This window comes from Paraburkholderia silviterrae (genome assembly GCF_004353915.1).
Taxonomy (GTDB): domain Bacteria; phylum Pseudomonadota; class Gammaproteobacteria; order Burkholderiales; family Burkholderiaceae; genus Paraburkholderia; species Paraburkholderia silviterrae.
Genome location: NZ_SMRP01000032.1, coordinates 1 through 57671 on the forward strand (window position 1 = coordinate 1; position 57671 = coordinate 57671).

The following is a 57671-nucleotide window of genomic DNA, read 5'->3' on the forward strand; positions in this document are numbered from 1 at the left end:
CCGGGCGTCGCCGCGCCGGACGCAGCGGCGCCCGCCGCGGCCACGTGGGCGCCAGCGGGCGGCCGTGCGGGCGGCGCCGGTTCGGAGGCGGAGTCGCGTGCGGGCTCGTTCATCGTCGTGTCTCCGGCAGCGCGGTTTGCATCGATATCTTCATACGACGTCTCAATAATCCGAGTATGGTCTCACTGGCGTCGGCGGGTAAGGTACCGGGCCATGCTGCGGCGAGAAGAAGTAGCGCAGATACACGAGGCCCACGTTCGGCGCGTAGTCGCGCGAACGGTCGAGCCGGAAGCGGCCGCCGGCCACGAAATGCGGCGTGATGCGGTACTCGAGCGCCGCCTCCACGGCATAGCTGAAGCCGCCGCCCGAGCCGCCGCCGAAGTACGGATTGCCGGCCGCCGCCTGTAGCGCCGGATTCGTGGGGAAGTACGGCGAGCGGTCCTCGTTCGTGAACGACACGCCGACCGAGCCGTCGATCTCCCACGAGAGCTTCTGGTAGCGGCCCTTCCAGTCGAGCGGGATGCCGAACGAGAGGTAGCTCTGCGGGCTGTAATAGCCGCCGTTGCCGAACGTGTAGAAGTGCTCGTTCTTCGAGTATTGCCAGTAGTTGATCGTGAGGCCGCTCGACACGTCCTGGTCGGGCCGCTTCCAGACCGTCCAGTCGTAGCCGCTGCGCACCTTGAACTCCTGGTTGGTCGGCACGTTGGAGCCGGTCAGGAGGCCGAAGCCGAGGCTCGTGAACAGCGTGCCGGGACCGAAGTCGTGCGCGCCGCGCACCGTGATGCCATTGCGCACCACCCCGCCCCAGGTCTCGCCGGTGACCGGGTCACGCCCGCCCGCGTAGGACACGAGGCTGCTCGTCATGGCGCGGCGCGAGACGTCGACGGACACCGACGCGCGCGAGAAGTCGTAGCGGTACAGCAAGCCGCCCAGCACGCTAGAGATCGGGAAGCCGAGCGGCGTGGAGCCGATATCGGCGCGCCAGTTGGTGTTCGCGCGGTTGTACTCGTAGCCCGCCGCGAGCGCGACGCCCGTGGCGGTCTCGTTGATCGACGCAATCTTGTTCCTGGTCGCGGCGTCGACGGCTGGAACCTTGCCGTAGTCGTAGGGCCCGAGGCTGCCCGCGGGCAGCGTGCCGGCGTTCAGATAGACCGTGTCGGCGTGGAAGAAATAGTGGCCCGTGTAGCCGTCCGGAATGCGCACATAGAGCGGAACTTCCGTGGCGTGCAGCTCCGAGATGCCGGAGTCGCCCGAGAGGTTCGACTGATACCACTCGGTCGCGACCTGCCCCTGGCGGCGGTCCTCCAGCCCCTGCAGCGCGCGGCCCGCGGAGGTGAGGCCGTCGGGGCCGGGCTGCTCACCTTCGGCCTGCTCCTGCGTGAGCGAGTTGCGGTAGAGGCTCGCGGCCTCGTTGTAGTCGCCGCGCGACTGCGCCACGCGTCCGGCCTGGGTGGTGACGTCCGAGCGCTCGGGGTAGCGCGCGCGCAGCGGGTCGATCACGTCCTGCGCTTCCTGGTCGAGCCCCTGCGCCGTGAAGCGCCGCGCGATGGACAGGCGCGTATCCACGTCGTCGGCGGGGGTGTCGGCCAATACGTCGCGCACCATCGCGGCGGCTTCCCGGTCGCGGCCCATGCGCTCCAGCATGCGCGCAACCGTCAGGCGCGCATCGGCATCGCCGGGCTGCTGCGCCAGCACCTGTTGCGCGGACGCCATCGCGCCTTTGTAGTCGCCCTTCGCCTCTAGCAGGTCGGCCTGCTCCAGCAGCCACCGGCGGTTCGACTTGAGCCGTTCCGGCACGGCATCCAGCGTGCGCTGCGCGCTCCTCAAGTTGCCGCTTTCGATCAGGCGATCGGTCGCGCGCACGGCGAGGCGCAGCTCCTGGTCGTCGAGGTCGGCGCGCTCTTCGTCGGTGAGGCCGGGCCGTGCGCGCGTGGCGTCGATCCACTTGGCCCAGTCGTCGTCGCGATTGGCGGCGGCGAGCAACTCGCCGTAACGCACGCGCACGCCGTTGGCCGCCGGATCGTCGGGATGCGCCGCGAGCCAGTCCTGCACGAGCGCGAGGCCCTTGTCCGTTGCGCCGATGGCGATCCATTCGCGCCCCACCGAGGCCAGCATTTGCGGGTCGTTGGTGGCGTTGGCGTCGGCGGCGGCCGAATCGAGCACGGCGCGCGCCTCGTCTTCCTTGCCTTGCGCGATCAGCTGGCGGGCCTGCGCGAGCTTCTTCTGCGCCGCGAGGTTGCTCATCAGGTTGCGCATGCTCTCGCTGCGCTCGGCGGGCGGCACGGCGTCGAGCTGCGCGGTGGCGCCGTCCACGTCGTCCACCGAATTCAGATAGAGCGCTGTGGCGTAGTGCATGTCGGGCGCCTGCGAGACCTTCAGGCCGTCTTCCATCACAGCGCGGCCAAGCGCGGGCAGCCCGAGATCGCGGTACTGGCGCGCGAGCGTAAAGCGCAGCCAGGCGTCGTCGGGCGTGAGGCGCACGGCGTCTTCGAGCTTGGCGATGGCCGGGCTCTTGAGGTTCTGCGCCAGCAACTGGTCGGCCTGGATGGAGAGCAGCTCGGCGTGCAGGCGCTTGAGCTCCGCCGTGGAGCCCGAGAGGCGTGGCGCCGTCGCGCTGATGAGCGGGCCGATCTCGTTGTCGCGATGGGTCTCGCGCAGCACCGTCACGAGGCTGCGCAGGGCGTCCATGTCGGGCGTTTTCGCCTCGACGAGCGGGCGCAGCACGCCTTCGGCCTCGGCCCACTTCTTCTGCGCGATGAGCGAGTCGGCGAGGATGTGCTCGGCGTCGGCGTTGCCCGGATCGAGCCTGAGCGCCTCGCGGGCGAGGGCCTCGCCCAGCTCGGGCTGGCCTTGCGAGTTGGCCGCGCGCGCCTTGGCAATGGTGCCCCAGATCGTGGCCGTCTTTTCAAGGCTGCGCCACTTGCCGGCGTTGTCGGGGTCGAGCCTGAGCGCGCGTGCGAAGAGTTCGCGCGCTTCGTCATGCCGGCCTTCGCGCAGGCGCACGAGGCCGAGCGCGCCAAGCGTCGCGCCGTCGTTCGGGTTCGCGCGCTGGGCCGTTTGCAGCGACGCTTCGGCATCCTTCAGATCGCCGCGCTGCAGTTGTGCGAGGCCGCGATCACGCGCGGCCGCGCCGGGACCCGCTGGGCGCGCGCGCGCGGTGGTCGATGTCCCGGCCGACGCGTTACCCTCCGCAACGCTCGCCGGCGGCACGTAATTCTTGCCGCTCGCCACTGCCGCGTTGGCCTGCGCAACACCCTTCGGCCCGAGCTTTTGCGCGAGGTCGGCGACGGTCTGCCGGGCGTCGGTGTCGTCGGGCACTTCCTGCAGGTAGCGCTGATACCAGATGAAGTAGGCCGGATCGTCGTGGCCCGCGCTGTTGAGCGCAGAGCGCCAATATTCGAGCGCGCGCGCGCGGTTGCTGTCCTGACGCTGATAAACGCGATAGATCAGGTTCAGGCCTTCCATGCGCGTGCTGGGGCGGTCGGTGAGCAGGTCGCCGAGCGTCAGCGCAGCGACCGTGTCGTTTGGGTTCTGCTTCACGCGCGCGCGCAGCGCGTTGATGGCCTCCACGCGGCCTTCGGCCGAGCCGGCGATGATGCGGTAATAGTCCCGCTCGAAGTCGCCCTTGGGCGCGCCGTTCGGAAACAGCTTGCGCATCCGCGCCGAGGCTTCCTCGCCCTTGCCCGCGCTGGCGAGCAGGCGGATCTGCGCAAGCTCGTTCTTGTCGGTCGTGGCGAGGCGGTAGGCGTCGGCAAACTCCAGGGTCGCGTTCGCGTTCGGCGCGGTCTTTTTCAGTTGCGCGAGGATCTTCGCCGCCTCAGCCGTGTGGTTCGAGCGCAACTCGATCTGGCCCATCAGCGCGAGCGCGTCGGGCTGCTGCGGATCGAACAGCAGGGCTTTCTGCACGAGGCCGCGCGCGACGTCGGGGCGGTTCTTCGTCATCCACATGCGTGCCGCCGACAGCAGCTGCGCGGCCTGCGCCGAGGGCGCGGCGGCGTTTGCGGCGGGTTGCGGGGCGTTCTGCGCGGACGGTGCGCCCGGTGCGCTTTGCGCACGCGCGCCGCAGGGCAGCGCCGCGATCAGCAGCGCAAGCAGCGACGTGAGCGGCGTGAGCGAGGGCGCGCGGCGCGGCGGCCTCGCGCGGAGAGTCAGCGCGGTGCCGGGCATCGAGTCGTCCATGCGGGCGCGACGCGGCCTTGCGCGTCGAATTGGTAGAGGCCTTGCAGATAGCCGAGGCCGAACAGCATCAGCACGCTGCTGTAGTAGCCGGGCGGCGACTTCTGCGCGAGCGCGCGGCTGCGCGCGACCTGCGCGTCGGCGAGATCGGTGCGGCCCAGCGCCGAAAGATACGGGGCGAGCGCCGCGGAGAATCCGCCGTTGCCCTCGTTCGGGCCCGCCGTGCCGGTTTGCGTGTCCACGCGCTCGGGCGGGAAGCCGTGCGCCGCCACGAAGCTCGAGAGCGGCGCGAAAGTCGCGAGCGTGGCGCTGCGCAACGGATCGTCATGAGCGAGCATGCCCGCCCACAGGTAGACGCGGATCGCGTTATAGGCGCTTTCGGCGTGGCTCTGCCCGTCGGGGGCGAAGGTGCCCTTGCCGCCGCTCTGGGCGCGATATTCCACCCAGTCCGGCGAATAGCCGTGCGGCGCCGTGCCGTTGACGAGCTGCGTCGAGCTCGCGAGCATCGCCTTCCATTCGGGCGCTTCCGGCGCTGCCTGCAGCGCGAGCGCGAAGCGCCGCATCAGCTGCAGCGGCACATAGCTCGGATTGAGCCGCCACGTGTTCTTGTCGAGCTTGAAGCCCACCGGCCCGGGCAGGACGGTGCGGCCGAGGCCCGGCAGATCGGCGCTCTCCTGGCGCACGATGTTGCGCGCCATCAGCATGCCGAGCGCGGTGTAGCGGCGAACGCTCCAGAGGCGTCCCGCTTCGAGCAGCGTATAGGCGATCCAGAGGTCGGCGTCGCTGGCTGAGTGCGCGTCGATCACGCCCCATGCGGGTTTTTGTGCATGCGGGCCGCTGGCGTCGCTTGCCGCGGCGCTGGCAGTGGCGCTCGATGTGGCGGAGGCGGACAGGGCCGCACCGTCCTCGCCGATATCGGTGCGCCCCCAGATCCACGCGGGCAGGTGGGTGGCGAGATCGCCCTGGGCGAGATTGTTCTCGGTCCACGTGAGGACCTTGTCGAAGCTCGCGCGGTCGTTCGCGACGAGCGCGAAGAACAGCGCGTAGGACTGGCCCTCCGACACGGTGACCTGGCGCGGCGTGCTCGCGTCGATGACGCGTCCGTCGGCGCTCAGCAGATCGCGCTTGAAGGTGTTCCAGTCCGGCCATGCACAGGCGGCCGCCGGCGCCGACGATGCTTGCGCCGTGCCGCCCGCGCCCGCGCCCGCGCCCGCGCCCGCGGACGTGCCGGCCGCATGGGCCGCAGCGAGCGGCAACAGCGGCGCGAGCCCGCAGGCGCTGGCCGCGAGCCAGCGCGCGAGGCTGGACGATGCGCGACGCATGATCAGTCTCCGGTGCGGCGTGAGGCCATGCGGCCCAGCGCCCAGAACACCGTGAATGCGACGATGAGACCCGCAAGGATGCCCGCGAGCGCCATCAGCGACGGATAGCGCGAGATGTGCACCCACAGGCGCGCATACCACGGCAGGTCGCCGACGAAATAGCGCTCGCCCACGCGCAGGCCTTCCACCTCGTTGTGCCGCACGACGCTCAGGTCACCGTGCACCAGCGCGACCTGGGCGCTGTCCTGCAGGGCGTCGAGCACGTCGCCGAGCTGCGCCGAGGACGTGCTGGCGAGCGCCACGACGCTGCGGTCCGACGTGAGCGGCGACTCGAAGCCGATCAGCGCGGCCATCGGGCCGCCGAGCGAGACGATCGAGCGGCCCTTGGGCGTGGCTTCGTCGTCGTCCGCGGTGCCGCCGAGCCAGCTGGGCCAGCCGCCCTTCTGGTCACGCGTTGCCACTTCGGTCTTGCCGCGCTCGATGACGAGCGGCAGTGACTTGCCCCACTGGGTGAGCAGATTCGCGGCCGAGCCCGAGCCGATCACGAGCAGGTCGTCGCCGCTCACGCTGTCGATCTGGCTGGCGGGCACGATCTTCACGCGCAGCGTGGGCAGGCCGGTCCATTGGCCCATGTGGCCGAGCATGGTGAGCACGGCCTCCTGATCCTTCGCGTCGGGCGCGTCGGGAATCACCACGGCCGTTTCCGAGAGGTCCGCCATGCGCGTGAACGGATAGCCGCTGTTGGCGAAGTAGGCGAGGTTCGGCAGCGCCGTGTAGTGCGCGAAGCCGCTGAAGTCGATCACCGAGTCGGGGTCGACGGCGGCGCGCGCGATGTCGGCGGCCGTCGAGGAGCACAGGCCCGTCTTCTGCGAGTCGATATGGAACTGGAACTGGAACTGGTTGTTCGAGCCCACGCGGAACGCCGGAATCTCGAGGTTGCTCGTGGCGCGCGCATCGGTGCCCGAGAGCAGCGGCACGGCGATGCGCGTCTCGTCCGATGCGCGCGTGATCGGCTTCAGGCGCTGCGAGCGCACGAGCTGGTCGTTGATGCTGACGTTGAGGATCGAGTCGTTCCACGTGGACGGCGCCGTGTAGCGATAGCGGATGTCGAGCGGCACGTTGCTGTGCGCCCACGCGTAGAGGTCGGCCGGCACGCGCATGTTCACGCGGATCGCGGGCGGGTTGTAGCCCGAGACCTGCAGCTGCTGCGGGTCGCTCACGAGCTCGCGCAGCATCACGGGGCGGTCGGTGGGCACCCAGTTGGGCGCGTCATAGGGCTTGCGCGCCGGGCCGAGATCCACGGACTGCACCACCACGCTGCTGCCCGCCATGCCGGCCTGGCCGAGCACGAGCGCGTCGGCGGCTTTCTCGAGCTCCTCGGGCGTGCGGCCCGCCAGCACGAGCAGCTTGCGGCCCGATTGCGGATCGGCGGCGGGGTTGTTCATCACCGTGATCGTCGGGCCCTTGATCTCGGGCAGCGTGATGCCCTCGGGCAGCTGGCCCGGCAGCGCGAGCACGATGGCATTGGCGTCGGCGGGCGCCGCGCGCACGACAGGAAAACGTGCGCCGCGATAGCTCGCGAGCGCGCCGAACCACGACGCGACCACGCCCGCCGCGCGCAGCATGGGCACGCCCGCGTTGGCCGCGAGCACGAACGGCACGCGCACGAGGCTTTGGTCGTGCTTGTCGAAGAACGGCGCGGGCAGCAGCCCGAGACTATTGGGCAGGTCGATGGCGGCCGTATTGAGCGTAAGCGTGCTTTCGGGCGCGACGTCGGTCCACAGCGTCGAGTGATACGGGTCTTCGCAGTGATCGAGCGTGTAGTGCGCGATCATCTGCACGTTGATGCGGTTGAAGTCGGTAAAGAGACGCGGATCGAGATTGATCTCGCTCGTCACGAGCTGGCCGGCCGTTTCCTTCACGAGCGGAATGGTGGCGACCACTTCGCCGTTCACGAACACTTTCAGATGCGACAGCGGATAGATGAGCGACGGCGAATACGTATAGACGAGCCGCAGCTTCGCGCTGGTGACGACCTCGTCGGTGCGCACCTCGACATTCATGTAGCCGGTGGGGTCGAGCCCGCGCAGCTCCAGCGGGCCGTAGACGCCCAACTGGCGCAGCGTGAAGACGTGCGTGCGCGGCAGGCCCATGGGGGCGGACGCGGCATTGGCTACGGCGGGCATGGCGATCGTGCCGGGCGCCGTCTGGATGACGGCGGGGCCGCTGCCGCCCGCGGTGGTCGCGATGGCGCCAGGCACGCCGCCCAGCGAAGCGTCGGCAGAGCCGGCCGTGGCGCTCGAGGCTGCGAATGCCGGCGCAGCAAACGCCGTGCCGGATGCTGCGCCGGGCGTCGCTTTGGCAGCCGGCTTGTCGGCTGCAAGAAGGCTGGATGTCAACAGCAAGCCAGCCGTCAACGCGCCAAGGCGGACAGGTACGGAAACTCGCATCGCAAACGGCCCCTTGTTTTGTTCGCGACGGCTACCTCCGTTCTGCACAGTCAGCCGTCTGGTGATATTGGCGGTCTAGCGTCGCCCGCCGGGCACTGCGCTGACGCATCTCGAAATTCGTCGGAGTTTATCTGACTCCCATCAATCGCGGCAGATGATTGCTCACCGTTTATTGCGGCCTAATCGTTAGCTATTGTTACGTGGCGGATAAGTGTTGACGGCAGCCCCGCTTTCGTATGGCGGGGATCCTCGAACGGCGCTATGCGTTGTGAATGCGCGCCTCGCGCACGGCGTGCGCTTTCATCGCGCCGCCAGTTTGCCAATCCGGCCTTCCACCCCGCGTGTGGAAGGTTGGGCATCGGCTAACGCGAGCCGGAGCGCATCGATCAGCGCGCGCGCGGCGGGCGAAGGCGCGCTGTCCGCGCGCAAGGTGAGGCCAATCTCGCGCCGCGTGCCCGAGAGCGGCACGTCGAGCACGGCGAGCTGGCCCGACGCGATCTCGTAGTGCAACTGCTGCGCGCAGACCGCGGCGATCATGTCCGTGCCCAACAGCACGCCGCGAATCACCGCGAGGTCGGCGGTCTCGACGCCTGGTATCGGCGGCTTGAGCTTCAGGCGCTTGAACTGCGCTTCGAAGAGCGCCCGCGCGGGCGAATGCATGCGTGGGGCGATCCATTGCGCGTCGCGCAGGTCAGTCAGGCTCATGCCTTTCTGCCGCGCGAGCGGATGGCCGCTGCGCGCGAGCACGACCATGTCTTCGGCCACGAGGCGCTCGTTGGCGAGCCCGCTCGCCGCATCGTCCTCGCGCAGCGCGCCGAGCATGAAATCGATGTCCCCCGCGTGCAAGCGCGCCACCAGCACGTCATAGGCGCTTTCGTCCGTGACCACGAGCACGCCGGGATGCAGCACGCTCATGCGCGCGATGGCGGCGGGAAGCATCAGCGTGCGGCCGAGCGGCAGCGCCCCCACCGTTACCGTGCCCCGAACGCTGCCGTGCAGCGCGGCGATATCGTCGGGCACATGGTGCAACTCGTTGAGCGCGCGCCGCACGTGCAGAAGGAAAATCTCGCCCTCGGGCGTGAGCTGCAAGCCGCGCGGGCTGCGGTGAAACAACGTGATGCCTGAGCCGCTTTCGAGCACGCGCATGGCGCTGCTCACGGCTGGCTGGCTGATGCCGAACGCGCCGGCAGTGCTCGGCATGTGCCGGTGGCTCGCGAGCGCCACGAAGAGTTGCAGGCGCCGCGTATTGAGCAGCCACGGCGGCAGGGTGCCTTCGGGCAGGGCGCGGCGGTGCGTCTGGCGCGTCTTGCACCATTGCGCAAGCGTTTCGAGCTCGATAAAGATGCGCGCGCAACGATCTAGCGCGACACGCCCCGCGGCGGTGGGCAGCATGCCGGAGGCCTTGCGCTCGAAGAGCGGCTCGCCGAGCGCCGTTTCGAGTTCCTGCACTGAGCGCGTGACGGCCGATTGCGCGCGGTAGAGCGAGGCGGCGGCGCGCGTGGCGCTGCCCGTGTCGGCGACGAGGCGGAGCGCATGCAGATGCGCGAGGTTGAGCAGATCGGCGGGATTCATGCGGCCCCCGCGTTCCGATGCAGACACTCGGCCGGGAGATCGAGTCGCGCCTTCGAGTTGGGGGTGTGTTCTTTCACGAGGGCCTCCACGCGTGCGCCTTCGCCAAAGCGCCACACGCCGGCGCTGGCGTGGTGCTGGCGATGCAATGCATCTTTTATTGCTGCTCGCGTGCGGCGTGGTCGAAGGCCACCGCGGGCTGCGAAACGATCGGGATCTCGTCGTTCAGGCCGAGCGCCGCGCTTAGTGCGTGATTCTGCGCCGCTTCCACAATCAGCGTATGAAAGTGGGCATGCAGACAGACATCGGCCGCCACGCTCCGCCTTCCTGTATCCTCCATCGCGCTTCGTTGGACCGGACGCCCGCGCGTTTCACGGCGCCGGTCTTCAGAATCGCAGTCATCGAGGATCCCGTTTCATGCGCAAGCTCATTTGGGCGGCCGTGCCGCTCGCGTTCGCCATCTCCACGCCCGCTTGCGCCGACGACGACCAGCCGTGCGACGACAGCATGGTCGCGGCGGTATCTCAGTGGGCGGGTATCAAAGGCAACCTCGCGCCCTGGGGCGACAAGGACGGCCTGGTCGCGGCGGCCGCCTGCAAGGTCATGCCCAACGCGCCGGACACCACCGTTGCCGCGATCGCGTTCGACACCGGCCACGTCGGCCCGAATAGCCAGGACGGCAACCTGGCACGAGTCGTGGCGCTGGTCGAAGGCGGCAAGGTCGTGGCGGCCAACCACTCGGTCATCGAGCAGGACGCGCTCACGCAGGTCGGCAGCTTTCGCATCGATACGGCGCCGTATCAGCTCTCGCCCGAGGTGCGCGCGTTCGGCGTGGTATTCAACAGCAGCGCACATGGACCGAGTTGCCCGGATGCGGGCGCCGATCGCGAATTGACGCTCTTTGTGCGCGACGCGCATGCGTTGCGCCCCGTGTTCGGTACGAATCTCCAGGGCTGGGTTGCGGTTGACGAAGGTACGTGCGGCAGCGGAACGGCAGGCGCGCGCAGCGAAGACGCGGACATGACCATCGCGGTGGAGAAAACAAGCAGCCATGGGTTCGCCGATCTCGCACTGACCGCGCATGTCACCAGGAACCGGCTCGAGAACCAGCAATGGGTCGTTACCGGCAAGCGCACGAAACGGATCGTGCTCAAGTACGACGGCAAGTCGTACGGCATCGATATGTTCCGCAATTTCTGGTACCCGAACGAGGGCATATGGGCGAGGCACGGCAAGTGAGCGGACTGTCCAGAACACTTCTTCCAGACGAAACGCCATGAATCGATTTATTTCGCATACCGTATTGGGCATGCTTGCATTGACCGGCGTGTTACTCACGCCAGGCGTCGCGGCGGCGGCCAGCTTCGATTGCAGCAAGGCTGCGTCGGCCACCGAAAAGCGCATCTGCGCTTCGCCGCGCCTCAGCAGCCTGGATACGCAACTCACCGCGCTCTATCAGAAGCGCGCCGCTGGCGCTGATGCCGCGGCATGGCGCGACGATCAACGCGCGTGGCTGCGCGAGCGCGACCAGTGCGGCGACGCGGCTTGCCTCGCACGCGTGTATAGCGAGCGCCTCGTCGTGCTCGCGAACAGTGCAGGCCCGTTCCACTGGCAAGGCAAGTGGTGGCGCGTGGATGCGAGCGGCCACTATGGCTCCGCGCTCACCATCAAGGCTGTTTCGCCGCATGGCATGCAGTTCGGATTCGACGCCTACGCGGGCGCCAACTCGGGCGCGCTCGAAGGCAATGCGGCATTCGGCAAGGACCAGGCGGCGCATTACACCGGCAACGCGAAGGACTTCACGCAAAACTGCGAGCTGACCTTCAGGCGCAAGATCAATCGCATCGAGGTCTCGCAGCAGGGCGATTCGGCGGACTGCGGCGCGGGTGCGGGCGTGCTCTTCGATGGCACATACGTGAGCGCCGCACAGGACCCGAACGCGAAGGCGGATCTGCTCACGCTCGGTGTCGTGAAGACGTCCGCGCAGGATGACGCCATCCGCAAGTTGCTGGGCCGCGACTACGATGCGCTGCTCGTTACGGCCGGCTCCGTGAGCGACGACAGCGCCGCCGCCGGCATGCCGGGCGTCACGGTGGTCAGCACCTTCGTGCGCGGCATCGCGTGCGATACGAAAGCGATCGTCATGTACGACGCGAGCGGCCACTACTGGATTGCGCTGTGGTCACCGCAGGCGCAAGCGGGCAAGGACGGCACGAGCATCACGGAGCTGAAGTACTACACCAACGTGGCCGCCGACAAAAAGGCGCTGCCCAAGCCAATCGACGCGCAACGCAACCAGGTCTGCCCCTCGGAGCGGGAGGTCGTGCGGATGATGCCGTGATGCGGCGCCTCGCCAACGCGCGTGCGCTGCAGGGCTGGGAGACCGTGCTTGCGGAAGAAGGGGTCGCGCGCTTGAATGGCGAGGCGTGGTAACGTTAGGCGCGCGCCGCAACGGCGCGCATTCATGAAGCAAAAGAACGAAGAGAAAGGAGCAGAACGTGGTCTACGAAATGGCGCACATTTCCGTGCTGGCCGGCAAGAACGCCGAATTTGAAGCTGCCGTGGGGCAAGCCCTGCCGCTATTCCACCGCGCGCGCGGCTGCAGCGGCGTCGAATTGCAGCGCAGTGTGGAGGAACCAAATCAGTACGTGCTCGTCGTGCAATGGGACACGGTGGAAGACCATATGGTCCACTTTCGCGAGTCCGCCGACTTCCAGGCGTGGCGTGGCCTCGTGGGTCCGTACTTCGAGAAGCCGCCGGTCGTGGGGCATACACAGGTGGTGGTGAAGTAAGGGTTGAGCGAGTTGCGCGTACGATTGCCGTGCCGCACGACGCTTGCATGCCTCTGGGGTGAGGGATCGGTACCCGCTCAAGCTCTCACCCCAAACCCCTCCACATAAGCCTCGGGATTTATCCCATCCCAGACTTTTCCATCGACGAAAACCGGCTTGCGCAAGACCTCAGACACCTCAACCCCCATCGCCCGCGCCGCCTCCCGATACAGCGCAGTCTGATTGACCCCCCGCGCGATCTCCCGATAATCGTCGCGCCGCGCCATCATCCCCCAGCGCTCGAACTGGGTCAGGAACCAGACTCCTTCGGACTCCAACGGATCGTTCACCGCACCGTCCTCGAAGAACTTCATGCGCGTCCCATCGGAAACGCCAGCGCCTTCGAGCTGCTCCGCAATCAACGCCGAATCCACGCCCAGCATTTCAGGCCGCGCGAGCCACTGCGCGATTTCCCTGCGATGTCCCGCGCCGTCGAGCCATCGGCACGCTTCCAGCATCGTCTGCACGAGCGCGCGCGCCGTATTCGGGTAGCGCGTAACGAAATCGCGCCGGCATGCGAGCACTTTCTCGGGATGGTCGGGCCAGATTTCGCCGCTGCGGATCACCGTGCGCCCCACGCCGCACTGCTGCGCCAGCGCGGACCACGGCTCGCCCACGCACAGGCCGTCGAGCCGCACGTCGGTCAGCGCGGCCACCATCTGGGGCGGCGGAATCACCACGCTCTCGATATCGCGCAGCGGATGCACGCCCTGTGCGGCGACCCAGTAGTACAGCCACATCGCGTGCGTGCCGGTCGGAAAGGTCTGCGCGAACACGGGCTTACGCTCGAGCGTCGCGAGCGCGCGCGGCAGCGTGCCGTGTTCGTCCAGCGCGTCGGCAAGGCGGTTCGATAGCGTGATCGCCTGGCCATTGCGGTTGAGCACCATCAGCACGCCCATGTCCTGCTGCGGTCCGCCAATGCCGAGCTGCACCCCGTACACGAGACCGTAGAGCGTATGCGCGGCGTCGAGCTCGCCCGCCAGCAGCTTGTCGCGCAGCGCGGCCCACGAGGGCTGGCGCGAAAGCTCAAGCGTGAGACCGTGCGCATGGCCGAATTCGAGCAGCTTCGCGGCGACGAGCGGTGCCGCATCGGCGAGCGGCACGAAGCCTATCTTCAGGTGCGTCTTCTCTGGCGCGGCGGGCGGGGTGGAGGTGGCGTTCATGGTCGGCGCTTCGTTCGTGCTCGTTCGTGCTCAATCTGGCCGGTGCGAACCGGCGCGGTTATCGGCTTCGGTCATTTGCGTGGTTCCGGCGGCCCGGACGCCGCGACGATCTGGCGGGCGACCTCGGCGAGCTTCAGGCCCTGGTTCATGGCGCGCTTGCGCAGCGTCGCATAGGCGGCCGGCTCGGACATCTTCTGCTGCTCCATCAGGATGCGCTTCGCGCGGTCGATCAGCTTGCGCTCGGCCAGTTCGTTCTCGGCCTGGGTGAGACGCTCGCGCAATTGCGCCTCTTGTGCGAAGCGCGCGAGCGCGACTTCGAGAATGGGCGCGATGCGCTCGCCCGCGAGCCCTTCCACGAGATACGCGGTCACGCCCGCCTGCACGGCCGAGCGAATGAGCTGCTGGTTCGCGTCGTTGCTGAACATCAGCACGGGACGCGGCGCCGTGGCGTTCATCACGGCGAGCTGCTCGAGCGTGTCGCGTGACGGCGATTCGGTATCGACGATGATCACGTCCGGCCGCTCGAGTTCGACGGTGCGATGCAGCGCCTGCGGCGTCGCGGGGTTGGCGAGCATCTCGTAGCCGAGCCGCGCGAGCGCGTCGCGCAGATCGCCGATGGGCTTGTCGGTATCGGTTACGAGCAGAACGCGCAGCATGGTGTTTCGGTGGTCGGCGGCATGAAAACTTCGACGGATGATCGGTCGATTCTTTAAGAGTAAGTCGCGATTTGACGGTGCGTGCGCCGTTGCGGAACGTACATTATTGAAGCAAAGGATGTGCCAGTTTGTATGACGCATTCGAATGGGGTGGGGCGCCCGCTGCCACTGATCGACGCGTGCGTGGAAGGCCGCGTGGTGCACTGCAGCCGTGCGCTGTGCCGCTGGTCGCACTCATCTGGCGCAACGCCCCTGCTCAAGCGACGTGGCAGCCATGACGCTTCAATGCCTGATTTGCAACTAACAGCCTAGCCCGCCAACCCTCTCCGAGCAGACGGCGGCACGCTGAAACTGGACCGTTCACCAACACCGGCGCGGCAGGTATACCCGCGTTCGTGTTTTCCCTGGCAGTCGCGAGAGCCCATGCGGCCGCGTGAAGGGGTTTGCAGCGCACCGCAGCGGTGCGCGCATCATCCACTTGGATGATGGTTTGCGCACCTGAATCGAGCAGGCTGTTCGTTTGGTGAAGATCCCGATGGCAGCGCCCGGCGCGTTCCCTAAGCTTGGTGCCTCGCCCGGACGGGGCCAGCCGGATGGAGGCCGGAGCATGTTGATGGAGACAAAATGGGCTCAGCACGAGAGTCAATTGATGAGCGAGGAGGCAGGCGTCTGCGTCGCGGAGTTCAGCGAGCTGGCGGACCGCATCTATCAGGGGCCGCTGGAGACGCGGCCGTGGACAGGCGCGCTCGACCTGATACGGCGGCGCCTGCGCGCCAACTACGTGACGCTGATCCTGCGCGTCGCGGGCGGCGACCGCCGCTCGCCGCTCTCGGTGCATGCGTCGGAGTTCGGCCCCGAGGTGCCCGACGCGGCCTCGTATAACGACTACTACTATTCGCTCGACCCGTTCGTGGGCCTGCCCGCCGATCGCGTCGTCACGGTGGACGAAGTGTTCGGCGACACGGGCTGGCTTTCGAGCGAGTTCTACAAGCAGTTCCTCAAGCCCTCGGACGTGCGCCATATTCTCGGCGCGGATCTGCGCACGCACTCGGGTGTCGAGTGTCGTCTGCGCGTGTGCCGCGGTCACGCGGAAAAGCCGTTTTCGTCGGCCGACAAGGCGTTTTGCGCGCTGCTGCTGCCGCATCTGAAGCGCGCGGTGGAACTGCATTCGCGGCTCGATACGGTCGAGGTCGAGCGCTCGATGTACGCGAACGCCATCAACCGGATGCAGGTCGGCACGATCACGCTCGACATGAACGGCGTCATCATCGACGCGAACGGCGTCGCCAACGAGATCCTCGCGCAGAACAACGGCCTGTGCATCGCGCGCGGTACCGTCGAGGCGAGCAACGCGGCCGAGAACCGTACGCTCCAGCGGCTGATCCGGCAGGCGGTGATGGGGCACCTCGGCACGGCAGCGCCGATCGTCGAGGCGATCCCCATCACGCGTAGCTACGACAAGCCGCGTCTCGGGCTGCTGGTGCGCACGATCCTGCTCTCGGACTGGTCGGAGGACAACAAGCGGCGCGCGGCCGTGGCGCTCTTCCTGCGCGATCCCGACCGCAAGCCGCAGGGCGCGCAGGAGATCATCCGCAAGCTCTTCGACCTCACGCCCGCCGAGGCGTCGCTCGCGCTCATGCTGACCAACGGGCTCACGCTCGACGAGGCGGCCGAGGAGTCGGGCATCAGCAAGAACACGGCGCGCACGCATTTGCGCGCGATCTTCTCGAAGACCGGGGTGGCGCGCCAGGCGACGCTCGTGCGCATTTTGCTCGGCAGCGTCGTGCCCATGGGCTGAGCGTCGCGGCGCACCGGGTGCTCAGTTGCCCGAGCTGCGGATCGCGTCCGGCGAGAAATACGCTTCGTTGAACTGCGGGCTGCTGTCGAGCTTGGGCATCGGCCCCTCGTTCGTCAGACGGTCCGCGAGGTACGCGCCCGAGATCAGGTCGTGATAGAACACCGCCGCCGGATAGAACGTCTTCGCGTCGTACGCATAGACCGTCGTTGCGACGTTGGTGCGCCAGAGCTCGCCGCGCGCGTCGTAGTTGTCAGCAAGCACCGTGATCCACGAATCCTCGTCGAGGTACAGCACGCGCTTCGCGTACTCGTGGCGGTAACCGTTCTTGAGCGTCGCCTGCAGCACCCACACGCGGTGCAGCTCGTAGCGCATGTAGGCCGGATTTTCGTGATTCTTCGCAAGCAGGTCGCTGTACTTGACCGAGCCGTCCATCAGCTTGTAGTTGTCGTACGGCACGTAGATCTCGCGCTTGCCGAGAATCTTCCAGTCGTAGCGATCGCCGGGGCCGTTATAGAGACGATCGTCGTCGACGGTTCGAAAGCCCCCGGCGCCGAACGGCTGGTCGTAGCCGAATTCGGGTGCCTGGCGCACGCGGCGCGTGCCCGGGTTGTAGACCCAGGTGCGCGACGAGTTGTCGGCGCCGGCCTTGTCCCAGTTCGTGTAGCCGACGGTCAAGGTGCCGCGGTCGCTCAGCGGCAGTTCCGTCGCGATCCGGTAATACGAGCGGTTGTTCAGGTCGTCCTTGATGTCGAACTTGCCGTCGTTGCGCGGCGAGTAGATGTCGTAGCGCACCTTGCCCCATGCGATGTTGCCGTCCGGGTAGACCACGCCCTGATCGTAGGTCGCCTGCTCCGTGCCGATGGCCGACGACATGCGCTGGTTCCACAGCAGTTGCGCGGCCGTCTTCGGAATCGGGAAGGGCACCTGCGGCGGCGCGTTGGTGAGGCCGTTGTCGTCGGCGGTCAGTGCCGAGTCAGGCGCGTAGGCGCGGATCGCCTTGTACACCGAATCGTCGTAGCGGAAGTCGCGATGGCTCGGATAGACCGATATCTTGAACGTGGCCGGATAGTGCTTGAAAAGCGCCTTCTGGCCTTCGGTCAGGTGGTCCGCGTACTGCGCCATGTTCTGCGCCGTGATGACGAAGAGCGGCTTCTCGTCCGCATACGGATCGCGATAGCGCTCGCCGCGCTTGTAGCTGAGGTCCGGCGGCGTGCCGAGCCACTTGCCGCTCCAGGCGGGCACGGCACCGTCCTTGCTCGCGGCACGCTGCGCGCCCATTGGCGTCAGGGTGCTGTCGAGTGCAGTCAGGTCGTCCTGGGAGATCATCGAGAACGCCGTCGTTGTGACGATCGCGCAGGCGGTCAGTGCCGATGCGCGCAGGAAGGGGAGATGAATTCGCTTCATGGTTATCCTCTTGCTGTTGGACTGCATTAGTCGTGCACCGCTTTCACGACGTACTGGCTCGTCGGCAGCACGTCGATCCTGTCGAAGTCGATGAAGCGCGCGCAGCTATCCATCATGGCCTGCACGTTGCGCTGGAATTTCTCCTCGTCGCCCACCGCGTCGAAGAACGCATGCGGATCGGTCATCGCGGCGGCGGGGAAGCACTCCTCGACGATCGCGTCGTAGCGCGGCGCCGCGTGCGTCAGCGCCCGCACGACGACGTTCTGCACGTAAAGGAAGTTATCCTGCGTATCGATCGCGACGCGCGTATGGTGGTTGTGCCACACGTCGAGCCAGGCTTCGGGCGTGAGGCGCGGCGGCCGCGTGAGAAATGCCAGTTGCGAGAATCCGGCCGTGCGATCGCCGGCTTTCGGCACGAAGCGCGTATTGCGGATCGGTTGCGATTCGGTCACCAGATACGCCGCGAGATGCGGGACCACGGCGCGCATGGCGTCGTCGAACGGCTGGCGCAGCATTGCGACCGCGCTGTCGATCCACACCGACACGGTGCCCGCGATGCCGGGCTGCGTGTTCTGCTGGCGCAGCGCGGCTGCCGGCTCGACATCGCTGTCCGCGACATTGACCTGCACGCCATAGGCGCCGAGCGAGAGCAGCTTGTCGGCGAGCGCGGTGCGCAATGTGTGGCGCCACGCGTCGGGCGGCGTCTGCGCATCGCGCCATAGCACGTAGATCACTTTTTCCATCGGCTTGTCTCCGGGTTGAAAGCGTTGAGCGGCGCGGTTACGCCTGGAAGCGGTTCGCCGTGAGCCTGAACGAGGCGGGAATCGGCGATGTGACGGTTTCGAACAGGCGCTCGTGGGACGTGGCCGCGATGAGCCAGACGCCGTCGCGCTTCACGTACTCGTCCTCGTAGAAGGCGGTGCCGTGCAGCAGCGTGTTGTGTTCGAGGTCGATCGCGTGGTCTTCCAGATACCAGGTCCCGCGCGCGTAATCGGCGGCGAGCAGTTCGAGCTCCGGGTGATGGCCGTGATGCATCGTCAGGAAAGTCGGCCGGTCGAGCAGCGCCTGCAGGGTTGCGACGTAGGCGTCGCGGCCGTCGAAGGCGTACTGGCCGCCGTTCAGGCGCGCGCGGCAATCCTCGCTCAGGCATTGCCCGAGCAGCGCCCAGTCGTGGCTATCGACCGCGCGAAAGTAGCGGTATTTCAGCTGCCGGATCTCTTCGAATGCCCAGAGCGTGCGGGTGGCGTCTTCCATGGTCCAGTGTCTCCTTGGTGATACCGGATCGTAGAAAGCGGACCGCCTGCGCACATCATCCGACTGGATGATGAGCCGGCGCGGCGGCGCTTGTACCGTAGCGACCGGACAACCGCAAAGGAGACCCGATGAACCCGATCGATCAACTCGAAGCGCGCCTGCGCGCACTCGAAGACGCCGACGCAATACGCAGCCTGAAAGCGCGTTATTTCGCCTGCTGCGATATGAAGGACACGCAGGGCATGCGCGAATGCTTCGCGCCCGGCCGCGTGCGTATCGACTATGGCGCGATCGGTGTGTTCGACGATCGTGACGGACTGGTCGAGGTGTTCGGGCGGCTGGGCTGCCATCCCCATATCGTCGAGATGCACCACGGCGTCAATCCGCAAATCGAGGTGCTCGACAGCCACCATGCGCGCGGCAGCTGGGGCTTGCACTACCAGATGCTCGATACGCGCGAGCGTGCCTTCACGCAGCTCGGCGCGTACTACGAAGACACGTACCGCAAGATCGACGGCCAATGGAAGATCGCTTCGACGCGCTGCGTCGTGACCTCCATGCTCGTCGGGAGTTACGCCGGGGCAACGCCGGGTGTGCGCTTCGGCGGGCGCCCGGCGGATGCGCCGCAGGCTGGCGCCTGAGCGCGCGGTTCGCATCACGTGTAACAGGACATCATCTGCCTGGATGATGGGGGCCGGTGCGTCGCCCGTGAGTGTTTGCACCTGGTCCAAACGGATGAGGGTGCGCGCCGTCACGCGCCCATGCTGATGCGCTCGGCAGATCCGATCGGCAATCCCGGCGACGACGGTACGGGCATCCTGTTGGGCCAGAGCGTGGGTGGCGCAGCGATCCATATGGATCAGGGCTTTGTGAGCCTGCCGTTCTATGCACCCGAATCACTGCTCAAGGGCATCTTCGTCAACGAGCGCGGCCAGCGCTTCATCAACGAAGACGGCTATCACGGCCGCACGGGGTGGCATGCACTCCAGCAGGCGGGCGAGCGGATCTTTCTGCTGGTCGACAACGCGGCCTATGCGCCGCCACCCGAATTCACGCGTATCGGCATCGCGGCGGCGGGAGAAAGCTGGAACGAAGTCGAGCAGGAACTGGGCATGCCGGAAGGCTCGCTCAGCGCGACTGTGCAGAGCTATAACCGCTACGCGGCGCAAGGCTGCGATCCGGCCTTCCACAAAGCGGCGAAATGGCTGAAGCCGCTGGACGAACCGCCATTCGTCGCGCTCGATTGCCGGATCGACTACGCGTTCTATCCGCACTTCACGCTGGGAGGACTGGATACGCTGCCGAGCGGCCAGGTCGTGAACGAAATGCGTGAGCCGGTGCCGGGACTGTTTGCGGCCGGTCGCACGGCTTGCGGCTTGCCGCGTTGGGGCGCGGGTTATAGCTCGGGGCTTTCGCTGGCCGACGCGACGTTTTTCGGGCGCCAGGCCGGACGGCACGCAGCGGCGAATGCGTTGAAATCGCCATCCAATACCGACTGACCGGCGGCGACTTTCAACGCATGCGGCGGCGCAGGCGACTACATGTTCGCCTTGCCCGCACCCGATGGCCTACTCGTCAGCATCACTAAGTTCTTCTGATTGCGCTCCGGATTCGGAGCGGCACGAACCGCGCGCGTCGGGTACGGTCACCCGGCGCGCGTTCACTACTTACTGCGCGAGGCAGTGTGCGACCACCTCATTGACCGCGCGCTGCACATCGCCGCGCCGATACCCGAGCAACGCGAGATCGTCCGCATCCGGCTCGTATGACACGACGTTGCCGCGCCCCGTGTAGATCGCGATGTCCGGCAGCAGCGGATGCTCCTGATCGAGCGCGGGTACCGGCTGCGGATTGCCCGCCGCGCGGAAGAACGTCGCGAAATAGTCGGCGAAGCTCAGATTCTCGTCGCCGACGAGATAGGCCTTGCCCGCCTCGCCCGCTTGCAGCGCGCCCCAGATCGCTTCCGACAGCGATTGCGTCGAGATGAAATTGCTGCCACCCGCGGGGCCGAAGACCGGCAGACCGGCCAGCTTGCCTTGCGCGTAGCCCGTATAGGCCGCGAACATGTCGTTGCGCAGGCCCGGCACCGAGCCCACGACGAACGGCGCATTCACGCTGCACACCGAAAATGCCGGCGTCGCGAGCGCGCGCACGCGCTCGTCGGCGAGATGGCGCGAACGCACGTAAGCGCTCGTATCGATGAGATGCGGCGCCACCTGAGGATAGAAGCTGCCGACGAGCACGGCCCGTTTGATGCCCGCCTCGCGCGCGAGCGCGAAGAAGCGCGGCACGGCCTCGACATTCGCGCGCTCCCAGTGCGCTGCCTCGTCGGTGTCGGGTGGCAAGTGACGGATGTCGTTGCCTGCCGCGAAGACGACCGCGTCGAAGCGGGCGAGATCCTCGCGGGTGAAATTTCCGGCGACGTAATCGCGCAACAGCACGTCGAAGTGCGCGAGCGCGGAGCCCGGCGCGGGCGGCTTGCGGGCCGCGAGCGTGACGGCGTTGCCCTGCGCGTGCAGAAACAGCGCAGCATGGCCGCCGATGAGGCCGGTGCCGCCGATGACGAGAATGTTCATGAAGTCTCCGTTAGCGGTTCGCGAACCGCCTGAAATTGAAATGAAGTCCAACTGGCACGTGGCCGATCAGGCATTGAAGCCGTTGCCGGTCACGACCGGAATGTTGGTCCAGAAGCCGTTCGGATCGCGATACCAGCCGGCCGCCGCGAGCGCGCCGCCGTCGACGTGCAGCGTCGTGCCGGTGATCCACGCGGCGAGCGGGCTGGCGAGGAACAGCGCCGCACCGGCGATGTCGCCCGCTTCGCCAAAGCGGCCGAGCGGAATCCAGCGCTCAATGTGCGGATGATGCTCGGCGGCGATCATCGCGCTGACCGGCACCTGCGGCGTCTCGGTCGTTTCGGGCGCGATCTGGTTCACGCGGATGCCTGCGGGCCCCAGTTCGAGCGCGAGGCTCTTCGTGAATCCGCTCAGCGCCGCCTTGAACGACGCATAGACCGAGCAGTTCGGGATGCCGCGAAACCCCTCGATCGACGACACGCTGACGATGCTGCCGCCCGCGCCGCGACGCCGCAGCAGCGGCAGCATCGCGCGCGTGACGACGAACACCTGGCGCAGGTTCACGTCGAAGAGACGACCGATGTCGTCGTCGGTGTGGTCGTCGAACGGCTTGGCGATCTGCAGGAAATCGCCGACGTTGTTGACGAGCACGTCGAGGCCGCCAAAACGTGCGTCGATCGTGCGAGCGAGCGCGTTTACTTGATCGGTGCGCGTCACGTCCACGATCTCGACGAGCGAGTCGACGCCCGCCGCCTCCAACGCCTGCCGCACGTCCTGCGCGCGCGCCGCGTCGATTTCCGCGACGACGACGCGCGCGCCCGCCGCACCGAACGCCGTCGCGCACGCGCGGCCGATGCCCGCGCCGCCGCCCGTAATCAGCACGGTCTTGCCAGTCAATGAAATCATCGATGTCCTCCAGTGGGTGATAAGCGTTGATGCTTCGTCGGAGCGACGAAACCGGCTGCGTGTTGACGATCCGCAGCCAGGGGCGCCGTTGACGAAGCGCGACTCGTCCGGCGCGAAGCGAGCGCGCCTGAGCCGTTCAGGTGTCGTTCAGACGTCGTTCGGCGCGCGGCCAGCCTTCACGGCTTCGAGCGCGGCCGCGCCGAACAGGTGACCGATCGTGTCGTCGACGCAGGGGTTCTTGCGCAGTTCGTGGCCGCCGTCGACGGCGAAGCTCTGGCCCGTCACCCAGCCCGATTCCGGACCGGCGAGATAACGCACCGCCCGCGCGATGTAGTCCGGCTCGCCGAGCACGCCTAGCGGCACCTGTTCGAGAAAGCTCTCCAGCATTGCGGGGTTGTCGAACAGCGGCCCGGTCGCTTCCGAGCGCGTGAGACCGGGGCGCACCGCGTTCACGCGGATCTGTGCGCCGGCGAGCTCCTCGGCCGCTGCGCGGACCAGCGCTTCGAGTCCCGCCTTCGCGGTGCAATAGCCGGACAGCCAGCGGAAATTGATGCGCGCGGCAGTCGACGAGATGCAGACGATCGAGCCGCCGCCACTCGCCGCGAGCAGTGGCGCCGCGTGGCGGATCGCGAGGAACGCGCTCGTGATGTTCAGGTCGAGGTCCGCGCGGAAGCTGTCGGCGTCGTGCATCAGCAGCGGCCGGAACGCGGCGCCGCCGACCGTCGGCACGACGATGTCGAGACGACCGTTCAACGACCACGCGAATTGCAGCGCGTTCTGGATGTCGACCGCGACGCAGGCGTCGCCCGTGTGGGCCGCGACGCGGCAACCAGGCACCGCGTCCGCGAGTTGCTGGCGCGCGCGTTCGAGTGCGTCGGGGCGGCGGCCCATCAGTACGACCGTCGCGCCGTCGGCGAGCAGCGCCTGGGCGCACGCGGCGCCAATGCCGGCAGAGCTGCCCGTCACGAGCGCGGTCCGGCCTTCGAGGGGGAGCGGAGTGTGCATGGTTCAGCCCTCCAGCGGCAAGTCTTGCGCCCAGTCGACGAGCAGCGTGCGCGACGCGAAGCGCCACATGCGGTCGTCGCTGTCGCTGTCGTTGAACACGCAGCGGTCGTGGTAACGCAGGCCCCAGTCGAGCTTGCGCTTCTGGCCGTCTCGCACGTAGATGTGGGACGCGATGCCGTAGGTCTCGACCGACGCTTCTCCGGCGCCGAGCGTCACGAGCTGGTTGTGGACGTGATGCTGGGTGAGCTCGTAATGCGCGAGCGCACCCATTCCGGCGATGATCGCGTCGCGGCTGTCGAACGAGAATGCGGGGCCGCTCAGTTGCGCGTTGGGAGTGAAGAGGGTGGCGAGCTGCTGCCAGTCGCGCCGGTCGACGGCCTGCGCATAGCGGCACGCGAGCTCGTACAACGCGTGACGGGGATTTGGATCGGTCATGCGGTGCTCCAGTGAATGGACGGAGAAGGGCGACCGCGCCGCCAGGCGGGCGCGGCAGTCCTGCCACACGCAGGTTCGCATCGAACGCAGCGGGGCAAATCATCCATACGGAGCATGCGGAAAATGGAGGTCCGGTCGTGCGCGCGTGCGTATCACCCAGCGCCGCAGAGGCGGCGGGCGGCGCGCGGCTGCTGTCGATTCGCGCTTGCCTGGCTTCGAAACGGGCAGTGGTCGGCATACGGCTCGCGGCTATCGCGCGCTGTTATCTGGTGCGATGGCGATTGCGATGTGTACGGGGCCGCGAAGGCGGTGGATCGGGAGGGGACGACTATGAGTGAAGGTGTTGGAAGCCGGCAAAACGCGGCGGCGAACAGTTCTTCGCGGAATCTCGGGGGAAGGCGGCTAAGTGATCCGTTGCTGCCCGTCGAGCCTCCGGATTTCCGAGGGCAGCTAACAGAGGGATCCGGTCATCCGTGGAGGCATGCCACGTGCACCAGTTCTTGTGGATAGCGGACAAGGTAGCAGACCTGACAATATCGACGCGAATGACCCGAGGCGGATATCAAAACTGACCAGCCTCGATGGCAAACCGCACATGCGGAGTGAAGGGCATCAGAACTGAACGGTCACGCTAGAAAATAGCATTGTGTGGCTGTCGCAGTTCGGCGCCCATATGACGGTTGGTTTGGTCGGACTACTTGTAGTAACCGACGCCGCATCCCAGGCCGGCGACCGCGGTAACGAAGCTCGCCTTCGGCACCCACGTCTTGTCAGCGCCGGCCTTGGGAGACATGTAGCTGACCTCATTGACCTGCCCCTCTTTTGCCGCGTCATAGAGCCTTGGGCCATACACGTCGCCCGTAGGGTCCTTAAATGTCCTCGCATCCTTGCCGAGCAACCTCTTAACGTTGGGATTGCCGATCGCGACGAGGAGTCCGTCGCTGAGATTGAAGCAGAACGGATAGAGGTCGCCAACAAGGAAGCCGTTTTCGCCCTTGTTGATCTGGTCGAGCGTCTTGGCATTATCGGCTTTGATGGCCGCAACCGTCTTTTCAAGCATGGCCTTGGCGTCCGCCGCAGTACCTTGCGCGAATGCCGTAGTCGAGAACAAGGCAGCCATGGCGACTAGCGCGCCAATCACGAGTTTACGAAACATGGACATTTCTCCCTGCTCTTCGAGCAATTTGCAATTGTCATGCAACGTGCGCAGGCATCAAGGCGTCATATCCAAACATTGCCCCGATTGACCAGTCTACTCGTGCCCGCCGACGAGTTGATAAAAAGAGGTGGGGTGGCCACTTCCGGATTTGGCCCATCGCGTCGATCCTGGGCTTGATCGAAAGGACGACTATCGAAGTGAACCGGCCGTCGGAATGGCTGCTTACGGCGAGGTCGGCGAGCGCGTACAGTCGGCCAGAAGCGGTCGGTCGGCGCTGATCTCTGGGCGCTAAGCCTGGCTGGCCGGGGGCAAGAGTCTATTGCTACCCGCCTGCGCCGATGGCAAGCTCGCATTCGGGATGCTCTCGCCGATCGATGCTGACCGACGCCATGATTGTCGCGTGATCGAACTGTTTTGGCAGTGGAGGTTGCAGATGGGATCTGATGAACGAGCTATTCGTGAGGTGCACACAACCTGGATTGATGCCGTCAACGCCGGCGATCTTGTCCGCTTGCTCACCTTGATGGCGGACGATGTCGTGTTTCTGAATCCGGGCCGAGCGCCGTTCGGCCGGGATGGATTCCCCGTCGGCTTCGTGGCCGCCCACCAACAATCGCGTATCCGCTGCATCAGCGAGCTGGAAGAGGTCGTGATCGTCGGCGAAGTCGCCTACACACGGTGCCGGGACTCGTTATCTGTCACACCGCGCGCCGGCGGAGAAGCAACGGAGCTGGCCGGTCATCGGATCACCATATACCGCAAACAGCCCGACGGCCGCTGGCTTCTGGCCCGCGACGCCAACACGCTGTCCCCGGTGGCAAGCTGAGGTCGTGAGAATTGTCTCGCTCGAACTAGCCATTTCGTCGAGTGTACGTCGCAATGGCGCTGAGCGCCTTTGCACCGCCGCTCACGTCGAGCGTTGAGCGTCACCCCTCGGAGTCTGCGCCCGAGCCACCCAACGACCGCTTCGGATCGAAAGTGCGAATTCGCTGATGCAGGAAGCTGACGCCGGGCTGCTAGATGCAGCCACGGTCAGCAATCTGCCACGTTGCTGACATAGCACCTCGCGCGCGTCAATGTCCGATAAGGCCGAGATCTGCCTATGGACCACTGGGCGCCTTTCTGTTGCTAACCGGCCGTCTAGCAGTAGGGTCACCATGCTTTGCGTCGTTAGGAGCGCCATCGCGCTTCTAACGCCCGCTCCAAGCCTTGTCTTCGTCAAACGTGACTATGATTCCGCCTCCGGAATTTATATGAATGATTTTTTCAATGGCTTCCTTCAAGCCGGTTGCTGCCCGCGCCATGTAAGCGGGTGTTAGCCCTTCGTAGTCGGTTAGGTAAGAAACAACTTCTTCTTCGGAGAATTGAACACGGTCAAGTGTCTCTAGATTCCTGACCAAATTGGTGAGGTTTTCCTTCCGACCGTCCCACTGGGTGTTGCGATTCATATGAATTGACTCATCGGCGGTTGCCTTAGACGGTCCGTTATCATCGATCACAAGTTGGCATTTTCGTCGCCGAACGGTCAAATGGAGAAGCCGCAAGTTGATCTGAAAAGCTGCACCTTTTTTGGGTAACTGCCCGGTAACTATGCGAAAATTAATGTGCGCAGCCAATAGTCCGAGCTTGTCATGCAGTTCAACGCTCCATTTTCCCTCGTCTCTTTTCCGAAGAAAAAGTGGCATTGCTTTCGAGATCGTAAACGGCCCAATGACACCGTCGGAGCCTTCTGTTGGAAATCGATATCCGTCATATATCAGGCCGTCGAGGATGTTACGCAGAAATAAGGCCTTGTCATTTCCTTCACTCAAAGCCATCAGATCGACAGCTGCGCTTTTTCCCATAGCCAATGCTCCCGAAATTAACCACCCGTGGAAGGTTGCCTGCTAACCTCTGCCAGAAGTCCGGCTCGACAGTGCTTTTTTTCTGTCGATATTGCACCGGTGCGACTGCACCGTCAACACCCATTCCCGTACCCGTCTCGATGCACTGAAAATACATCGGAATGCAGATGAATCGGAATTATCTCGCCACTGGCCGATCGTGAAAGGACGGTGCAGCGAATCCGGCCGTTCGGGCCACATCCGCCACGTCGCTCAGCTTGATACTTTGGTTCTCGCGCGTCTCGCGCCTCCCTGGCAATCAACCCTGTACCCTGCGGTTCACGTTCGTCCAACACGGCCCGTCGGAATTACCTCCTGCAGAGCCCATTTTCGGACGGGCGGCCGCGACGCGCTCTGTGGAATGACCGGGCTCCTAATGAATGGCTCCGAGACCGAACTGATCTTTCATGGTCCGACGACCGGTGCATAGTGCCCGCTTCGCAGTATCGGCGAGCAGCAGTAACCGGTCGATTTCCCCCAAAGTGAGTTGCGCCAGAACGAAGCCGCATGAAAGCAAACGTAGCATCGCTTTCGTGCGGCCAGCGCCTCCGCTAGAGTTCAGTCTGTTCAGAATCTCCAGAGCGTCATCGACTTCAATGCCGAGGTACTTGATTGTGCTCTCAACCTTGCTATGGCCAGGCAACAACTGGACGGCTCTGATATTCTTCGTGCGTTTGTAAATTAACGTTGCCTTGGTACGGCGCATTGAATGCGTACCGTAGACTGTCGGATCAAGTCCCGCTGCACCCGCCCATCGTCGTATCATCCGCGCATATTGCCGGGTTGAAAGATGCGGTGACGCTGATAGTCGACTTGGGAAGAGGTACTGCTCCGACCTCAGGGCAGCCTTCTCAAACCACGCGCGGACAGCCGACCGGGTCGGTTCAGTCAGCTCAAATTGAACGGGCCACTGCGTCTTTCGCTGGATGACCTGCGCCCGCGGCAAGACCTGATTGCCGTGAGTGACGTCGCGAACTCGCAAACTGACAAGGTCACAACCGCGCAGTTTGCTGTCGATTGCGAGATTGAACAAGGCAAGATCTCGGACAGCATGTGCGGCCTGAACGTGGATCCGGATGGCCCAAACGTCTTTGGGCCTGAGCGGTGGCAAGCGACCCGCGTCGGCCACGCGGCCCGGCGAAACATCTACAGGGATTCCGGCGTATTTCGGACGTAAGCTCAGCGTCTAGTCACGCGCTCTGCGTACACACAAGCGCTACCCGGATATGAGTCACGGTTCGACCGCAGTAAGCGTTCTCTCCAGATAGCCTCGCATGCGAGCAAGCGCCTCGGAACGGCTCGGTGTCCCCTGCAACGCCAGGCGTAACCAAAATCCGTCGATCATTACGCTGATGTCAAGCGCAACATTTCGAGCTTGATCTAGCGGCAACAGCATTTTCAGGCTGAATAACAAGTTGTCGTCCATGCGTCGATGCACGATTTTCTGAATGCGAAGGAATCGCGGGTTGAAGCACGCATCTCCGCAGAAAGAGACCCAGCCCTGAGCGATTGGCCTCGTGTAACCTCTTTCAGAAAAATTGCCTTCAATAATTGCCCATATCCGCTCAGCTGGCGTGCGAGCACGAGCAACGCATGCGAGTACATCTTTCTTTTGTTCGGCAGTTGAAACACGAATGGCGCTCTCGATCAGTTCATTCTTGTCTTTGAAATAGTGGTGGACGAGACCGGTCGACATACCTGCGCGCTCAGCTACGCGGGCCGTCGTAATTCCCGAAAGGCCATGTTCCTGCATCGTCAGATAGGCCGCTTCCATTAAATCAGCACGGCGGATGTCCCTTATCGACTTGCTTGGCATGGCTAGTTCATTCGTTGTTGACTGAGACGGGCGGCATTCCAATGATTTCGCTCGTGTGCCGGAAAGTATATCTGCAACGGGAAGTCGATTACCAGATTGACCGCCCACCTCCTCCCGCGGGCTAGCGCTGAAGCCGGCACTCCATGTATCAGCAAAGTCGCTCGAATCATTCTCGCCATCGTCGGTGCCGTGTTTGCTGTACGTGTCCGCGAAGGCAAATCCTCGGCGCAGGCGGCGGGCGTTTTCCGCGTCTCCCTGGAGAATTGATCCTCATTGCGTTTGGATCGGCGCGCGGACCGCCCTCGTGGTCCGCTTGATGTTAGGTGTAAACACCTGGATTGGATGACCATCCAATTTCTTGTATCGTTAACCAACGTCGCTTCGAGAGCCGGAGCGGACAGATTCAATTTCCCCAACCTTGATCGGATCGCATTCCGCGTGGAGTCTGTAATGGTGAAGCCCCTATACCGCTTTGGTTGCGCCTTTGCGGCGCTCTTGTCGTTCGCCGTTCAGGCGCAGGAACCCTACACCTGTAACGCGCCGCGTTTCGCAAAGATCGGTTGGGCAGACCTGGAATCGACCACTGCACTTGCAAAGAACGTCCTGGCCGGGCTCGGCTACAAACCGACCGACACTACGCTATCGATCCCGCTTGCCTGGGCGGGCCTGAAGCGCAAGGACATCGACATCTATCTCGGCGATTGGGTCCCGTCGCAAGACTCGAACGCCAGACCGTACCTGGAGTCGAAGTCGGTCACGCGGCTGCCGACGCCCAATCTCACCGGTGCGAAATTCACGCTGGCTGTACCGGATTACGCATATGAAGCGGGTCTTCGCAACTTCGATGACATCGCGAAATTCAAAGACAAGCTCGGTGGACGGATCTACGGAATCGAGCCGGGAGACGACGCCAACGTGTCCATTCAAAGAATGATTCAGGCAAACGAACATCACCTGGGCGACTTCAAGCTGGTGGAGTCGAGTGAAGCAGGCATGCTGGTTACGCTTGACCGTGCTGTCGCCCGCAAGGAGTGGATCGTATTCCTTGGCTGGGAGCCGCATCCGATGAATCTGAACTACAAGATCCAATATCTCTCTGGCGGCGACCATCAATTTGGTCCGAACTACGGTGCAGCCGAGGTCTATACAGTCGTTGCAAACGGCTATCAGGAGCGTTGCCCAAATGTCGCGAAACTGCTTGCAAACCTCAAGTTCACGCCTGTGATCGAGGACACGGTCATGGCGCGGATCGTAAAAAAAGAGGATCCAATGATTGTCGCGAAAGACTGGCTTAAAGATCATCCGGAAGCGTTGACGCAGTGGCTTGCGGGCGTCACCACGTTTGACGGAAAGCCCGGTCTGCCTGCTGTACAGACATATTTGGGACACTAGGCTGAAGCTATATCGACAATGATCTCGACGCGACGCTGACATGACCGTCTTGCGTAAATTATTTTGTTATCCTGACTGTAATTTGAAAATAATGGAGCTGAGAACGTAATGAACGTAGACGAATACCTTCGGGAAGATGGCGTTGGGCTCGCCACACTGATTGCCAACGGAGAGGTTAGTGCATCTGAAGTAACACGGGCGGCGATCGAGCAGATCGAGAAGGAAAATTCGTCGATCAATGCCGTTACGATGAAGAACTATGACGCAGATCTGTCCGCCGCGAAATTCGGCGCGAGTCCGCTATACGGCGTTCCGTTTCTTCTGAAAGACGTCAACTTGTACTCGTTTGACATGCCGACTACATTCGGCTCCACGTATTTTCGTCAAGCTTCGCCACGCGCCGACAGTGAAATGGTCAGCAGATGGAGAACGGCTGGACTGACAATCATCGGGAAGACGAATACGCCGGAATTCGCGGCAGACTTCGTTACCGAGCCCAAGGCTTATGGTGTTACTCGCAACCCCGCCGATCATGGTGTAACAGTGGGGGGAAGCAGCGGTGGCGCTGCGGCCGCGGTAGCATCTGGAATGGTACCCATTGCGCACGCAACCGATCTCGGCGGCTCAATCCGGATACCGGCTTCCTGCTGTGGCGTATTTGGGTTCAAGCCAACGGCAGGCCTGAATCCTGTCGGGCCCTACTTTTCAGAGATCGCCAGCGGACTGAATTCCGACCATGTTGTGACGAGAAGCGTCAGAGATAGCGCGGCATCACTGGATATCACCGCTGAAGGTAAGGATCGTGGTGACTATCTGTCAGCACTGGCTCGGCCGCCCGGAAAACTCCGCGTTGGAGTGAGCACTGTTTCACCTTCTGGGCATCAGGCAGGAAAGAATCAGGTTGAAGCCGTCCGGCAAGTTGCTCTGGCACTTGAAGATGCCGGGCATACAATCGTCGAGTATCGATATCCGAGCGTCATGTCGTCGGGGGATTGGTTTGATCTTCTCTGGATATACGACATCGTCAAGCTCGTGGAAGATCACGCGCGCGAAATTGGCAGGCTTCCGCTGGACGACGATCTCGAGCCATTGACGTGGCACCTTCTGAAAAAAGCGCGTCAGGCAGGCACCAAAGAGCGCAGTAAGATGCTGGTCGGCCGCCAGGCATATATCGATCACCATCTTTCATCATTTGGCGATCTCGACGTCCTGCTTACGCCGACGCTGTCGGCCGATCCGGCGCCAGTTGGGGCATTGTCATTTAATAGTTTCCTGGACGTAGAAAGCTGGAACGAAGCAGGTTATCGATTCGCACCGTTTTCAACACCAGCCAACATATGCGGGCAGCCGGCAGCATCATGCCCGACCTTTAGAACGACAGAAGGCCTGCCAGTTGGCGTACAAATCGTGGGAAAGCCAGGACAGGATACGCTGTTGCTCCAATTGGCGGCGCAAATTGAGCAAATTGTTGGCTGGAAGTAGTTGAACCTTAGACACCCGGAAAGCGTGGCACAGCGTGCCTATCCGGGTGAATCGGCAATGTGGGAATTGCGCGGACCTGGCATATTGACGCATATATCCGGCAAACCCTGCCGAGGTACGAATGTCAGGAAAGCGGCTTGTAGCCGCCTAACCAAAGCCGATGCCCGAATGTCGGCAAAGGCCGAATTATGTGCGTAGCGCGTCCGTCAGGTTGCAGAGTAATGCAGTCGTTCCAACGCGAGAATTCTTAGGCCTAACGGCGGGGTAAGGCCGGCTTTTACCGACCATACCCGTCGTCGTCCCCACTCCTGCACAGCTATCCTACGGAACAAGACGCAGCGAGCAACCGTCAACACGGTTTCACTATCGCCACCACCCCTGGTCGAAACCCATGCTCGCTCAAAATTCTGCCTCCAGGAGGCGAAGATAGCGGGACGTTACAGGTTCGTAATTCGACGCGGACAGCCAGGCGCGCCCACCCGAAGCATTTGCGGCAGCATACGCCCACGTCGCAACGCGATTCGCCGTGATCCTGTCATTTGCCAAGCTGCGTACGCGGATTCTCTCACGTCATCGGCGTGCAATAGCGATTGCGCAACTGCGGGCGACTGCGACCGGACCCAAAGACGATCGTGGCCGGACAACCGCGCCATCTTCCGCTTACCGAGCCACACGTCCAGCTTCTGCACGCAAGCGCACAACAAAACGTTCGATCCAAACCCCGCAAGCCAACCTCACCGGATAAAAAAAACGCCAACCTCTCCAGGTTGGCGTTTCACCAGCGGCACTACCGCTATCAGAACTGATTCATCGTATTGTCTTTACCCGCCGCCTTCAGGGCTGCGTCGCCGCTGAAATACTCCTTGTGATCGTCGCCGATGTCCGAGCCGGACATGTTCTGGTGCTTGACGCAGGCGATGCCCTGGCGGATTTCCTTGCGCTGCACGCCAGCCACATAACCCAGCATGCCCTGGTCGCCGAAGTATTCCTTGGCGAGGTTGTCGGTCGACAGTGCGGCGGTGTGATAGGTCGGCAGCGTAATCAGGTGATGGAAGATGCCTGCTTCGCGCGCCGCGTCGGCCTGGAAGGTGCGGATCTTCTCGTCGGCGGCGATCGCCAGTTCGGTCTGATCGTATTCCGCGCTCATCAGTTGGGCGCGGTCGTATGCCGACACATCCTTGCCCGCGGCCTTCATCGCGTCATACGCCTGCTGGCGGAAGTTCAGGGTCCAGTTGAACGACGGGCTGTTGTTGTACACCAGCTTGGCGTTCGGGATGACCTTGCGGATCTCGCTGACCATGCCGCCGATCTGGCCGATATGCGGTTTTTCGGTTTCGATCCACAGCAGGTCGGCGCCGTTTTGCAGCGAGGTGATGCAATCCAGCACGCAGCGCGCTTCGCCCGAGCCGGCGCGGAACTGGAACAGGTTGCTCGGCAGGCGCTTGGGACGCAGCAGCTTGCCGTCGCGCTTGATGACGACGTCACCGTTGCCCAGTGCGTCGGCCGAAATTTCGTCGCAATCGAGGAAGGCATTGTATTGGTCGCCCAGGTCGCCCGGTGCGTGGGTCACGGCGATCTGCTTGGTGAGGCCGGCGCCCAGCGAGTCGGTACGGGCCACGATGATGCCGTCGTCCACGCCCAGTTCCAGGAAGGCGTAGCGGATGGCGCGGATCTTGGCGAGGAAGTCCTCGTGCGGCACGGTGACTTTGCCATCCTGGTGGCCGCACTGCTTCTCGTCGGACACCTGGTTTTCGATCTGAATGCAGCATGCGCCAGCTTCAATGAACTGCTTGGCCAGCAGGTAGGTCGCTTCGGCGTTGCCGAAACCCGCGTCGATGTCGGCGATGATCGGCACGACGTGCGTGACGTGGTTGTCGATTTTTTCCTGGATGGCGGCCTTGGCCGGGCCAACGGCCGCGTCCAGCTGGCGGAACAGGCCGCCCAGCTCACGGGCGTCGGCCTGGCGCAGGAAGGTGTACAGCTCGCGGATCAGCGCGCTAACCGAGGTCTTTTCGTGCATCGACTGGTCCGGCAGCGGGCCGAACTCGGAGCGCAGCGCGGCCACCATCCAGCCGGAGAGGTACAGGTAGCGGCGCTCGGTGCTGTTGAAGTGCTTCTTAATGGAGATCATCTTCTGCTGACCGATAAAGCCGTGCCAGCAGCCCAGCGACTGGGTGTACTTCGACGGGTCGGCGTCGTAGGCGGCCATGTCGGCGCGCATGATCCCGGCGGTGTACCTGGCGATGTCCAGGCCCGTCTTGAACTTGTTCTGGGCACGCATGCGGGCGGCATACTCGGGATTGATCGCGTTCCATGCGCTGCCGTGGTTCTCTTTCAAAGCGGCAACTGCCTTGATGTCGTCTTGATACTGGGCCATGTGTCTCTCCTAAGAGCAAAGCGCGTTTGATAGATGGTTGAGCGTGCCGCCACGTTTGTCGAAGCGAACTGCATGACTTAATAGTAGCGCCGTTCGTGCTGTGTCTTATATAAGACATAAGACACAATTTATGCTTATTTTTCAATGAGATACGCGCGTAATTTTGCGATATAAAACACGCTTTCAAAGGGCGGAAAAATGATGCAGCGGAAGTTCGAAGTGAATTCCGTGATGTGAAACGCGTTTTCGGTGGCCGGAGGCAGGCCGGGCACGGATGGCTCGAGCGGCGCTGGCTGGCCGGATGAGCAACGCGGTGCACGTGATGACCGCCCGAAAAAGAAAACGGCCCGATCGGCGTAAGCCGATCGGGCCGTTTCGGTCAGCCTGACCCTCTCATTCGCGCCGGCATGGCCGACGCGAATCTATAAAACTCAACCCGCTTTTCGCACGGGCGGAAAGCGCCGCCTGGTATTGCCGATGCCGATGCGGCGGAAGCGCTCCTTCTTGGTCTCTTCCTCGAAGTGCGACAGCGAGACCTTCACGAGGTCAGCGGTCGAAACGATGCCCACGAGCCGCATCGATTCGCGATCGGACACCACGGCCAGGCGCTCGAGCCCATGCACTGCGAGACGCGCGGCGATCCGGCGGCAGGTTTCCTCGGGCAGTGCCACGTCCGGCGTGCGCAGCGCGAGCAATTTGCCGAGCGGCTGGTCGAGCGCGTCGCCGGCATCGCCCGCGCGCACCGCTTCGAGCATCGCGCGGTCCACCATGCCAAGCACGGCGCCATCGCGTACCACCGGCCAGGCGCGGCGCTTCTGCGCGGGACCGAAGTGCTGCGCAAGCGCATCGCGCACGCTCACGGCGGCGTCGATCGTCTCGACGTTGCGCGTCATGACTTCTTCGACGTAATGGCGCTCGAGTGGATCGACGCCGTACTCGCGATAGATGTGATAGCCGCGCCGCGCGATCTTCTCGGTCATGATCGAGCGCTTCATGACGACCGTGGCGAAGCCGTGCGCGAACAGCGTGGCCGTGAGCAGCGGCAACAGTGCGTTGGTGTCGTGCGTGAGGCCGAAGGCGAACACGATGGCCGTGAGCGGTGCGCCGAGCGTGGCGCCGAGCGTCGCCGCCATGCACACGAGCGGCCAGAGCGCGGGGTCGCTGCCGGGCAGCACATGGCTCAGCACGCAGCCGAGGCCCGCGCCCAGCATGAGCAGCGGCGCGAGCACGCCGCCCGAGGTGCCCGAGCCGAGCGCCACGACCCAGATCACGGCTTTCACCACGAGGATGGCGATGGCCACCTGCAGGATGATGTGCTGATGGAGCAGGTCGCCGATCACGTCGTAGCCCACGCCCAGCGCGCGCGGCTCGATGAAGCCGCCGATGCCCACCACGATGCCGCCGATCGCGGGCCACCAGGACCAGTGCAGCGGCAGGTGCGCGAACAGGTCCTCGACCTTGTAGAGCGCGGCGGAAAGCCCCGAGGCGAGCGCGCCCGAGAGCAGCCCGGCGATCACGCACGAGAACAGCGCGAGCGCATGCGGCGTCGGGGTCTGCATCGCGAAGAGCGGCTCGGTGCCGAAGAACGCGGCGCGCGCGAAGCCCGCCACGGCGCAGGCGAGCGCGACCGGCAGGAAGCTGCGCGGGCGCCATTCGAAGAGCAGCAGCTCGACCGCGAGCAGCACGGCGGCAACCGGCGTGCCGAACACGGCCGTCATCCCGGCGGCGGCGCCCGCGACGAGCAGCGTCTTGCGCTCGGCGGAGGTGAGCCGCACGCACTGCGCGAGGAGCGAGCCGATCGCGCCGCCCGTCATGATGATCGGGCCTTCGGCGCCGAACGGCCCGCCGCTGCCGATCACGATGCCCGACGAAAGCGGCTTGAGCACTGCGACTTTCGGCGACATCTTGCTCTTGCCGAACAGGATGGCCTCGATGGCTTCGGGAATGCCGTGGCCGCGGATCTTGTCGGAGCCAAAGCGCGCCATCATCCCGACGATCAGCCCGCCCACCGCCGGCACGGCGATGACCCAGAGCCCGAGTGTGTTCAGCGCGGGCGAGTGATCGGCGAACGAGAAGCGGCCGTAGAAGAACAGATTCGTGAACCAGTGGATGAGGCTCAGGAGCACGAACGCGGCGAGCGTGGCCAGCGCGCCAATGAAGGCGGCGAGCGCGCTGATGCCGGGCAGGCGCGCGTTGGCCGAAAAGTCGCGCTTGTGGGAATCGTCGAGATGCATGGTCGTCAAAGATCGATTTGCGGAACGGTGAAGGTGCCGTCGAGCGATTGCAGCTCTGCGCGATGGAGTTCGGCGAGACGCGCAAGCAGCCTTTCACCGGCATCGAGCAGATGCACTTCCACCTGGCGGCGATCGCGCTCGCTCACGCGCCGCTCGACCAGCTCGAGTGCCTCGCAGCGCGAGACGAGCGCCACCACGCCGTGATGCTGCGCCTGCAGCCGCTCGGCAATCTCGCCGATGGTCGCCCACGTGCGGCCAGGATAGCCCTTCACGTGCAGCAGCAGCAGATATTGCAGCGGCGTGATGCCTTCGCCCTGGGCGGCCTGTTCCGAGAAACGCTCGAAACGGCGCATCTGATAGCGGAACTCGGACAACTGCTCGAAATCGGTCTTGGTCAGACCGCGCGAATGGTTCTTCATTGGGAATTCAAATGGGTGCGATTCAAAATGCGAATATATCACGACGTGATATTTATCGGCGAGCGCATCCCGAGGCCTGACGCAACGCGCAACCGCGTCACGGGTTGCGTGAGGCTCAGGCGCTCTGACGCTGCAGCGGCTGGGCCTGCCGGTACAGACCCGAGATCAGATCCGCCTGCGTGACGATGCCCACGAGGCGCCGCTCGCCGTCCACCACGGGCACGTGGTGGTGGCCGCGGCCCGCGAAGATGCCAAGCAGTTCGACGATCGGCGTCTCGCCGGAAATGGTGCGAACGTGCGTGCTCATGATTGTGCTCACGTGCACGCCATCGGCGGGATGCGCGGCGACGCCGCTTCGGAGCGAGTGCAGCAGGGCGCGCAGCGGGTGGCGGCCGAGGCCTTCTTCCGCAAGGTCCGCGCGCGTGACGATGCCTTTCACGTGGCCTTGGGCATCCACGACCGGCAGCGCCTTGATGTCGTGCCGCTTGAGCAGCGTGCGCGCAGCGCCCACCGTCGTCGCCGGCGTGATGCTGACCACGTCGCGCGTCATGACAGCGCCGCAGTTGAGCTCGCCGAAGCTGCGCGCGTAGGAGCGGATCTCCGTTTCGCGCAGCAGCGCCTCGAGGTCGTCGGTGTCGATGTCGAGCAGTTCGTCGCGCTCGCGCAGCACGGCTTCGAGATCGGCGCGCGAGAAGCCGCCCGCTGCGGCCGCGGGCTGCGTGGCCTTGGGCTGCCGCGCCGCGTGCGGATAGCGGTGGCCGGTGGCCGTGTGATAGACGAGCGCGGAGACGAGCAGCGTGAAGGATTGCAGCGCGACCGGCTCGAACACGAACTCGTAGCCGAGCGCATGCACGGCGGGGCCGCCGAGCACGGCGGTGAGGGCGACGGCGCCCGAAGGCGGGTGCACGCAGCGCAGCGTGAACATCGCGCAGACTGCCACGCCGATGGCGACGGCAGCCGCCTCCACCGGATCATGAATGAACATCGCACAGGTCACGCCCACGGCGGCCGAAACGAGATTGCCCCCGATGATCGACCACGGCTGCGCGAGCGGGCTCGCGGGCACGCCGAACAGCAGCACGGCCGAGGCGCCCATCGGTGCGATCAGGAAGGGGATGGTCGAGGCGTTGCCGAGCAGGGAGTGCGAAACGGCGCCGGTGACCGCAATGCCGACCAGAGCGCCCAGGCCGGAGCGCAGGCGCTCACGCCAGCGGAGGGTAACGGGGGACGGGGCGAAACGCGTGAGCCAGCGAAGAATTCTGAAGCGTGACACGGCTGAAATGGCGATAAAAAGAGGTGCGAATTGCGTCCCCGCCGGGGCGCCGGGGATTTTTTAAGATGGCGATTGTATCGCAACGTGATATATGTTGCGACGCATTGTCGCTGATACTTGTCATTTGGGGTTGGATCTTCGCAGGCCGGTCCGTAGAGCCGGATAGTGCCTCGCGCAAAGCGTGCGTGCCGGCGCCCGGATCGCCCGGATGTAACAAAACCGCTGCACATGTAACGCAGCGCGCCCGTGGCGCCGCGCGGCGCTGCGTTGGGTTACGCTGGCAAGCGCCTCACGCGCCTGCCTCACACCACAGTCTTGTTCCCGGCCTCCTCACGTGGCGCGCGCCAACGCATTAGACTGAGTGTCGGCCGGCGTGGCGCGCAGGCTGGCGCACGCCTCGCGCGGCCGCACCGCATCCCAACGATCGACACGGACGAGAAATCGCATGAAGAAGCTCTTTTTCCTGGGCGCGCTGTTTGCGTGGTTCACCATGGGGTTCACCTTCAGCGCGAGCGCGTTCGCGCAGGGTGTCGACCAGTCGGATCCCCAGGCCCTCATCAAGACGGCCACCCAGCAGGTGCTCGACGAAGTGCGCACGAAGGCCATCGCGCCGGACGACATCCCGCGCATTCGCGCTATCGTCGACCGGGACATCCTGCCCTATGTCGATTTCCGCCGCACCACGCAGCTCGCGATGGGCCGGCACTGGCGCACCGCCACGCCCGCGCAGCAGCAAAAGATCGTCGAGCAGTTTCAACTACTGCTGATCCACCTGTACTCGGGCGCGCTCGCGCAGCTCAAGCCCGATCAGCAGATCGAATACGGGCCCATGCGCAACGCGCCGGGCGACACCGACGTGGTCGTGCGCACGCTCGCGCAGACGAGCGGCAAGCCGGTCGAGATCGACTACCGTCTGTACAAGACGCCCCAGGGCTGGCGGCTCTACGACCTGAACGTGCTGGGCGCGTGGCTGATCCAGACCTATCGCGCGCAGTTCAACGACAAGATTCAGGAGTCCGGCGTGGATGGCCTGATCCAGTACCTCACCTCGCACAATCAGGAACTGGAGGCCGGCAAGCCTTGATCGCAGCCCTTTCCCGAGGGACGTGTCTGCGCTACGCTTCTCGCCCGCTTTTGTCAGCTTGTTGCCCAGTTCTCGCCGGACTGGCGCCGCACGCACTACCCTGAACTCAGGCGCGCAAGATGCGCGTCTGACATGATCGCCCGACCAGCCAACGCTTCGCCATGAATTTCCAGAGCCCGCCTGAGAGGCCATACCCCGAGCAGTCGAACGGACTGTCGCCGGGCCGCCGCAACCGTGTCTTCGCGTCGAGCACGCCCACGCTGCACACGCTCGCCGCAGTCGTCACGGGGGTGGTGGTGGTCTCCGGCCTGTACTTCGGCCGCCCCATGCTCATACCGATCACGCTCTCGGTGCTGCTGAGCTTTCTGCTCGCACCGCTCGTGAACGCGCTGCACCGGCTGCACATCCCGCAGTTCCTTTCGATCATGATCGCGGTGCTCGCCACCGTGCTCGCGCTGGCGGGCGTGGGCGCGCTGATCGCCGCGCAGGTCGTGCAGCTTGCGGCCGACCTGCCGCAGTACCAGGAAGCCATCATGGAGAAGGCGGAAACGGTGCAGGAAAAGACCGTGGGCCGCGCCGACTCGCTGATGACGCGCGCGGCCACCGCGCTCCAGCGCATCACGCCCACGCCGCCGCCCGCGCCGCCGCAGCCGCGCGGGCGCGCCGCGCGCAACCAGCCGCAGCAGCCGATGCCCGTCGAGGTCCACACGCCCGCGCCCACGCCGCTGCAGCTCGCGCGCAGGGCGTTCGCGCCGGCCATCGCGCCGCTCGAAACGGGCTTCATCGTGCTCGTGGTGACCATCTTCATCCTGTTCCAGCGCGAGGACCTGCGCGACCGGCTCATTAGCGTGTTCGGCTCCGACGACCTGCACCGCACCACCACGGCCATCAACGACGCCTCCGAACGGCTCTCGCGCTACTTCGTCGCGCAACTGGGGGTGAACGTCTCGGTGGGGGGCGTGATCGCCATCGGGCTCGCGGGCATCGGCGTGCCGGGCGCGCTGCTGTTCGGGGCGCTCGCGGCGCTCCTGCGCTTCGTGCCCTACATCGGCATCTGGATCGCCGCAGTCATGGCGACCCTGCTGGGCGCCGCCATTCAGCCGCAGTGGACCATGGCGGTGTCGACGCTGATCTTCTTCATCGTCGTCGACGTGGTGGCGGGACAGTTCGCCGAGCCGATGCTCTATGGCCGCCGCGCAGGCCTTTCGCCGCTCGCGGTGGTGGTGGCGGCGATCTTCTGGGCCTGGCTCTGGGGCCCGGTCGGGCTGGTGCTGTCCACGCCGCTCACGCTGTGCATCGTCACGCTCGGCCGTTACGTGGACCGCCTGAACTTCCTGACCATCCTGCTCGGCGACCAGCCGGCGCTCACGCACGCACAGACCTGCTACCAGCGCCTGCTCGCCGACGATCCGCACGAGGCATTGGTGCAGGCCGACCGCCTGCTCGTGGACATGCCGCTCATCGACTATTACGAGCAGGTGGTGTTCGAGGGCCTGCGCTTCGCGCGCAACGACGTGCTGCGCGGCGTGCTGCCCGCCGAGCAGCTCGCGCGCATCAATCAGGCGCTGCTCGACATCGTGGAAGATCTGGAATCGGTGGAAGACTCGCGCGACGCCGCAAGCGTTGACGCGAGCGGGCGCAAGTCCGCCGAGGGCGGCGACGAGGCGCCCATGGCGATTCCCAAAGACGGGCGCGTCGTGCTGTGCGTGCCGGGGCGCGGCACCTTCGACGAAGTGGTGGTGGCGATCGTCTGCCAGTTGCTCGTGCGCGCCAACGTCCCCTGTACGGCGACGACCTACGAGGAGATGCGCGCGACACGCGGGGCCATGGTGGACGCGCAAGCGACGCACGCCATCTGCGTGGTGTCGCTCGACGCCCAGGAATCGCCGCCGTACCTGCGCAATCTCGTGCGGCGCTTGCGCGAGCGCGCGCCTGCCGTGCCGATCATCGTGGGCGTGCGGGCGGCGCGGCGCGAAGAGGGCCCGAGCATCGCCGATGACTTCGGCACGCATTACGCCGCTACGCTGCTTGACCTCGTGGAGGAATGCGGCGCGGCGCTCGCGGACCGGCCGGAGGCGCCAGAGCAAAGGCAAGCGGACGCGAGAATGTGACAGTCACGCTGATGTCACATTGAGGCACGATGATATGCGCCCTATGCCCCTCTGGTTGCGGCATTGCCAGGAGACATGAAGTGCTGAGCCCTCACGAGTTTGCAACACTGATGCTGATCCGCCACGCGCCGGAGCAGATCGACATGAACCGCCACGAACTCGACACCTTGCTTGAACACCAGCTCGTCGCGCTCGTGCAGCGCGGCGAAGGCCTCCACCTGCCGTCGCTCACGATGGCGGGCCGCTCGCTGCTCGACGCGCTTGGCCGCGTCGAGCCCGCATACTTCGCGCACGAGGACATGAGCAGCTGCGACGCGCATTGAGGCGCGCGCTGACGTTCATTGACGGTTATCCGGGCTGGGCCATCTGGCTTGGGTCGTCCGGCCTGCACATCCCGCCGCGCAAAAAAAAGCGCCGACAGTTGCCCGCCGGCGCGCATAACTTCGACTCTGCATGGTCCCAGAATGAACGGGGACAGGGTATGGCGCTCGGCGCGCGGACCCGCAAGTCAACTGGCCCGCTGCGTTGCTCCATGACCTGATTAACGGTCGCCCCCGCGCCGCGTTGAATGCGGACAAACCCGTTTCTCGGCAACCCTGGATGCAAACGTTGGCCGCGAAAGACGCTCCATCGCAGCTGCATTCGTTGCCTGCCTCCTTGCATCCTGCCAGGCGACGGTCAGACAAACGCGGCGCTTCGAATCCGGCACCGCTACCCCATCCCATGCAAGCGCCGATGCATCTGCCCGAGCGCGAGATGGTCAGCCAGGCGCGAGAAGTGCTCTCGCGGCAGTTGCTGGTCTGAAGCGCGCGCGGTGGCGCACTCACCAGTCGATGCGGTGCTTCTCTTCGGTTTCGCGATGACGATGGTCGTCGTCGCTGTGCAGATAAAGGCTCGTCGTGCTGAGCGAGGCATGGCCGAGGTTGTCGCGCACGAGCCGCAGGTCGACGTCGCCGTCCGCCATGTGCGAACCCGCGCTGTGCCGCAGCCAGTGCGCCGACGCGCTTTCGAGCCGCGCCGCACGCGCCGCGCTGGCGGCCGCACGGGCTGACGCTTGGGATTCCGCTTGCGTGGCCGCTTGCGTCGCGTGCTGCACTTCAGTGACTCCAGACAGCTCCGCTTCGCGCGCAGCCGCCTCGCGCAGACGCTGCGCCGCCCCCGCGAAGATCTCCTTGACGATGGTATGCAGCGCCGCGCGCGTGAGCGGCTTCGTCGACTTGCCGAGCGGCAGCACGAGCGGCGTCGTTTCGTGTGGCGCGGGCAGCGCGGGCAGACCGCGTTCGCGGCGATAGCGCGCGAGCTCCGCCATCATCTCCGCGCTGGCGGGCACGAGCCGCCGTTTCTCGCCCTTGCCGAGCACGTCCAGCCACCAGCGCTGCGCACCCGCGCCGTCGCGGCGCGCGAAGAAGTCGCCCATCGTGTTCGTGCCCACTTCGGAGATGCGCAGGCCGCCCAAATAAAGCAGCGTGAGGAGCCAGCGCGCGCGCGAGTGGCGCTCGCGTTGCCGCTCGCTTTCGCGCGGCAGGCTCTCGACGTAGGCCTTTACGTCCTCCCAGAGCTCGCGTTCGAGATAGCGCGTGATGCGCGGCTGCGCGCGGCGCGAACGCTGACGCGAGAGCGACAGCGGATTGCCCGCGAGATAGCCGGCGCTCACGAGCCAGGAGAACAGCGCGTTGAGGATCACCATGGCCTGGCGCTGGCTGGCCGCGGAGAGCGGGCCGTAGAAGGGCCGCCAGCGCGCGTCGTCGCGCGCGTGCTTGCGTCCGCCGCCCGCGACCCAGCGCGCGGCGGGCTGGGGATCGGCGAGAAAATGCTGGTACGCGACCAGATCCTCGTGCGTGAGCGACGAAAGCGCTTTGCCGAGCTGCACGATCGACCAGAGGAGCAGCCGCTCCGACTCCTTGCGATAGGTCTCGAAGGTCGCCTTCGAGTCCGCGACGCGCGCGAGCCACGCACGGATGGCGTCGAGGTCGTTCGCCGCCGCGATCTGCATGCGACCGTGCGCGCGGTTCGCGCCGTCACGGCCGTCGAGATCGGCGGGAAGTTCGAGTGCGTCCAGCGGGCGCGGAGCGAGGAGAGCGGTTTGCATGGGCAGTCGGTGCGGCGGTGCGATATAGCGGCGATGCGCTCAAGCGTGGGTGTGTCGATGCGGCGGCGAAGTTCAGGGGCATTTCAGGTGGGAACTATAGCGCGGCAACCGCGCGCCGCGAAATGCCGCCAACGGCGATAATCGCGCAGACTCGCGCCGCCCGGCGCGAACTTGACCTCACCCTATGGCGCTTCGCGATGAAACTGCTTGCCCCCATTCCGATCCTGCGCATGTTCTCGGTGGAGAAAGCGTATGCGTTCTATATCGACTACCTGGGCTTCACGCCCGATTGGGAGCATCGCTTCGAGCCGGACTTGCCGCTTTACGTGCAGGTGCATCGCGACGCGCTGGTCCTGCATCTGAGCGAGCATCACGGCGACGGCACGCCCGGCACCGCGCTCTTTTTGCCGGTTGAGGATATCGGCGAGTTTCATCGCGAGCTCTGCGCGAAGCGCTACGCTTACGCGCGGCCTGGCATCGAGGAGATGCCATGGGGCCGCGAGGTGCAGATTACCGATCCGTTCGGGAATATGCTGCGGTTTTGCGAGTTGAGTTAGGGCGGGGGATTGTCGGATACCGTAAAAGACGATCGCGCCATGGCGAGAACGCCAGCGAATCCCTTATGCATTTGAATAAAATCGCTCCAGATACTATTGTTGGGCGGGGTGTTCGACGAATCTTTTAACGCCGCGCGTTGTCTGCCTCCAGGTTTGCGATCGTCGTCGTAACCGGTCGGAGCGGTTAAATGATTAAGCGGTTTTCGCTCATTTCGGTTTCGATTGCGCTGGGATGCATCGCGACGATTGCGCCTGTGTTGACGAGCATTTACGTCGCGGACGAGGATGTCGAGCGGCGGGATCAGAACGAGTTGCGCGATTTCGCAGCAAAGGCGCTCATGCGCTCGGAACTGGTCACGTATCAAGCCTTTGCCGCGCTCGCAGAACTGGACCGCTTTCCGGGCGCTTCATGTTCTCCGGAGAACCTTGCGCAAGCGGCACGCGTGATTTTCAACTACGGCTACATCCAGGACGCCGGCACGTATAGCGATGGGCAATACCTCTGCTCGCCGCTGCTCGGCGATGTGCGCACGAAGCACCTGGCATTGCCGCCGCCCGATTGGCGAAGTGCCGACGGCTATTCGGTCTGGTTCATGCGCAAAAGCCCATTGAGCGATGTGCGTGAAGATATTCAGGTTGGCCGCAACGGACATTACGTCTTTATCGATCCCAAGTCCTACGTCGACCTGATCGATCCGGCTAGACGCCCGATCGCGGCAATCAATACTGCCACGGGCACGTTATTCGCGTTGTCGTCCGGCGCGAACAAGGATGAGATGCTCAACGCCTGGAAGCTCGGCGGCAAGTTGAACACTCAGGGGTGGTACTACGCCGTCGCAAAGTCCGCAACGCGACCGCTTGCTGTGGTCGTCAAGGCGCCGAGAAGCAGCCTCGTTGGCGACTGGCCGAAACTGCTTGCCATGTGGCTTTCCATCGGCGTTGCGCTTGGCGCTGGCTTCGGTTGGCTCGCGTACAAGCGCGTTTCGCATCAGCTTTCTTTCACTGCGACGCTGGAATGGGCCATCGCACGCAAGAAAATCCAAGTCGTATATCAGCCCATTGTCAGGCTTGCAGACAATCGATGCGTGGGCGTCGAAGCCCTGGTCAGGTGGCAATTGAATGGCCGTTACGTTTCCCCCGAGATTTTTGTCGCTGTCGCCGAGCAAAATCATCTGATCCAGCCGCTTACCGATCTGGTGCTTGCACGGACCATTGCGGAACTGTCGCCGCTCTTCCGTGCAGACCCGACGTTTTACGCATCGATCAATTTGAGCAGTGAGGATTTACGCAGCGATCGGTTTCTTAACCTCCTTACGAATGCACTCAAAGGCACAGGCATTGCCTCTTCGCAGATACGCATTGAAGCCACCGAACGCCGCTTCATGAATGCCGATGAGACTCGCGGCGTAATAGAAGCGTTCAGGACTGCTGGGCATCCGGTTTACATTGACGACTTTGGCACCGGCTACTCCAGTCTCTCCTACCTCCAGACTTTCCAGGTGGATGTTCTCAAAATCGACAAGTCGTTCGTCGACACAATGGCAAAGGACAGTGCCTCGAGCATCGTCGCGCCGCACATCATCGCGATGGCGCATGAGCTGGGTCTGGAAGTGGTTGCCGAGGGTGTCGAATCCGCACCGCAGGTGGAATATCTCAGAGAGAGGGGCGTGCAGTACGTACAAGGTTGGTACTTCGCGAAGGCCATGCCCGTGATCGAACTGATGGCATGGCTACTCGCACGCGAGAAGCCGCAGGAGGCAGCCAGGCTCACCACGTTGTAGCCTCCATCCGCGTAGCCTGGCGCATTCGCGGCAAAGGAGAAGCCATGGAAGAGATCCCCAAAGCCAGGGCCCTGTTCATTGCAGGCTTTGGTCCGATTGTGGTTGAACGCGAGGCTAGCCGCGCCCTCTACAGTCGCGCCTTCGGTATCCCCTTCAAGGAAGAGAAGGACGGCTACCTCCATACGGAGCGTCTGAAAGGCGCAAACACGTTCGCCCTGTGGCCGCTCCCCCAGGCCGCCCAGTCGTGCTTCGGCACGGATTCGTGGCCTCGCGACGTGCCCATCCCGCAAGCCTGGATCGAGTTCGATGTCGAGAACGTCGCAGCGGCTACGGCGGAGCTTGAATCACAAGGGTATCGGATGCTGGTCAGGAACCGGAACGAGCCGTGGGGCCAGGTGGTCAGTCGCTTCATCGGGCCGGAAGGGTTGCTGGTGGGCATTACCTTTACGCCAGCGATGCGTGAAGAGAAGTGACGGCGCCCGGGGGCGTGACCCACGCGAGTGGTTAGAGACCGCCGCCAGCGATCGCTCATTGGATCGGCAGATAGCGCTCCACCAGTCTTGCCCAAAATGCGGAGCCGACGACGAGGTTCTCATCGTTAAAGTCATAGGTCGCGCTATGCAGGGTGTTCCCGCCATCGGTCGGGCCGTTCCCGATGCGCAGGAATGCGCCGGGGCGTTCCTGCAGCATGTACGCAAAGTCCTCGCTGCCCATCAACGGGGCCATCTGCTCCGTCACCCGATCCGCGCCAACCAGCTCTTTCGCGACCGCTATCGCCAGCTCTGTTTCGGCATCGCTGTTGGTCACCATCGGATACCCCTCCACATAGTCGACGATGGCGTGGAGCCCATAACTATCGGCTTGTGCATGCACGAGCCTGGTGATTCTTTCTTTGAGCATGCGCCGCACGTTTGAGTCGAACGAGCGGACGCTGAGGCTCAACTCGACCTCGCCCGGAATCACGTTGGGCGCCGATCCGCCGGCGATCTTGCCAATGGTCACGACCGCGGACTGGGCCGGGTCGACATTGCGCGACACGACGGTCTGCAAGGCCATGACGATGCTGCCTGCCGCCACGATCGGGTCGTTGGCCAGATGGGGGCGGGCAGCGTGCCCACCCTTGCCCACAATCTTCACGAACACGCGGTCGCCCGCGGCCATGAAGTTTCCCTTGCGGAACATGAACGTGCCTGCCGGAGCGCCAGGATGGTTGTGCATGGCGAACACCGCGTCGCAGGGGAACCGTGTGAAGAGTCCTTGCTCGACCATGCGCTTGGCCCCGCTGTCATAGCCGCGCTCTTCGGCTGGCTGGAAGATCAGGTGCACGGTGCCGTCGAAGCATTGGCGTTGCGCGAGGTGTCGGGCCGCGCCGAGCAGCATGGCGGTGTGCCCGTCGTGGCCGCACGCATGCATGCGGCCCGGACGCAGGCTCTTGTGGCTGAAGGTGTTGAGCTCATCGATCGGCAGAGCGTCCATGTCGGCGCGGATTCCGATGCGGCGCTCGCCCGAGCCCAGTCGCAACGTGCCGACCACGCCAGTGCCGGCAATGCCCGTCTCGACCGAGTAACCGTATTCCTTCAGGCGGCTTGCCACGATCTCTGCGGTCTGCACTTCCTCGAACGCCAGTTCAGGGCAGCAATGCAGCGCATAGCGGAGCTTGCGCATGTCGTCGGCAAGCGGTTGCAGGTCGGAGACGGAGCTGAGGTCAGGTAATAGCATGTTCGATTCAGAAAAAAACGGGTGAGCAGACCCTAGAAGGGGCCCCACTGCATGGCGACGCCTGTTGCAATGGCGACGACGCTGATCGCGAACCAGGCAACCAGCAAAGGCAAGACGAACCGCACCCACTTGAAGTAGGGAATGCCGGCCGTTGCGAGGACAGCCATCAGGACACCGGAAGTCGGGTTGAAGCAGTTGATGAAGCCTTCGCCGAGCAACACCGCCTGTACCGTGACCTGCCGGGTCAGGTGCAGCGCGTCGCCGAGCGGAGCGAAGATCGGGATGAGCACCGCGGATTCGCCCGATCCGGACGAGATGCCGACATGAATCAACGCAGCGCTCAGGAACATGCTGATCGCGGCCGCCGTGGAATGGAGCGGGGCAAGCCATCCGGCGAGCATGTTGACGATCGGGTCCAGGATCTTCCCTTCACTGAGGACGATCGAGATGGCGCGCGCCATGCCCACCACGAGCGCGCCCTTGATGAGCCCGCTGCAGCCGTGAAGGAAGGTGTCCGCGATCTTGCCCGGGCGAATGCCGCTCACGACTCCAGAGGCAATCGCCATGACCAGAAACATCGCGATCATTTCGGTCTCGGCCCAGTGCCGCGTCGACGAACCGTAGACGAAGACCGACAGGCAGACGAGCACGATGCCGACGACGATGGCTTGCCGGGCGTCGAGTCGCCGTGACGACGAGGCAGCCATGCTCCCGTCCTGCGCCGGTGCGCAAACCGCGACGCCGCTGATGCGATCCGCGCGAACTCGTGCGATGAGAAACACGATGGTGGCCACCACGAAGGCGATGTAGATGCACACCCGGAAGGTCATGCCGGAAAACATCGGCAGGCCGGCCAGGCGTTGCGACAATCCCGTCGTGACCGGATTGAGGATGCCCGTGTTGAAGCCGGCATAGGTGCCCAGATAGATCAGGCCTGCGCCGATCTCCTTGCGCAGTCCCATCGATTCCGCAAGCAGCAGGCCGAGCGGAACGAACGCCACAACCGAGTTCGTCACCACACCCAAGGTGCCGAGCAGCGAAAAGACCACGCAAAGGACAATCACGGCGATGTGCGTGCGCGTCCCTTCCCGGCGTGCAACCAGGGCGAGCGCGCTGCGCACGGCGCCCGTTGCTTCGAGCACGGCCAGCGCACCGCCGGTGAACAGAATGAGAAAGATGATGGGCGCGGAGACGATCATCCCTTTGGCGAGCGCCACGAACATCTCACCGGGCATCACGCCGTGCTGTGCGACCGGTTTCAGGCTGTTCGGCACCACAAAGCTGATGCCGCTGCTGAGCGTGCGGGAAAATTCGCCTGATGGCACGAGCCATGTGGCAAGCGCGGCCAGCACCAGCATGAGAAAAAGCAGCGCGTAGGGACTGATCGGCTCCTTGCCTGCGCTCACGCGGGATGGCTGGCGCTCTTGCTGCGCGCCTTCAAGTGGCTGGCTGGTGTCGTTCATGGGGCTCCTCCATCGATGCGCTCGAGTTGCAATCGCTTTGTTTTTGTCCGGCTTGGGGGCGTCAACATCCCTTGACCGGCTCCGGGGCGCAGTATCAGCGAAAACGGGCATGGAAAGTTGCTTGCGCTGCTGCGAAAATGTTGCATGACATGCAACACTGGAGCCCTCATTGGATCCCTTTGAACGGAGCCTCTCGGAGCGCACGCTGCAATACCTGGTCGCGATCGCGACGTACGGCGGAATGCGTCAGGCCGCGCTTGGCCTGAATGTGAACGTCTCGACAATCAGTCGGCAGGTCGCCCTTGCCGAGCGAGAACTACGGCTTTCGCTCGTGACGCGCCGCGGCCGGAAAATGGAGTTGACCGAAGCAGGTCAGATGGCGGTCGACTATTTTCGCGACTGCGAGCGCCATGCCCGCCGATTCCGCGCCCAGCTCGATGAATACCGCAGCCTCCGGCGCGGGCAGGTCACGATCGCCGCGGGCGAGGGCATCACGACGAGTCTGGTCTCGGTCGTCTTGAGGCCTTTTTTGGAGCGATACCCCGACATCGTCGTAGAGCTGCGCACCGGCTCGCTGCCCCAGCTCATCTCCATGATCCGGGAGGACGTGGTCGATATCTGCGTGTCCATCGGCGCGTCGAACGATCCGACACTGAACGCGCGCATGTTCCAGAGCGAGCCTTTATGCGCGATCTTCCCGGTCGGCCATCCGATGTCGTCGCGCAAGTCGGTGAAGATGGAGGAGCTCGAGAACGAGCGTCTGGTCTTCATGCCCGCGGAGTTCGGGCTGCAGGCCCATGTCGATGCGATCCTGGCCGATATTGGACGCACCTGGGTGCCGGCATTCCGCTGCGACCGGTTTTCGACAGCCGCTGCCATTGCGGCGCAAAACCTGGCCATTGCATTCATGACGCGCGGGGCTGCTCAGGAGCGGATCGCCGCCGGTCAGGTCAAGGCCGTGCCGGTCGACCACCCAATCGCACGCACGTTCGATCGCTACGTGATCACTCGGGCTGGCCGCAGACTGGGCCCGGCTGCGAACTATCTACTGCGGGAAATCGTCAGGCTAATGTCGACGGTGTAGCGCGAGACGCGGCACGGGCTGCGCTCGGGGCATACGTGCCTGACGACATGTGTCCAGACGCGGCGCGCGATATCGATCTTCAGGAAACGTTGGTGCATCAGACGATGCACGCGCCGCGGATTCATGGTTGCCGCTTCATGCCGCGCCGTTGATCGCGGGGTTCTGTCCGCCCGCGCCAGACGTGGGGTGTGGTTCGCCCGCGACCCGGAGTGGCTTGTCGTGCGCGGAAGAGATGGACGGTGCACCCGTCACGCCCGGCAGCATCGACTGCAGAGAATCTCCAGCCAGGCCGATTTCCTTGAGCAGCGAATCAACGAGCGGCGCGTGCGCTCGATACGACAGCGCAGCCGACATGGCTTGCTCGGCGAGATTGCCGCCGCCGGCCCCGCCGCCTGCGCCTGGCGTGCCATCGGCGGACGATGCGCCCTGACGGTTCAGCCCATCGACCTGGATGATCTTGATGCCGTCGATCGACTTCATCGGCTCGACCGTCTGCTCGATGATCGCCGGCAGCGCCTGCAACAAGGCCAGTTTGAACTTCAGGCTGGTCTGATCCGACGAGAGCGTATTGATCGCATCGTTCAGCGCGCGCTGCGCTTCGGCCTCGGCCAACCCCTTCTTGCGCTCGGCCTCGGCCAGTTCGACGATCGCGGTGGCCTGCATCTGCGCCGCCTCGCGTTCGGCCCGCGCCTTGGTCGTGATGTGCACGGCATTCGTCTCGGCTTCCTGCGCCGCTTCGATCAGGGCGACCTGCTTGGCGCGATCGGCTTCCGCCGTGCGGCGCGTGGTTTCGACGAGCTGCTCCGCTTTCACGGCCTCGGCAAGCGATTCGTTGGCGCGCGCCTGTGCCTGAGACTGGGCCTCGGACTTCTGCGCGATGATGATTGCCTTTTCCTGCTCGGCGATCTGCGTGACCTTGGCTTGGTCGATTTCCTTCACGCGCACTTCGCGCTCGGCTTCGACCTTGCGCGAACGCACTGCCTGCTCGCGATCGATCTCCGACTCCTGCACCTGACGCTCGGCGACAATGCGGCTTTGCTCGGCTTCCTGATGGCGCTCCGCCTCGAACGCGGTAATGCGCGCACTTTGCTCGGCGGCGCGCGTCTTCACCTGCTGCTCCTGGTCGAGCTTCATGAAGGCTTCCTGCTGCTCGATCTCGAGCCGCTTGGCAAGCGCGTCGCGGTTCTTTTCTCGCACGGAAACTTCGGTGTCCTGCTCGACCTCGTTGCGCTCCTTGCGGCGGCGCTCCGTTTCCTGCGTGAGCTTCGTGAGACCTTCCGCGTCGAACGCGTTGTTCGGGTCGAAATACTCCTTGGAGGTCTGGTTGAAGTTGGTGAGCGAAACGCTTTCGAGCTCCAGCCCGTTCTTGGTGAGATCCTCGGCGACCGTGTTCTGCACGCCTTGCACGAATTTTTCGCGAGCGTCCTGCAGATCCTGCATCGTCATTTGCGCGGCGGTCGAACGCAATGCGTCCACGAACTTGTCGTCGACGAGCGCGCGCAGATTCTCGGGCGCCAGCGTGCGTTGGCCCAGCGTTTGCGCCGCGGTGGACACGCCTTCCGCCGTAGGCTTGACGCGCACGAAGAACGCGACCACCACATCGACACGCATGCGGTCTTTCGTGATCAGGCTGTCACGCGAGGCGCGGCTGACTTCCAGCTTCAGCGTATTCATGTTGATCGGAATGACCTCATGGAACACCGGCAGCACGACGGCGCCGCCGCTCATGATGACCCGCTGGCCGCCCAACCCCGTGCGCACAAACGCCCGCTCGGCCGACGCCCGCACATACAGACGCGCGAAGATCAGCCCGATCAGGCACAGCCCGACGACCACCGCCAATCCGATGGCCCCCCAGAATATGATCGTATCCATTGCTTTATTCGACTCTCAACGTAAATGGCAACAACGAAATCCGGCGTGCATAAGCCGCCGGCCGCGCTTCATCCATCGTGACGCGGACTCTTGATGGCCCGATACAACGATCCCGTGACGCGAGCGACGATCAATACCGTTTGCCCGCGTACAAATACCTGCCCTGCATCGTCAGGCTCGATTCGAACGTAATGCGCCTGACCGAATTCGTCGACGAAACGCGCCTCGGCCGGATTGCCTTGCGAGGCTTGCCCCGTAACAATGCGCACCGCCCGGCCGATAAAGTCGATTTCCGATAGCGCGCTCGATTCTTCCTGCGGCACGAGACGGCCGATCGGCTTGCCCGACTTGCGAACGAACAGCAAGGACAGCGGCAGTGCCACGCAGGCGGCAAGCGAAGGCGGCAGCATGAAGTGGAACAGCGCCTGCATGATCGACTGCAGTAACAGGCCTGCAACAGCGAATCCGGTGAGGAACAGAACGAGCAGGATAAGAAACGGCACACGGCCGATATGCAGCCAGCCCAGAAACTGCGCGACGACTCCTGTTTCGGCACCGGCTCCCGTGTGATCGATCTCGAAGTGGTGCTCAATCAAATTGCCTGCGTGCCCGGTTACGCTGAAGCCGAACAACAGTGTCAGGCCTTCCAGCACGCCGACTGAGATCATTATCCCGATTGCCATTATGAATGGCGCATATCCCGGTTGCAGCAATGAGGTCATGTGTTGTTTTCTGTCTCTGCGATATTCAGGTTCGAGTCTATATCGAATCCATGAAGTATGCGGGATGTTTCATGGGCGCACTCAATGTGTGGATGCCCCGGAGCGTGGGAATCGAAAATGTATTGAATTGAGCGAGGAAGATTGTCAAAAAATGGCAATATTTGTCGCGCATAGATTTTATCTTAGAACCTGCGAATGAAAATCCATGCGTGCCAGGACGAGGAAGGCGATTACTAGCGCGACGAATATGCCAAGTAGCCAGAGCCAGCCACGACGGGTACTCGGGAGATCGGCATTTCCCCCGGCTGCGATGCTGAATGCCACCCCCAGGATCAAGGCCAGCGCCTTGCATAGCATCCTGAAAGGCCACACGATCCAGTCTCCTAGCCGGCGGAACCGTGAATCGCGCTCGGGGCGCACGTTTCTATTTCGGAGATCGAATGTCATGTCGATACGCTGGCGCAATGGCTATATTCGCTCCCGCAAGTTGTTTCTCCACACTCGAGCTTTTTAAACCGTCGCCACCAAAAACGACTCCCCCGTTGAGGGCCGCAGCCCATCGCTACGTCCAGCAAAATACCGCGCAACGATATCGGCGGTGCTCACATGCCCGGCCTTCGAAAAGCCGGCCTCCTTCGCAAGCGCAAGCATTTCCTCCGGACGAAAGAAGCTGAGAAACGGCGTACCCGCGGCGCATGCGCGTTCATAAACGGCCTCGTGTTGCGCGCGCTCCGCAGGGTCGACGAGATCGAGCGGCAGCGTGAAGGTCATGGCGAGCGTCGATCCCGGAGCGAGCTGCGCGATCTGGCGCAGCGTGGCGAGATTCGCCTCGCGCGTGAGGTACATCGACACGCCCGTGGACGCCACCACGGTGGGTGCTTTCGCATCGAACCCCGCGCTCGCCAGCAGCGTCCACCATGACTCGCCCGCCTCGAAGTCCACAGGCACGAAGCGCAGCCACGCCTGCTCGCGATAGCCAAGTTCGATGAGCCGCTGGCGCTTCCATGCCTGCGTGCCGGGCTGATCGACTTCATACACGTGGAGCCGCGCGGCAATCTCGGGATGGCGCTGCGCGAACGTGTCGAGGCCCGCGCCCAGAATCACGTATTGCGCGACGCCCGCATCGGCCTGCGCGGCGACGAGATCCTCGATGAACCGCGCGCGGCCGACGATGGACGCGCGATAGCCGCGCGTGCCTTCGGGATGCATGTCGGGGCGATTGCGCCAGTTCGCGTCCAGTGCGGCGAGTTGCATGCCGATTGCGTCGTTGAGCACGTGCGGTTCGGCATCGACTTCCAGATGCAGAGCGCGCCAGAGCGCGACGCGGATGGCGCTGGAATCGGGTGTGGCCGTTTTCGGGTCTTGCATGAGGGTTCTCCGGTTTCGCGGGCTATGCGGCGCGCTATTGGGCGCGATCACCCGAGCGCCTGGCGCAACGCCGGACAGTGTATCCGGCGCTGGCGCTCAACCATCGTCAACCTGTCCCGCGATCCTGATCGATGCCGGGGCCTACCCCATAAATCTCCGCGCTCACCGCACGCAGCGCGTCGATCATGACGCTCGCCGCCGGCGAGAGCAGGCGGTCGGCGCGCGTGATGATGCCGAAGTCGTCCATCTGGCAGTCCATCGGCAGCGGCAGCACCGCGACCATGCCGTGCGCCGCGTAATAGTGCGCCACGTCCTCGGTGAGCACGGCGATCATGTCGCTTTGCTCGAGCACGCGCGTGATGAAGAGCAGCGCGGGCGTTTCCACGACATTCGAGGGCGGCGCGAGGCTCGCGCGCTGGAACATCAGCTCGAAGCGATGGCGCAGCACGCTGCCGACCGGCGGCACGACCCAGGTGGCGCGGGCCACGTCGGCGAGCGTGAGTGGCGCGTGGGCTCGTGCATGTGCTGCATCCGGCGTCCGTTTGTGCGCACCTTCGCGTGCACCTTTATCCGCGCTGTCATCCATAGACTCACGCGCGGCCTCCAGCAGCGGATGCCCCGGCCGCACCACGGCGCACACCGGCTCGCCCGTGAGCGGCGCGTAGCGCAACTGCAAGTTGTCGTGCTCGGCGGAAAGCCGCCCGAGCACCACGTCGAGCTTCTCCTGCGCGAGATGTTCGAGCAGCACATTGCTCGCGTCGATCTCCACGGAGATGCGCATGTTCGCATGCGTGCGCTTGACCGCCGCCACCGCCGCGGGCAGCACGCGCACGCCCGGCGAGGTGATCGCGCCCACCGCCACATGGCCGAGGCGCCCGGCCTTCAGCGCGGCGAGCTCCTCCTGCGCCTGGTCGAGGCTGCCGAGCACGGCGCGCGCGTGCCGGATCAGCGCGTCGCCGTAAAGCGTGGGCCGCATGCCGCGCGGCAGGCGCTCGAACAGCACCGCGCCCAGCATCTCCTCGAGCTCGCGCAGGAGCTTCGAGGCCGCGGGCTGCGTCAGGTTCAGTGACGCCGCCGCGCGATGAATATTGCCTTCCTCCGCGAGCGCGACGACCAGCAGCAACTGACGCGTCTTGAGCCGCGTGCGCACGTACCAGGGGCTCGAATCGAGCATGTTTCGCCTGCCTGTCCCAAATAGTTTTCAGTGTTTATACCAATGCCGAAATCGATATCGAAAGCAGCCGATTTTTCATTAGAAAGTTATCAGACTTCTCCCTAGACTGAGCCGACCGCTCCCTACAGACCCGGACGATGTCGGCAACGAAACCCAAACTGCGCTCCCAACAGTGGTTCGGCACCACGGACAAGAACGGCTTCATGTATCGAAGCTGGATGAAGAATCAGGGCATCCCCGATCACGAATTCGATGGTCGTCCGATCATCGGCATCTGCAATACGTGGTCCGAGCTCACGCCCTGCAATGCGCACTTCCGCAAGCTCGCCGAGCACGTGAAGCGCGGCGGGTACGAGGCCGGTGGCTTTCCCGTGGAGTTCCCCTACGTGGTGGCCTACGTCGACCGCACGGTGGTGGGCTTCGCGAAGCTGCACATGAACGCCGCCGTGGGGCTGAGCGACGCCGTCTATGGTCTGGGCGCGGGCCTTTTCTTCATCGGCTACTTCCTCTGCGAGGTGCCGAGCAACCTCGCGCTCGAACGCTTCGGCGCGCGTGTGTGGTTCGCGCGTATCCTGTCGTGACGTTCGCGGTGCGCGCTGCATTGCGGCCGGCACCGCGCGGCGAGGACGCCGTTGCGAGCGGGTCGTGAGCAAGGAGTCAGCGCGCGGCCCCATGCACTTTTTATGGCAGGACTGACGATATGAATACGAGCCTTTCAAGCATCAGGCCGCGCTATCGCGGCATCTTCCCCGTGGTGCCGACCACCTTCACCGAGACCGGCGAGCTCGACCTGCCGAGCCAGAAGCGCGCCGTCGATTTCATGATCGATGCGGGCTCGGATGGCCTGTGCATTCTCGCGAACTTCTCAGAGCAGTTCTCGCTCTCCGACGACGAACGCGAAACCATAACGCGCACGGTGCTCGAACATGTGGCGGGCCGCGTGCCGGTGATTGTCACCACGACGCATTACGGCAGCAACGTGTGCGCGGCGCGCAGCAAGCGCGCGCAGGAGCAGGGCGCGGCGATGGTCATGTTGATGCCGCCGTACCACGGCGCGACGTTTCGCGTGCCTGAGCAGCAGATTTACGAGTTCTACGCGCGCGTATCCGACGCCATCGACATTCCCATCATGATCCAGGACGCGCCCGCGAGCGGCACGGTGCTCTCCGCGGCGTTTCTCGCGCGCATGGCACGCGAGATCGAGCAGGTGGCGTACTTCAAGATCGAGACGCCGGGCGCCGCGAACAAGCTGCGCGAGCTGATCCGCCTCGCGGGCGAGGCGGCCGAGGGCCCGTGGGATGGCGAAGAAGGCATCTCGCTGCTGGCGGATCTCAATGCCGGCGCGACCGGTTCGATGACGGGCGGCGGTTTCCCGGACGGCATCCGTCCGATCATCGAGGCACATCGCGCGAGCCGTGTCGACGAAGCCTTCACGCTCTATCAGAAGTGGCTGCCGCTCATCAATCACGAGAACCGCCAGGCGGGGTTGCTCGCCTGCAAGGCGCTCATGAAGGAGGGTCGCGTAATCGCGTGCGAGCTGCCGCGCCATCCGTTGCCTGCGATGCATCCTGAAACGCGCGCCGAACTGGTCGCCATCGCGCGCCGGCTCGATCCGCTCGTGCTGCGCTGGGGCAAGTGATTGGTTCGATATCCAGAGTAATGAATTGACCAGTTTCGATCAAGAGGCAAAGGTCGTCATGAACGCGTCATATACGTTGGCCATCGTCGGCGTCGGCAAGATCGCGCGCGACCAGCATTTGCCTGCCATCGCGGGCAACCCCGGTTTCGAGCTCGTGGCGAGCGCGAGCCGCAACGCGCAGGTCGAGCACGTGCGCAACTACACCGATATCGGTGCGCTGCTTGCCGCCGAGTCCGAGCTTGACGCCGTCTCGCTCTGCGCGCCCCCGCAGGTGCGCTACGAGCAGGCGCGCGCCGCGCTCGAAGCGGGCAAGCACGTGATGCTGGAAAAACCGCCTGGAGCGAGCGTGAGCGAAGTGGAGGCGCTGCGCGAGCTGGCGCGCCAGCATAACCGCACGCTATTCGCTACGTGGCATTCGCGCTGCGCGAGTGCCGTCAAACCGGCGCGTGCGTGGCTTGCGCAACGGACGATCCGTGCCGTGCACGTGCGCTGGAAAGAAGACGTGCGGCGCTGGCATCCGGGCCAGCAATGGATCTGGGAGCCGGGTGGCCTCGGCGTGTTCGATCCCGGCATCAACGCGCTTTCGATCGTCACGCGCATCCTGCCGCGCGAAGTGCTGCTGCGCGGCGCGACGCTGCACGTGCCCAGCGATTGCGCGACGCCCATCGCCGCCGAGCTCGATTGCATCGACACCGACGGCGTACCGGTGCGCGCCGAGTTCGACTGGCAGCACGGCCCTGTCGAGCAATGGGAAATCGACGTGGAAACCACGGACGGCCTGCTCTCGATCGCCGAAGGCGGCAAGCGTCTCGCCATCGCGGGCGAGCCGGTCGAGCTGGAGGCGGAGCGCGAGTATGCCGCGCTCTACGAGCGCTTTCACTGGCTTATCGCGCACGGGGCCGAAGACGTGGACGTGCGTCCGCTGCGGCTCGTGGCCGACGCGTCCCTGCTCGGCCGGCACGTCGAGGTCGAGGCCTTCGGTCGATGAGTGCCTCGCGCTTTCCGTCAGTACCGGATTCGCGCAAGCATCCTGCTGCTGGCCGTGCTGTTCGACTCGTTCCGGCGCAGCTGGCGGGCGGTATGAGCAAGAGGCGCAGCGCGCGAGCAGCGATGGGTGGCGCCGCGTGCTCGCGAGCGCGGCTAGCTCTCCAGCGCCGCCCCACCCAGAATAGTATTCGCATCCGCACGCGCATTATCGAGCTGCACGACACTCGCCTGCCTTGCGGCCAGCGCGTCGCGGTTCTCGATTGCCGTGAGAATAGCCTTATGCCGCGGCAGCGAAAGCGCATGCGTATTCGGATGCCGGCTCGTGAGCTTGATCGACTCGCTGAGCGCAAGCGAAAGCATATTGCCGATATACGCGAGCATGTCATTGTGCGTGGCCGCCATGATCGCGCGGTGAAACTCCAGGTCGGGCTCGAGCAGATC

46 protein-coding genes and 3 pseudogenes (1 of these 49 running past the window's edge) are annotated in these 57671 nt (G+C 64.5%); 19 read left to right on the plus strand and 30 right to left on the minus strand.

Annotation, left to right across the window (positions count from 1 at the left end):
• Positions 1-162: 162 nt before the first annotated feature.
• The 5 genes from EYW47_RS34610 to EYW47_RS41130 all read right to left on the minus strand — a co-directional run bounded on the left by EYW47_RS34610 (position 163) and on the right by EYW47_RS41130 (position 9833).
• On the minus strand, positions 163-4179 hold the full coding sequence (locus tag EYW47_RS34610) for a cellulose synthase subunit BcsC-related outer membrane protein (protein ID WP_240764045.1): 4017 nt from the start codon (positions 4177-4179) through the stop codon (positions 163-165).
• Positions 4149-5498, minus strand: coding sequence for a cellulose synthase complex periplasmic endoglucanase BcsZ (gene bcsZ, locus EYW47_RS34615; protein WP_133199317.1), 1350 nt, complete (start codon positions 5496-5498; stop codon positions 4149-4151). Before bcsZ ends, EYW47_RS34610 begins: the two co-directional genes overlap by 31 nt.
• A gap of 2 nt (positions 5499-5500) precedes the next feature.
• Entirely contained in the window at positions 5501-7948 is a 2448-nt protein-coding gene (gene bcsB / locus EYW47_RS34620) for a cellulose biosynthesis cyclic di-GMP-binding regulatory protein BcsB (RefSeq protein WP_133199318.1), read from the minus strand.
• A gap of 300 nt (positions 7949-8248) precedes the next feature.
• A complete protein-coding gene (locus EYW47_RS34625) occupies positions 8249-9520 on the minus strand; it encodes a LysR family transcriptional regulator (RefSeq protein WP_133199319.1) in 1272 nt (423 codons plus the stop codon).
• A 154-nt stretch (positions 9521-9674) separates the two neighbouring features.
• Positions 9675-9833: a hypothetical protein gene (locus EYW47_RS41130; RefSeq protein WP_165976761.1), complete on the minus strand. Its 159-nt coding sequence runs from the start codon at positions 9831-9833 to the stop codon at positions 9675-9677.
• Between the two features lie 101 nt (positions 9834-9934).
• Between EYW47_RS41130 and EYW47_RS34630 the strand changes: the two genes are divergently transcribed.
• The 3 genes from EYW47_RS34630 (at position 9935) to EYW47_RS34640 (ending at position 12309) form a co-directional block, all read left to right on the plus strand.
• A complete protein-coding gene (locus EYW47_RS34630) occupies positions 9935-10756 on the plus strand; it encodes a PA3715 family protein (RefSeq protein ID WP_133199320.1) in 822 nt (273 codons plus the stop codon).
• A gap of 37 nt (positions 10757-10793) precedes the next feature.
• On the plus strand, positions 10794-11858 hold the full coding sequence (locus EYW47_RS34635) for a lysozyme inhibitor LprI family protein (RefSeq protein ID WP_133199321.1): 1065 nt from the start codon (positions 10794-10796) through the stop codon (positions 11856-11858).
• 157 nt (positions 11859-12015) lie between these two features.
• On the plus strand, positions 12016-12309 hold the full coding sequence (locus EYW47_RS34640) for an antibiotic biosynthesis monooxygenase family protein (protein ID WP_205710206.1): 294 nt from the start codon (positions 12016-12018) through the stop codon (positions 12307-12309).
• A gap of 77 nt (positions 12310-12386) precedes the next feature.
• Here EYW47_RS34640 and EYW47_RS34645 read toward each other — a convergent pair whose 3' ends face one another.
• The gene (locus EYW47_RS34645) at positions 12387-13511 is read right to left on the minus strand and encodes a CmpA/NrtA family ABC transporter substrate-binding protein (RefSeq protein WP_133199322.1); all 1125 of its coding nucleotides are present in this window, start codon (positions 13509-13511) and stop codon (positions 12387-12389) included.
• A gap of 71 nt (positions 13512-13582) precedes the next feature.
• The gene (locus tag EYW47_RS34650; RefSeq protein ID WP_133199323.1) at positions 13583-14167 is read right to left on the minus strand and encodes an ANTAR domain-containing response regulator; all 585 of its coding nucleotides are present in this window, start codon (positions 14165-14167) and stop codon (positions 13583-13585) included.
• 607 nt (positions 14168-14774) lie between these two features.
• Here EYW47_RS34650 and EYW47_RS34655 point away from each other — a divergent pair.
• Entirely contained in the window at positions 14775-15965 is a 1191-nt protein-coding gene (locus EYW47_RS34655) for a helix-turn-helix transcriptional regulator (RefSeq protein ID WP_377785283.1), read from the plus strand.
• Between the two features lie 21 nt (positions 15966-15986).
• On the opposite strand, the gene EYW47_RS34660 is transcribed toward EYW47_RS34655, so the two are convergent.
• The 3 genes from EYW47_RS34660 to EYW47_RS34670 are packed head-to-tail and all read right to left on the minus strand — an operon-like array spanning position 15987 to position 18623.
• Complete coding sequence (locus EYW47_RS34660; protein WP_133199325.1) at positions 15987-17369, minus strand: DUF1329 domain-containing protein; 1383 nt, start codon at positions 17367-17369, stop codon at positions 15987-15989.
• Between the two features lie 26 nt (positions 17370-17395).
• Entirely contained in the window at positions 17396-18112 is a 717-nt protein-coding gene (locus EYW47_RS34665; RefSeq protein ID WP_133199326.1) for an EthD domain-containing protein, read from the minus strand.
• Positions 18113-18149: 37 nt separating this feature from the next.
• Positions 18150-18623, minus strand: coding sequence for a nuclear transport factor 2 family protein (locus EYW47_RS34670; RefSeq protein WP_133199327.1), 474 nt, complete (start codon positions 18621-18623; stop codon positions 18150-18152).
• 128 nt (positions 18624-18751) lie between these two features.
• On the opposite strand from EYW47_RS34670, the gene EYW47_RS34675 reads away from it, so the two are divergent.
• Entirely contained in the window at positions 18752-19264 is a 513-nt protein-coding gene (locus EYW47_RS34675; RefSeq protein WP_133199328.1) for a nuclear transport factor 2 family protein, read from the plus strand.
• A gap of 105 nt (positions 19265-19369) precedes the next feature.
• Positions 19370-20122: pseudogene (locus EYW47_RS34680) on the plus strand (FAD-binding protein); the annotation flags it as partial.
• A 168-nt stretch (positions 20123-20290) separates the two neighbouring features.
• On the opposite strand, the gene EYW47_RS34685 reads toward EYW47_RS34680, so the two are convergent.
• From EYW47_RS34685 to EYW47_RS34705, 5 genes are all read right to left on the minus strand, one after another.
• Positions 20291-21199 carry an NAD-dependent epimerase/dehydratase family protein gene (locus tag EYW47_RS34685; protein ID WP_133199329.1) on the minus strand — a complete coding sequence of 303 codons (909 nt, stop codon included), beginning with the start codon at positions 21197-21199 and terminating at the stop codon, positions 20291-20293.
• A 66-nt stretch (positions 21200-21265) separates the two neighbouring features.
• Entirely contained in the window at positions 21266-22102 is an 837-nt protein-coding gene (locus tag EYW47_RS34690) for an SDR family NAD(P)-dependent oxidoreductase (protein ID WP_133199330.1), read from the minus strand.
• Positions 22103-22249: 147 nt separating this feature from the next.
• Entirely contained in the window at positions 22250-23107 is an 858-nt protein-coding gene (locus tag EYW47_RS34695; RefSeq protein ID WP_133199331.1) for an SDR family NAD(P)-dependent oxidoreductase, read from the minus strand.
• A gap of 3 nt (positions 23108-23110) precedes the next feature.
• On the minus strand, positions 23111-23542 hold the full coding sequence (locus EYW47_RS34700) for a nuclear transport factor 2 family protein (protein ID WP_133199332.1): 432 nt from the start codon (positions 23540-23542) through the stop codon (positions 23111-23113).
• Between the two features lie 694 nt (positions 23543-24236).
• Positions 24237-24698 carry a cache domain-containing protein gene (locus EYW47_RS34705; protein WP_133199333.1) on the minus strand — a complete coding sequence of 154 codons (462 nt, stop codon included), beginning with the start codon at positions 24696-24698 and terminating at the stop codon, positions 24237-24239.
• A gap of 403 nt (positions 24699-25101) precedes the next feature.
• On the opposite strand from EYW47_RS34705, the gene EYW47_RS34710 reads away from it, so the two are divergent.
• Positions 25102-25527, plus strand: coding sequence for a YybH family protein (locus EYW47_RS34710; RefSeq protein ID WP_165976762.1), 426 nt, complete (start codon positions 25102-25104; stop codon positions 25525-25527).
• Positions 25528-25891: 364 nt separating this feature from the next.
• Here the strand turns inward: EYW47_RS34710 and EYW47_RS34715 are convergent, their stop codons facing one another.
• The 3 genes and pseudogenes from EYW47_RS34715 to betI form a co-directional block, all read right to left on the minus strand.
• Positions 25892-26545, minus strand: a complete 654-nt coding sequence (locus EYW47_RS34715; protein ID WP_133199335.1) for a 3'-5' exonuclease family protein — start codon at positions 26543-26545, stop codon at positions 25892-25894.
• Positions 26546-27135: 590 nt separating this feature from the next.
• Positions 27136-27740, minus strand: a pseudogene (locus EYW47_RS34720) (tyrosine-type recombinase/integrase).
• 75 nt (positions 27741-27815) lie between these two features.
• Positions 27816-28400 (minus strand): transcriptional regulator BetI, encoded by a 585-nt coding sequence (gene betI, locus EYW47_RS34725; protein WP_133199336.1) that lies wholly within the window; start codon positions 28398-28400, stop codon positions 27816-27818.
• A gap of 450 nt (positions 28401-28850) precedes the next feature.
• On the opposite strand from betI, the gene choX reads away from it, so the two are divergent.
• Together choX and EYW47_RS34735 are read left to right on the plus strand one after the other, a co-directional pair.
• Complete coding sequence (choX, locus tag EYW47_RS34730) at positions 28851-29792, plus strand: choline ABC transporter substrate-binding protein (RefSeq protein ID WP_133199368.1); 942 nt, start codon at positions 28851-28853, stop codon at positions 29790-29792.
• Between the two features lie 108 nt (positions 29793-29900).
• On the plus strand, positions 29901-31274 hold the full coding sequence (locus EYW47_RS34735) for an amidase (protein ID WP_133199337.1): 1374 nt from the start codon (positions 29901-29903) through the stop codon (positions 31272-31274).
• A 796-nt stretch (positions 31275-32070) separates the two neighbouring features.
• On the opposite strand, the gene EYW47_RS34740 is transcribed toward EYW47_RS34735, so the two are convergent.
• The 4 genes from EYW47_RS34740 to EYW47_RS34755 all read right to left on the minus strand — a co-directional run bounded on the left by EYW47_RS34740 (position 32071) and on the right by EYW47_RS34755 (position 37577).
• Complete coding sequence (locus tag EYW47_RS34740) at positions 32071-33651, minus strand: isocitrate lyase (protein WP_133199338.1); 1581 nt, start codon at positions 33649-33651, stop codon at positions 32071-32073.
• A gap of 431 nt (positions 33652-34082) precedes the next feature.
• A complete protein-coding gene (locus tag EYW47_RS34745; RefSeq protein ID WP_133199339.1) occupies positions 34083-35885 on the minus strand; it encodes a chloride channel protein in 1803 nt (600 codons plus the stop codon).
• A 5-nt stretch (positions 35886-35890) separates the two neighbouring features.
• Positions 35891-36304 carry a MarR family winged helix-turn-helix transcriptional regulator gene (locus tag EYW47_RS34750; protein ID WP_133199340.1) on the minus strand — a complete coding sequence of 138 codons (414 nt, stop codon included), beginning with the start codon at positions 36302-36304 and terminating at the stop codon, positions 35891-35893.
• Between the two features lie 115 nt (positions 36305-36419).
• Positions 36420-37577, minus strand: a complete 1158-nt coding sequence (locus EYW47_RS34755) for an HPP family protein (protein WP_133199341.1) — start codon at positions 37575-37577, stop codon at positions 36420-36422.
• A 445-nt stretch (positions 37578-38022) separates the two neighbouring features.
• Here EYW47_RS34755 and EYW47_RS34760 point away from each other — a divergent pair, with 445 nt between their 5' ends.
• The 3 genes from EYW47_RS34760 (at position 38023) to EYW47_RS34770 (ending at position 41095) form a co-directional block, all read left to right on the plus strand.
• The gene (locus tag EYW47_RS34760; protein WP_133199342.1) at positions 38023-38661 is read left to right on the plus strand and encodes an MlaC/ttg2D family ABC transporter substrate-binding protein; all 639 of its coding nucleotides are present in this window, start codon (positions 38023-38025) and stop codon (positions 38659-38661) included.
• Between the two features lie 161 nt (positions 38662-38822).
• Positions 38823-40772: an AI-2E family transporter gene (locus EYW47_RS34765; protein ID WP_133199343.1), complete on the plus strand. Its 1950-nt coding sequence runs from the start codon at positions 38823-38825 to the stop codon at positions 40770-40772.
• An 80-nt stretch (positions 40773-40852) separates the two neighbouring features.
• Positions 40853-41095, plus strand: a complete 243-nt coding sequence (locus tag EYW47_RS34770; protein WP_133199344.1) for a hypothetical protein — start codon at positions 40853-40855, stop codon at positions 41093-41095.
• Between the two features lie 500 nt (positions 41096-41595).
• Here EYW47_RS34770 and EYW47_RS34775 read toward each other — a convergent pair whose 3' ends face one another.
• Positions 41596-42861 carry a tyrosine-type recombinase/integrase gene (locus EYW47_RS34775; protein WP_133199345.1) on the minus strand — a complete coding sequence of 422 codons (1266 nt, stop codon included), beginning with the start codon at positions 42859-42861 and terminating at the stop codon, positions 41596-41598.
• A 197-nt stretch (positions 42862-43058) separates the two neighbouring features.
• Between EYW47_RS34775 and EYW47_RS34780 the strand changes: the two genes are divergently transcribed.
• From EYW47_RS34780 to EYW47_RS34790, 3 genes are all read left to right on the plus strand, one after another.
• A complete protein-coding gene (locus EYW47_RS34780; protein ID WP_133199346.1) occupies positions 43059-43418 on the plus strand; it encodes a glyoxalase superfamily protein in 360 nt (119 codons plus the stop codon).
• Positions 43419-43606: 188 nt separating this feature from the next.
• On the plus strand, positions 43607-45199 hold the full coding sequence (locus tag EYW47_RS34785; protein WP_133199347.1) for an EAL domain-containing protein: 1593 nt from the start codon (positions 43607-43609) through the stop codon (positions 45197-45199).
• Between the two features lie 44 nt (positions 45200-45243).
• Positions 45244-45672 (plus strand): VOC family protein, encoded by a 429-nt coding sequence (locus tag EYW47_RS34790; RefSeq protein ID WP_133199348.1) that lies wholly within the window; start codon positions 45244-45246, stop codon positions 45670-45672.
• A 55-nt stretch (positions 45673-45727) separates the two neighbouring features.
• On the opposite strand, the gene EYW47_RS34795 is transcribed toward EYW47_RS34790, so the two are convergent.
• Positions 45728-46918: a M20 aminoacylase family protein gene (locus EYW47_RS34795; RefSeq protein WP_133199349.1), complete on the minus strand. Its 1191-nt coding sequence runs from the start codon at positions 46916-46918 to the stop codon at positions 45728-45730.
• 32 nt (positions 46919-46950) lie between these two features.
• Entirely contained in the window at positions 46951-48492 is a 1542-nt protein-coding gene (locus EYW47_RS34800) for a YfcC family protein (protein WP_240764046.1), read from the minus strand.
• Positions 48493-48550: 58 nt separating this feature from the next.
• Here EYW47_RS34800 and EYW47_RS34805 point away from each other — a divergent pair, with 58 nt between their 5' ends.
• Positions 48551-49465, plus strand: coding sequence for a LysR family transcriptional regulator (locus tag EYW47_RS34805; protein WP_133199350.1), 915 nt, complete (start codon positions 48551-48553; stop codon positions 49463-49465).
• Positions 49466-49600: 135 nt separating this feature from the next.
• Here the strand turns inward: EYW47_RS34805 and EYW47_RS34810 are convergent, their stop codons facing one another.
• The 4 genes from EYW47_RS34810 to EYW47_RS34825 all read right to left on the minus strand — a co-directional run bounded on the left by EYW47_RS34810 (position 49601) and on the right by EYW47_RS34825 (position 54604).
• Positions 49601-51340, minus strand: a complete 1740-nt coding sequence (locus tag EYW47_RS34810) for a flotillin family protein (protein WP_133199351.1) — start codon at positions 51338-51340, stop codon at positions 49601-49603.
• Positions 51341-51408: 68 nt separating this feature from the next.
• Positions 51409-52062, minus strand: a complete 654-nt coding sequence (locus EYW47_RS34815) for a YqiJ family protein (RefSeq protein ID WP_133199352.1) — start codon at positions 52060-52062, stop codon at positions 51409-51411.
• Between the two features lie 510 nt (positions 52063-52572).
• Positions 52573-53430 (minus strand): class I SAM-dependent methyltransferase, encoded by an 858-nt coding sequence (locus tag EYW47_RS34820; RefSeq protein ID WP_133199353.1) that lies wholly within the window; start codon positions 53428-53430, stop codon positions 52573-52575.
• Positions 53431-53536: 106 nt separating this feature from the next.
• Complete coding sequence (locus EYW47_RS34825) at positions 53537-54604, minus strand: LysR substrate-binding domain-containing protein (protein ID WP_133199354.1); 1068 nt, start codon at positions 54602-54604, stop codon at positions 53537-53539.
• A 137-nt stretch (positions 54605-54741) separates the two neighbouring features.
• On the opposite strand from EYW47_RS34825, the pseudogene EYW47_RS34830 reads away from it, so the two are divergent.
• The 3 genes and pseudogenes from EYW47_RS34830 to EYW47_RS34845 form a co-directional block, all read left to right on the plus strand.
• A pseudogene (locus EYW47_RS34830) lies at positions 54742-54987 on the plus strand (dihydroxy-acid dehydratase domain-containing protein); the annotation flags it as partial.
• Between the two features lie 317 nt (positions 54988-55304).
• Positions 55305-56243 carry a dihydrodipicolinate synthase family protein gene (locus EYW47_RS34840; protein ID WP_133199355.1) on the plus strand — a complete coding sequence of 313 codons (939 nt, stop codon included), beginning with the start codon at positions 55305-55307 and terminating at the stop codon, positions 56241-56243.
• Between the two features lie 58 nt (positions 56244-56301).
• On the plus strand, positions 56302-57231 hold the full coding sequence (locus tag EYW47_RS34845) for a Gfo/Idh/MocA family protein (RefSeq protein ID WP_133199356.1): 930 nt from the start codon (positions 56302-56304) through the stop codon (positions 57229-57231).
• A 152-nt stretch (positions 57232-57383) separates the two neighbouring features.
• Here EYW47_RS34845 and EYW47_RS34850 read toward each other — a convergent pair whose 3' ends face one another.
• Positions 57384-57671, minus strand: partial view of a FadR/GntR family transcriptional regulator gene (locus EYW47_RS34850; protein WP_133199357.1) — the 3' end only. 438 nt of this gene lie beyond the right edge of the window; 288 of the gene's 726 nt are visible here — the last part of the coding sequence; its start codon lies beyond the right edge, outside the window — the gene reads right to left on this strand; it ends in the stop codon at positions 57384-57386.

Coding starts and splice junctions, on each gene's coding strand:
- EYW47_RS34825 (WP_133199354.1), bottom strand. CDS start 54,604: ATGCTCGATTCGAGCCCCTGGTACGTGCGCACGCGGCTCAAGACGCGT.
- betI (WP_133199336.1), bottom strand. CDS start 28,400: ATGCCAAGCAAGTCGATAAGGGACATCCGCCGTGCTGATTTAATGGAA.
- EYW47_RS34780 (WP_133199346.1), top strand. CDS start 43,059: ATGAAACTGCTTGCCCCCATTCCGATCCTGCGCATGTTCTCGGTGGAG.
- EYW47_RS34670 (WP_133199327.1), bottom strand. CDS start 18,623: ATGGAAGACGCCACCCGCACGCTCTGGGCATTCGAAGAGATCCGGCAG.
- EYW47_RS34630 (WP_133199320.1), top strand. CDS start 9,935: ATGCGCAAGCTCATTTGGGCGGCCGTGCCGCTCGCGTTCGCCATCTCC.
- EYW47_RS34660 (WP_133199325.1), bottom strand. CDS start 17,369: ATGAAGCGAATTCATCTCCCCTTCCTGCGCGCATCGGCACTGACCGCC.
- EYW47_RS34735 (WP_133199337.1), top strand. CDS start 29,901: ATGAACGTAGACGAATACCTTCGGGAAGATGGCGTTGGGCTCGCCACA.
- bcsB (WP_133199318.1), bottom strand. CDS start 7,948: ATGCGAGTTTCCGTACCTGTCCGCCTTGGCGCGTTGACGGCTGGCTTG.
- EYW47_RS34635 (WP_133199321.1), top strand. CDS start 10,794: ATGAATCGATTTATTTCGCATACCGTATTGGGCATGCTTGCATTGACC.
- EYW47_RS34840 (WP_133199355.1), top strand. CDS start 55,305: ATGAATACGAGCCTTTCAAGCATCAGGCCGCGCTATCGCGGCATCTTC.
- EYW47_RS34765 (WP_133199343.1), top strand. CDS start 38,823: ATGAATTTCCAGAGCCCGCCTGAGAGGCCATACCCCGAGCAGTCGAAC.
- EYW47_RS34650 (WP_133199323.1), bottom strand. CDS start 14,167: ATGCTGCGCGTTCTGCTCGTAACCGATACCGACAAGCCCATCGGCGAT.
- EYW47_RS34740 (WP_133199338.1), bottom strand. CDS start 33,651: ATGGCCCAGTATCAAGACGACATCAAGGCAGTTGCCGCTTTGAAAGAG.
- EYW47_RS34760 (WP_133199342.1), top strand. CDS start 38,023: ATGAAGAAGCTCTTTTTCCTGGGCGCGCTGTTTGCGTGGTTCACCATG.
- EYW47_RS34610 (WP_240764045.1), bottom strand. CDS start 4,179: ATGGACGACTCGATGCCCGGCACCGCGCTGACTCTCCGCGCGAGGCCG.
- EYW47_RS34810 (WP_133199351.1), bottom strand. CDS start 51,340: ATGGATACGATCATATTCTGGGGGGCCATCGGATTGGCGGTGGTCGTC.
- choX (WP_133199368.1), top strand. CDS start 28,851: ATGGTGAAGCCCCTATACCGCTTTGGTTGCGCCTTTGCGGCGCTCTTG.
- EYW47_RS34685 (WP_133199329.1), bottom strand. CDS start 21,199: ATGAACATTCTCGTCATCGGCGGCACCGGCCTCATCGGCGGCCATGCT.
- EYW47_RS34775 (WP_133199345.1), bottom strand. CDS start 42,861: ATGCAAACCGCTCTCCTCGCTCCGCGCCCGCTGGACGCACTCGAACTT.
- bcsZ (WP_133199317.1), bottom strand. CDS start 5,498: ATGCGTCGCGCATCGTCCAGCCTCGCGCGCTGGCTCGCGGCCAGCGCC.
- EYW47_RS34750 (WP_133199340.1), bottom strand. CDS start 36,304: ATGAAGAACCATTCGCGCGGTCTGACCAAGACCGATTTCGAGCAGTTG.
- EYW47_RS34815 (WP_133199352.1), bottom strand. CDS start 52,062: ATGACCTCATTGCTGCAACCGGGATATGCGCCATTCATAATGGCAATC.
- EYW47_RS34790 (WP_133199348.1), top strand. CDS start 45,244: ATGGAAGAGATCCCCAAAGCCAGGGCCCTGTTCATTGCAGGCTTTGGT.
- EYW47_RS34800 (WP_240764046.1), bottom strand. CDS start 48,492: ATGCCCGTTTTCGCTGATACTGCGCCCCGGAGCCGGTCAAGGGATGTT.
- EYW47_RS34690 (WP_133199330.1), bottom strand. CDS start 22,102: ATGATTTCATTGACTGGCAAGACCGTGCTGATTACGGGCGGCGGCGCG.
- EYW47_RS34625 (WP_133199319.1), bottom strand. CDS start 9,520: ATGAATCCCGCCGATCTGCTCAACCTCGCGCATCTGCATGCGCTCCGC.
- EYW47_RS34845 (WP_133199356.1), top strand. CDS start 56,302: ATGAACGCGTCATATACGTTGGCCATCGTCGGCGTCGGCAAGATCGCG.
- EYW47_RS34795 (WP_133199349.1), bottom strand. CDS start 46,918: ATGCTATTACCTGACCTCAGCTCCGTCTCCGACCTGCAACCGCTTGCC.
- EYW47_RS34695 (WP_133199331.1), bottom strand. CDS start 23,107: ATGCACACTCCGCTCCCCCTCGAAGGCCGGACCGCGCTCGTGACGGGC.
- EYW47_RS34715 (WP_133199335.1), bottom strand. CDS start 26,545: ATGGGAAAAAGCGCAGCTGTCGATCTGATGGCTTTGAGTGAAGGAAAT.
- EYW47_RS34705 (WP_133199333.1), bottom strand. CDS start 24,698: ATGTTTCGTAAACTCGTGATTGGCGCGCTAGTCGCCATGGCTGCCTTG.
- EYW47_RS34700 (WP_133199332.1), bottom strand. CDS start 23,542: ATGACCGATCCAAATCCCCGTCACGCGTTGTACGAGCTCGCGTGCCGC.
- EYW47_RS34785 (WP_133199347.1), top strand. CDS start 43,607: ATGATTAAGCGGTTTTCGCTCATTTCGGTTTCGATTGCGCTGGGATGC.
- EYW47_RS34655 (WP_377785283.1), top strand. CDS start 14,775: ATGTTGATGGAGACAAAATGGGCTCAGCACGAGAGTCAATTGATGAGC.
- EYW47_RS34665 (WP_133199326.1), bottom strand. CDS start 18,112: ATGGAAAAAGTGATCTACGTGCTATGGCGCGATGCGCAGACGCCGCCC.
- EYW47_RS34675 (WP_133199328.1), top strand. CDS start 18,752: ATGAACCCGATCGATCAACTCGAAGCGCGCCTGCGCGCACTCGAAGAC.
- EYW47_RS34745 (WP_133199339.1), bottom strand. CDS start 35,885: ATGCATCTCGACGATTCCCACAAGCGCGACTTTTCGGCCAACGCGCGC.
- EYW47_RS34820 (WP_133199353.1), bottom strand. CDS start 53,430: ATGCAAGACCCGAAAACGGCCACACCCGATTCCAGCGCCATCCGCGTC.
- EYW47_RS34645 (WP_133199322.1), bottom strand. CDS start 13,511: ATGAACGCCACCTCCACCCCGCCCGCCGCGCCAGAGAAGACGCACCTG.